At 47.5% G+C, this 55,319-nt stretch carries 66 protein-coding genes (2 of these 66 running past the window's edge); 17 read left to right on the forward strand and 49 right to left on the reverse strand.

All coding sequences use genetic code 11. From position 1 onward, the window contains the following. The 4 genes in view from FTU69_RS03450 to FTU69_RS03465 are tightly spaced (at most 60 nt apart) and all read left to right on the forward strand, a layout consistent with a single transcriptional unit that may run on beyond the window. On the forward strand, positions 1-1,362 hold the 3' portion of the coding sequence (locus FTU69_RS03450) for a M3 family metallopeptidase (RefSeq protein ID WP_180103529.1). It extends 678 nt beyond the left edge of the window; only the last 1,362 of its 2,040 coding nucleotides appear in the window; its start codon lies off the left edge, out of view; it ends in the stop codon at positions 1,360-1,362. A 40-nt stretch (positions 1,363-1,402) separates the two neighbouring features. Beyond that, positions 1,403-1,612 (forward strand): YheV family putative zinc ribbon protein, encoded by a 210-nt coding sequence (locus FTU69_RS03455; RefSeq protein ID WP_171065117.1) that lies wholly within the window; start codon positions 1,403-1,405, stop codon positions 1,610-1,612. 22 nt (positions 1,613-1,634) lie between these two features. Continuing rightward, entirely contained in the window at positions 1,635-2,051 is a 417-nt protein-coding gene (locus FTU69_RS03460; protein ID WP_180103500.1) for a hypothetical protein, read from the forward strand. Positions 2,052-2,111: 60 nt separating this feature from the next. After that, a complete protein-coding gene (locus FTU69_RS03465) occupies positions 2,112-2,999 on the forward strand; it encodes a DMT family transporter (RefSeq protein ID WP_373685077.1) in 888 nt (295 codons plus the stop codon). Positions 3,000-3,060: 61 nt separating this feature from the next. On the opposite strand, the gene FTU69_RS03470 is transcribed toward FTU69_RS03465, so the two are convergent. From FTU69_RS03470 to FTU69_RS03490, 5 genes are all read right to left on the reverse strand, one after another. Continuing rightward, positions 3,061-5,337: a TRAP transporter large permease subunit gene (locus FTU69_RS03470; RefSeq protein ID WP_180103501.1), complete on the reverse strand. Its 2,277-nt coding sequence runs from the start codon at positions 5,335-5,337 to the stop codon at positions 3,061-3,063. A gap of 180 nt (positions 5,338-5,517) precedes the next feature. Then, positions 5,518-6,090 carry a rhombosortase gene (gene rrtA, locus FTU69_RS03475; RefSeq protein WP_180103502.1) on the reverse strand — a complete coding sequence of 191 codons (573 nt, stop codon included), beginning with the start codon at positions 6,088-6,090 and terminating at the stop codon, positions 5,518-5,520. 55 nt (positions 6,091-6,145) lie between these two features. Continuing rightward, on the reverse strand, positions 6,146-7,219 hold the full coding sequence (locus FTU69_RS03480; protein ID WP_163145409.1) for a hypothetical protein: 1,074 nt from the start codon (positions 7,217-7,219) through the stop codon (positions 6,146-6,148). A gap of 516 nt (positions 7,220-7,735) precedes the next feature. Then, complete coding sequence (locus tag FTU69_RS03485) at positions 7,736-8,128, reverse strand: hypothetical protein (protein WP_005180237.1); 393 nt, start codon at positions 8,126-8,128, stop codon at positions 7,736-7,738. After that, entirely contained in the window at positions 8,115-8,372 is a 258-nt protein-coding gene (locus tag FTU69_RS03490) for a succinate dehydrogenase assembly factor 2 (RefSeq protein ID WP_005180238.1), read from the reverse strand. Before FTU69_RS03490 ends, FTU69_RS03485 begins: the two co-directional genes overlap by 14 nt. Before the next feature lie 183 nt (positions 8,373-8,555). Here FTU69_RS03490 and FTU69_RS03495 point away from each other — a divergent pair, with 183 nt between their 5' ends. Then, positions 8,556-9,728: an acyl-CoA dehydrogenase family protein gene (locus tag FTU69_RS03495; protein ID WP_180103503.1), complete on the forward strand. Its 1,173-nt coding sequence runs from the start codon at positions 8,556-8,558 to the stop codon at positions 9,726-9,728. Between the two features lie 87 nt (positions 9,729-9,815). Here FTU69_RS03495 and FTU69_RS03500 read toward each other — a convergent pair whose 3' ends face one another. The 30 genes from FTU69_RS03500 to FTU69_RS03645 all read right to left on the reverse strand — a co-directional run bounded on the left by FTU69_RS03500 (position 9,816) and on the right by FTU69_RS03645 (position 26,079). Continuing rightward, positions 9,816-11,306, reverse strand: coding sequence for an NAD(P)/FAD-dependent oxidoreductase (locus FTU69_RS03500; RefSeq protein WP_005180241.1), 1,491 nt, complete (start codon positions 11,304-11,306; stop codon positions 9,816-9,818). 198 nt (positions 11,307-11,504) lie between these two features. Further along, on the reverse strand, positions 11,505-11,870 hold the full coding sequence (gene rplQ / locus FTU69_RS03505) for a 50S ribosomal protein L17 (RefSeq protein ID WP_004754212.1): 366 nt from the start codon (positions 11,868-11,870) through the stop codon (positions 11,505-11,507). A gap of 19 nt (positions 11,871-11,889) precedes the next feature. Further along, on the reverse strand, positions 11,890-12,897 hold the full coding sequence (locus FTU69_RS03510) for a DNA-directed RNA polymerase subunit alpha (protein ID WP_005180245.1): 1,008 nt from the start codon (positions 12,895-12,897) through the stop codon (positions 11,890-11,892). 17 nt (positions 12,898-12,914) lie between these two features. After that, positions 12,915-13,538, reverse strand: coding sequence for a 30S ribosomal protein S4 (gene rpsD, locus FTU69_RS03515; RefSeq protein WP_016658534.1), 624 nt, complete (start codon positions 13,536-13,538; stop codon positions 12,915-12,917). Between the two features lie 12 nt (positions 13,539-13,550). Beyond that, a complete protein-coding gene (gene rpsK / locus FTU69_RS03520; RefSeq protein WP_001040166.1) occupies positions 13,551-13,937 on the reverse strand; it encodes a 30S ribosomal protein S11 in 387 nt (128 codons plus the stop codon). A 19-nt stretch (positions 13,938-13,956) separates the two neighbouring features. Next, positions 13,957-14,313: a 30S ribosomal protein S13 gene (gene rpsM, locus FTU69_RS03525; RefSeq protein WP_005012957.1), complete on the reverse strand. Its 357-nt coding sequence runs from the start codon at positions 14,311-14,313 to the stop codon at positions 13,957-13,959. A 107-nt stretch (positions 14,314-14,420) separates the two neighbouring features. Continuing rightward, on the reverse strand, positions 14,421-14,537 hold the full coding sequence (rpmJ, locus tag FTU69_RS03530; RefSeq protein WP_000867907.1) for a 50S ribosomal protein L36: 117 nt from the start codon (positions 14,535-14,537) through the stop codon (positions 14,421-14,423). Positions 14,538-14,557: 20 nt separating this feature from the next. Continuing rightward, positions 14,558-15,877: a preprotein translocase subunit SecY gene (gene secY / locus FTU69_RS03535; RefSeq protein WP_171065119.1), complete on the reverse strand. Its 1,320-nt coding sequence runs from the start codon at positions 15,875-15,877 to the stop codon at positions 14,558-14,560. 45 nt (positions 15,878-15,922) lie between these two features. Then, complete coding sequence (rplO, locus tag FTU69_RS03540; RefSeq protein ID WP_005180254.1) at positions 15,923-16,363, reverse strand: 50S ribosomal protein L15; 441 nt, start codon at positions 16,361-16,363, stop codon at positions 15,923-15,925. Positions 16,364-16,366: 3 nt separating this feature from the next. Beyond that, on the reverse strand, positions 16,367-16,543 hold the full coding sequence (rpmD, locus tag FTU69_RS03545; RefSeq protein WP_005180256.1) for a 50S ribosomal protein L30: 177 nt from the start codon (positions 16,541-16,543) through the stop codon (positions 16,367-16,369). Positions 16,544-16,549: 6 nt separating this feature from the next. Beyond that, positions 16,550-17,047 (reverse strand): 30S ribosomal protein S5, encoded by a 498-nt coding sequence (gene rpsE / locus FTU69_RS03550; RefSeq protein ID WP_005180258.1) that lies wholly within the window; start codon positions 17,045-17,047, stop codon positions 16,550-16,552. Between the two features lie 2 nt (positions 17,048-17,049). After that, on the reverse strand, positions 17,050-17,400 hold the full coding sequence (rplR, locus tag FTU69_RS03555; RefSeq protein ID WP_005180260.1) for a 50S ribosomal protein L18: 351 nt from the start codon (positions 17,398-17,400) through the stop codon (positions 17,050-17,052). Between the two features lie 14 nt (positions 17,401-17,414). Next, positions 17,415-17,948: a 50S ribosomal protein L6 gene (gene rplF / locus FTU69_RS03560; protein ID WP_005180261.1), complete on the reverse strand. Its 534-nt coding sequence runs from the start codon at positions 17,946-17,948 to the stop codon at positions 17,415-17,417. A gap of 13 nt (positions 17,949-17,961) precedes the next feature. After that, positions 17,962-18,357 (reverse strand): 30S ribosomal protein S8, encoded by a 396-nt coding sequence (rpsH, locus tag FTU69_RS03565; RefSeq protein WP_005180264.1) that lies wholly within the window; start codon positions 18,355-18,357, stop codon positions 17,962-17,964. A 12-nt stretch (positions 18,358-18,369) separates the two neighbouring features. Then, positions 18,370-18,675, reverse strand: a complete 306-nt coding sequence (gene rpsN, locus FTU69_RS03570) for a 30S ribosomal protein S14 (protein ID WP_005180266.1) — start codon at positions 18,673-18,675, stop codon at positions 18,370-18,372. A 9-nt stretch (positions 18,676-18,684) separates the two neighbouring features. Continuing rightward, complete coding sequence (gene rplE / locus FTU69_RS03575) at positions 18,685-19,221, reverse strand: 50S ribosomal protein L5 (protein WP_005180272.1); 537 nt, start codon at positions 19,219-19,221, stop codon at positions 18,685-18,687. A gap of 16 nt (positions 19,222-19,237) precedes the next feature. Continuing rightward, positions 19,238-19,555, reverse strand: coding sequence for a 50S ribosomal protein L24 (gene rplX, locus FTU69_RS03580; RefSeq protein WP_005180274.1), 318 nt, complete (start codon positions 19,553-19,555; stop codon positions 19,238-19,240). A 9-nt stretch (positions 19,556-19,564) separates the two neighbouring features. Next, entirely contained in the window at positions 19,565-19,933 is a 369-nt protein-coding gene (gene rplN / locus FTU69_RS03585; RefSeq protein ID WP_001982634.1) for a 50S ribosomal protein L14, read from the reverse strand. A 91-nt stretch (positions 19,934-20,024) separates the two neighbouring features. After that, complete coding sequence (rpsQ, locus tag FTU69_RS03590) at positions 20,025-20,282, reverse strand: 30S ribosomal protein S17 (RefSeq protein WP_005180277.1); 258 nt, start codon at positions 20,280-20,282, stop codon at positions 20,025-20,027. Then, on the reverse strand, positions 20,279-20,476 hold the full coding sequence (rpmC, locus tag FTU69_RS03595) for a 50S ribosomal protein L29 (RefSeq protein WP_000849928.1): 198 nt from the start codon (positions 20,474-20,476) through the stop codon (positions 20,279-20,281). The genes rpsQ and rpmC overlap by 4 nt, the downstream gene beginning before the upstream one ends. After that, on the reverse strand, positions 20,476-20,889 hold the full coding sequence (gene rplP, locus FTU69_RS03600; protein ID WP_005180280.1) for a 50S ribosomal protein L16: 414 nt from the start codon (positions 20,887-20,889) through the stop codon (positions 20,476-20,478). Before rplP ends, rpmC begins: the two co-directional genes overlap by 1 nt. 3 nt (positions 20,890-20,892) lie before the next feature. Next, the gene (rpsC, locus tag FTU69_RS03605; protein ID WP_005180281.1) at positions 20,893-21,645 is read right to left on the reverse strand and encodes a 30S ribosomal protein S3; all 753 of its coding nucleotides are present in this window, start codon (positions 21,643-21,645) and stop codon (positions 20,893-20,895) included. 1 nt (position 21,646) lies between these two features. Beyond that, entirely contained in the window at positions 21,647-21,976 is a 330-nt protein-coding gene (rplV, locus tag FTU69_RS03610) for a 50S ribosomal protein L22 (protein ID WP_001982638.1), read from the reverse strand. Between the two features lie 11 nt (positions 21,977-21,987). Then, entirely contained in the window at positions 21,988-22,263 is a 276-nt protein-coding gene (rpsS, locus tag FTU69_RS03615) for a 30S ribosomal protein S19 (protein ID WP_001138119.1), read from the reverse strand. A gap of 20 nt (positions 22,264-22,283) precedes the next feature. Next, a complete protein-coding gene (rplB, locus tag FTU69_RS03620; protein ID WP_005180283.1) occupies positions 22,284-23,108 on the reverse strand; it encodes a 50S ribosomal protein L2 in 825 nt (274 codons plus the stop codon). An 11-nt stretch (positions 23,109-23,119) separates the two neighbouring features. Beyond that, positions 23,120-23,440, reverse strand: a complete 321-nt coding sequence (gene rplW / locus FTU69_RS03625) for a 50S ribosomal protein L23 (RefSeq protein ID WP_005180285.1) — start codon at positions 23,438-23,440, stop codon at positions 23,120-23,122. Beyond that, the gene (gene rplD / locus FTU69_RS03630; RefSeq protein WP_005180287.1) at positions 23,437-24,039 is read right to left on the reverse strand and encodes a 50S ribosomal protein L4; all 603 of its coding nucleotides are present in this window, start codon (positions 24,037-24,039) and stop codon (positions 23,437-23,439) included. The genes rplW and rplD overlap by 4 nt, the downstream gene beginning before the upstream one ends. Before the next feature lie 11 nt (positions 24,040-24,050). Beyond that, the gene (gene rplC / locus FTU69_RS03635; RefSeq protein WP_005180289.1) at positions 24,051-24,689 is read right to left on the reverse strand and encodes a 50S ribosomal protein L3; all 639 of its coding nucleotides are present in this window, start codon (positions 24,687-24,689) and stop codon (positions 24,051-24,053) included. Positions 24,690-24,748: 59 nt separating this feature from the next. Then, positions 24,749-25,060, reverse strand: coding sequence for a 30S ribosomal protein S10 (gene rpsJ, locus FTU69_RS03640; protein ID WP_005180291.1), 312 nt, complete (start codon positions 25,058-25,060; stop codon positions 24,749-24,751). A 266-nt stretch (positions 25,061-25,326) separates the two neighbouring features. Further along, complete coding sequence (locus FTU69_RS03645) at positions 25,327-26,079, reverse strand: type 1 glutamine amidotransferase (protein WP_180103504.1); 753 nt, start codon at positions 26,077-26,079, stop codon at positions 25,327-25,329. Positions 26,080-26,240: 161 nt separating this feature from the next. Here FTU69_RS03645 and FTU69_RS03650 point away from each other — a divergent pair, with 161 nt between their 5' ends. Then, a complete protein-coding gene (locus tag FTU69_RS03650) occupies positions 26,241-27,428 on the forward strand; it encodes a PLP-dependent transferase (RefSeq protein ID WP_180103505.1) in 1,188 nt (395 codons plus the stop codon). Between the two features lie 55 nt (positions 27,429-27,483). Here the strand turns inward: FTU69_RS03650 and FTU69_RS14745 are convergent, their stop codons facing one another. Further along, complete coding sequence (locus FTU69_RS14745; protein WP_257223585.1) at positions 27,484-29,181, reverse strand: hypothetical protein; 1,698 nt, start codon at positions 29,179-29,181, stop codon at positions 27,484-27,486. 252 nt (positions 29,182-29,433) lie between these two features. On the opposite strand from FTU69_RS14745, the gene FTU69_RS03660 reads away from it, so the two are divergent. The 6 genes from FTU69_RS03660 to FTU69_RS03685 all read left to right on the forward strand — a co-directional run bounded on the left by FTU69_RS03660 (position 29,434) and on the right by FTU69_RS03685 (position 35,485). Next, positions 29,434-31,017, forward strand: a complete 1,584-nt coding sequence (locus FTU69_RS03660) for a helicase HerA-like domain-containing protein (RefSeq protein WP_168381462.1) — start codon at positions 29,434-29,436, stop codon at positions 31,015-31,017. Between the two features lie 150 nt (positions 31,018-31,167). Next, positions 31,168-32,379 carry an NO-inducible flavohemoprotein gene (gene hmpA / locus FTU69_RS03665; protein ID WP_005180299.1) on the forward strand — a complete coding sequence of 404 codons (1,212 nt, stop codon included), beginning with the start codon at positions 31,168-31,170 and terminating at the stop codon, positions 32,377-32,379. 90 nt (positions 32,380-32,469) lie between these two features. Beyond that, a complete protein-coding gene (locus FTU69_RS03670) occupies positions 32,470-32,913 on the forward strand; it encodes an Rrf2 family transcriptional regulator (RefSeq protein ID WP_160240938.1) in 444 nt (147 codons plus the stop codon). Between the two features lie 96 nt (positions 32,914-33,009). Beyond that, the gene (gene yihA / locus FTU69_RS03675; protein WP_005180304.1) at positions 33,010-33,849 is read left to right on the forward strand and encodes a ribosome biogenesis GTP-binding protein YihA/YsxC; all 840 of its coding nucleotides are present in this window, start codon (positions 33,010-33,012) and stop codon (positions 33,847-33,849) included. 149 nt (positions 33,850-33,998) lie between these two features. Next, positions 33,999-34,946 (forward strand): metal-dependent hydrolase, encoded by a 948-nt coding sequence (locus FTU69_RS03680; protein WP_163145401.1) that lies wholly within the window; start codon positions 33,999-34,001, stop codon positions 34,944-34,946. A 113-nt stretch (positions 34,947-35,059) separates the two neighbouring features. Further along, positions 35,060-35,485: a VOC family protein gene (locus FTU69_RS03685; RefSeq protein WP_180103506.1), complete on the forward strand. Its 426-nt coding sequence runs from the start codon at positions 35,060-35,062 to the stop codon at positions 35,483-35,485. Here the strand turns inward: FTU69_RS03685 and FTU69_RS03690 are convergent. Then, positions 35,476-36,720, reverse strand: coding sequence for a dicarboxylate/amino acid:cation symporter (locus FTU69_RS03690; RefSeq protein ID WP_163143406.1), 1,245 nt, complete (start codon positions 36,718-36,720; stop codon positions 35,476-35,478). The genes FTU69_RS03685 and FTU69_RS03690 overlap by 10 nt on opposite strands. A gap of 179 nt (positions 36,721-36,899) precedes the next feature. On the opposite strand from FTU69_RS03690, the gene FTU69_RS14750 reads away from it, so the two are divergent. Further along, a complete protein-coding gene (locus FTU69_RS14750; protein ID WP_194087061.1) occupies positions 36,900-37,028 on the forward strand; it encodes a YHYH domain-containing protein in 129 nt (42 codons plus the stop codon). A gap of 54 nt (positions 37,029-37,082) precedes the next feature. Here the strand turns inward: FTU69_RS14750 and FTU69_RS03695 are convergent, their stop codons facing one another. Then, positions 37,083-37,955 (reverse strand): acyl-CoA thioesterase II, encoded by an 873-nt coding sequence (locus tag FTU69_RS03695; RefSeq protein WP_005180310.1) that lies wholly within the window; start codon positions 37,953-37,955, stop codon positions 37,083-37,085. Between the two features lie 287 nt (positions 37,956-38,242). Here FTU69_RS03695 and plsB point away from each other — a divergent pair, with 287 nt between their 5' ends. Beyond that, positions 38,243-40,807, forward strand: coding sequence for a glycerol-3-phosphate 1-O-acyltransferase PlsB (gene plsB, locus FTU69_RS03700; RefSeq protein WP_104471558.1), 2,565 nt, complete (start codon positions 38,243-38,245; stop codon positions 40,805-40,807). 81 nt (positions 40,808-40,888) lie between these two features. On the opposite strand, the gene FTU69_RS03705 is transcribed toward plsB, so the two are convergent. Then, positions 40,889-41,704 (reverse strand): SDR family oxidoreductase, encoded by an 816-nt coding sequence (locus tag FTU69_RS03705; RefSeq protein WP_168390952.1) that lies wholly within the window; start codon positions 41,702-41,704, stop codon positions 40,889-40,891. A 33-nt stretch (positions 41,705-41,737) separates the two neighbouring features. Here FTU69_RS03705 and recG point away from each other — a divergent pair, with 33 nt between their 5' ends. After that, positions 41,738-43,783: an ATP-dependent DNA helicase RecG gene (gene recG, locus FTU69_RS03710; protein WP_168382141.1), complete on the forward strand. Its 2,046-nt coding sequence runs from the start codon at positions 41,738-41,740 to the stop codon at positions 43,781-43,783. Next, entirely contained in the window at positions 43,770-44,405 is a 636-nt protein-coding gene (locus FTU69_RS03715; RefSeq protein WP_180103507.1) for a ComF family protein, read from the forward strand. The genes recG and FTU69_RS03715 overlap by 14 nt, the downstream gene beginning before the upstream one ends. Before the next feature lie 24 nt (positions 44,406-44,429). On the opposite strand, the gene FTU69_RS03720 is transcribed toward FTU69_RS03715, so the two are convergent. Continuing rightward, positions 44,430-44,831, reverse strand: coding sequence for an NUDIX domain-containing protein (locus tag FTU69_RS03720; protein WP_127799309.1), 402 nt, complete (start codon positions 44,829-44,831; stop codon positions 44,430-44,432). A 2-nt stretch (positions 44,832-44,833) separates the two neighbouring features. Continuing rightward, positions 44,834-45,427 (reverse strand): TIGR00730 family Rossman fold protein, encoded by a 594-nt coding sequence (locus tag FTU69_RS03725; protein ID WP_005180318.1) that lies wholly within the window; start codon positions 45,425-45,427, stop codon positions 44,834-44,836. Positions 45,428-45,579: 152 nt separating this feature from the next. Here FTU69_RS03725 and FTU69_RS03730 point away from each other — a divergent pair, with 152 nt between their 5' ends. Then, the gene (locus tag FTU69_RS03730; RefSeq protein WP_005180320.1) at positions 45,580-46,593 is read left to right on the forward strand and encodes a CorA family divalent cation transporter; all 1,014 of its coding nucleotides are present in this window, start codon (positions 45,580-45,582) and stop codon (positions 46,591-46,593) included. 137 nt (positions 46,594-46,730) lie between these two features. Here the strand turns inward: FTU69_RS03730 and FTU69_RS03735 are convergent, their stop codons facing one another. From FTU69_RS03735 to dxs, 8 genes are all read right to left on the reverse strand, one after another. Then, the gene (locus tag FTU69_RS03735; protein ID WP_005180321.1) at positions 46,731-47,018 is read right to left on the reverse strand and encodes an STAS domain-containing protein; all 288 of its coding nucleotides are present in this window, start codon (positions 47,016-47,018) and stop codon (positions 46,731-46,733) included. 11 nt (positions 47,019-47,029) lie between these two features. Further along, entirely contained in the window at positions 47,030-47,662 is a 633-nt protein-coding gene (locus tag FTU69_RS03740) for a phospholipid-binding protein MlaC (RefSeq protein WP_005180322.1), read from the reverse strand. Between the two features lie 18 nt (positions 47,663-47,680). Then, the gene (locus tag FTU69_RS03745; protein ID WP_016658517.1) at positions 47,681-48,352 is read right to left on the reverse strand and encodes an outer membrane lipid asymmetry maintenance protein MlaD; all 672 of its coding nucleotides are present in this window, start codon (positions 48,350-48,352) and stop codon (positions 47,681-47,683) included. Next, positions 48,352-49,131, reverse strand: a complete 780-nt coding sequence (gene mlaE, locus FTU69_RS03750; protein WP_005180328.1) for a lipid asymmetry maintenance ABC transporter permease subunit MlaE — start codon at positions 49,129-49,131, stop codon at positions 48,352-48,354. The genes FTU69_RS03745 and mlaE overlap by 1 nt, the downstream gene beginning before the upstream one ends. Then, positions 49,128-49,949 carry an ABC transporter ATP-binding protein gene (locus tag FTU69_RS03755; RefSeq protein WP_180103508.1) on the reverse strand — a complete coding sequence of 274 codons (822 nt, stop codon included), beginning with the start codon at positions 49,947-49,949 and terminating at the stop codon, positions 49,128-49,130. The genes mlaE and FTU69_RS03755 overlap by 4 nt, the downstream gene beginning before the upstream one ends. Before the next feature lie 389 nt (positions 49,950-50,338). After that, on the reverse strand, positions 50,339-52,123 hold the full coding sequence (locus FTU69_RS03760) for a DEAD/DEAH box helicase (RefSeq protein WP_005180331.1): 1,785 nt from the start codon (positions 52,121-52,123) through the stop codon (positions 50,339-50,341). Positions 52,124-52,581: 458 nt separating this feature from the next. Continuing rightward, entirely contained in the window at positions 52,582-53,412 is an 831-nt protein-coding gene (locus FTU69_RS03765; RefSeq protein WP_034597976.1) for an inositol monophosphatase family protein, read from the reverse strand. Positions 53,413-53,524: 112 nt separating this feature from the next. Further along, positions 53,525-55,319, reverse strand: partial view of a 1-deoxy-D-xylulose-5-phosphate synthase gene (gene dxs, locus FTU69_RS03770; RefSeq protein ID WP_005180334.1) — the 3' portion only. The gene runs 116 nt beyond the window's last position; 1,795 of the gene's 1,911 nt are visible here — the last part of the coding sequence; its start codon lies off the right edge, out of view; it ends in the stop codon at positions 53,525-53,527.

Here is a 55,319-nt window from a genome sequence, read left to right on the forward strand (position 1 = left end):
GATCGTAGCCTGCGTGAAGAATTATATAAAGCCTACACCACCCGTGCTTCCGACCAGTCTGCCGATCAGGCCTTTGACAATACCGCGGTGATGGAAGAAATTTTAAGCCTGCGTCAGGAAATGGCCCAGCTGCTCGGCTTTAACAACTATGCCGAACTGTCATTAGCCAGCAAAATGGCGCCAAGTGTCGAAGCAGTTGAGCAGTTCCTGGTTGAGCTGGCCGAACATGCTCGTCAGCCGGCTGAACAGGAAATTGCCGAACTGAAAGCCATTGCCGCAGCAGATGGTATTCAGCAGCTGCAACCCTGGGATACCAGTTTCTATTCAGAAAAACTGAAACTGGCCCAGTTCAATCTGTCTCAGGAAGCACTGAAACCGTATTTCCCGGCACCGAAAGTGGTTGAGGGTTTATTTAGTATCGTTAAACGTCTATACGATGTCGATATTATCGAGCGTGAAGCACCAGTCTGGCATCCAGACGCCCGTTATTTTGAACTGCAAGATCAGGGTCAGGTGATTGGCGGTTTCTATTTTGACCTGTATGCCCGTCAGGGCAAACGCAGCGGCGCCTGGATGAGCGGTTTCCGTTCGCGCATGCAGCAAAGCCAGGGCCTGCAACAGCCAATTTGCTATATGGTCTGTAACTTCACCCCGCCCGTGGGGGATCAGCCGGCTTTACTGACCCATGATGAAGTGCTGACCTTATTCCATGAATTTGGTCATGGCCTGCATCATATGCTGACGGAAGTCGACAACATTGCGGTGGCCGGCACTCATGGCGTGGCCTGGGATGCAGTGGAGCTGCCAAGCCAGTTTATGGAATTCTGGGCCTGGGACAAAGAAAGCCTGGATGTACTCAGTCAGCATATCGACACACAGGCCACCCTGCCGGATGATTTACTACAGGCGCTGCTGAATGCGCGCTTCTTCCAGTCCGGCATGCAGACCGTGCGCCAGCTGGAATTTGCCCTGTTTGACCTGAATATTCACCGCATGACCCCAGCCTTGACCGCCAGCCAGATTCAGGATGTGCTGAATGAGATCCGGCATAAATATGCGGTGGTGCCGACCACCGATTATAACCGCTTCCAGCATAGCTTCAGTCACATCTTCGCGGGGGGCTATGCGGCCGGTTATTACTCCTATAAATGGGCCGAAGTTTTGGCCAGCGATGCCTTCGATCGCTTCGAAAATGAAGGGGTATTTAACACCGACACCGGAAAGCAGTTCAGGCAGTTTATTCTAGCAGTTGGCGGAAAAGATTCAGCACTTGACGCGTTTATCAATTTCCGCGGACGCGAGCCAAAAATAGATGCATTATTGCGTCATCAAGGTTGGACGAAGCCAATTAAAAACGCTTAAACTAGGGCCTTAATTTGAACACAGGATCAGTATGATGACCATCAAACGTCGTTTCATTGCAGGCGCAAAATGTCCAAAATGCCAGGCTATGGATCGGGTGGTCATGCTGACCTCAGGTGATGATGAATGGATTGAATGTATCGACTGTGGCTATAGCGAAAATCGCCCAACCCATGTCGATGAACCTCAGCCACCGGCAGCGCCTGATGAAGTGGGTGTGATTCAATTTAAACCACGTCATCCTAAGTAAAAAAATTAAGGTTCATTTATTCATGACGCTTGATCAGAGAAATAGCTCAAAACTATTATGGGCCATTATTGGGGGCCTGATCGTAATCGTACTTGTGGTGATGTCTTATCAATGGATGAGCCAAAACCAGAACGCAGAGGCAACACCTGAAGCCCAGCTGCTAAGTCAGCCGGCCGCACCTGCGGCTAAAGCCAAAGCAGAACCGGCGGTGCAACTGGAAGAAGTGCCACAGCAACTGGTGAGTGAAGATATTCTGAAACAGCCGGTTGCTACCAACGCAACCCTGGCCAAAGAAGAAATGGCCAAACTGGAAGACCTGCAGGCACAACTGGATGATCAGGCCGCGCTGCTCAATGCCCAGCACGCCGATGCTGATGAACTGATCCGCCTGAAAGAAGAACAGATTCAGCTGCTCGAAGCCCAGCTCAAACAGCAATAATTATGACCGGCAGTCTGCGTTAAATCGGCTAGAATACATCCTTATTCCTCGCCCGGATTGATGATGACTGCCTCCACGCCTCAGCATGATCTGATCAAAGCCATTGGCTTACTCACCCTCTCTGCTTTTCTGTTTTCGCTGATGGGCGTGTGTATCCGCTACGCCTCGTATACGGTCGACAATGCCACTATTGTGTTCTTCCGTAATTTTATTGGCCTGTTTATTTTTCTGCCGCTGCTGTTCAATAAAGGCCTCGGCTTTTTTAAAACCCGGCGTCTGTGGATGCATACCTGGCGTAGTGTGGTCGGTCTGCTGGCGATGTATGGCTTTTTCTATGCCATTGCCCAGCTTAAACTGTCCAATGCGATGGTGTTTACCTATTCTTCCCCGATCTTTATTCCGCTCATTGCCTGGTTATTCCTGAAAGAAAAAGTCAGTGCAGCCATGCTGATCGCCGCCCTGTTTGGTCTAATGGGCGTACTCTGTGTGGCCAAACCGGATGCTGGCCTGTTCAATCATCTGTCGATTATTGGTCTGGGCGCCAGTTTTCTGGCTGCAATGGCCTTTGTCACTGTGCGCGCCCTGACTCAAACCGAACCACCAGAACGGATTGTGTTTTATTTCTGCCTGATTGGTACCCTGATTTCAGTGATCCCGATGTTCTGGCTATGGCGAAGCTATCAATGGAGCGAACTGGGCCTGCTGATCAGTGCCGGGGTGCTGGCCAATATCAGCCAGATTTTTATGTCGCGGGCCTATAGTCTGGCACCTGCTGGTCAGATTGGGCCGGTAAATTATATTGCGATTATTTTTGCCGGCATCTGGGGCTTTTTGTTCTGGCAGGAATTGCCAGATCTGTCTAGCCTGCTCGGCTTTGGCCTGATTTTAATTGCGATTTTACTGTGCAGCCCGCTGTTTAAAAAAGCCAGTCCTACACAGGCGCCATAAAAATACCCTGACCTTTCGCAAAAGATCAGGGTATGGTCATCATCACGGTTGAACGGCTGGCTTACTGATACCAGCCAAACAGTTTAAAGAAGTATGGTACATAGGCAATGATCAGCATCGCTGGCAGCATCACCAAGATCGGCAGAATCCAGCGCTCAAAACGATAGTAGAAGGATTTGTGGCGCACTTCGGCATCTGCCGCCGCCACTTCTTCATCGCCAATCGACTGCCTCGCCAGCAAGTGATTCAGCGCGACCGGTGGGGTGATATAACCCATTTCAAAGCCAATCAGGGTAATCATCCAGAAATGTACCGGTTCAATCCCATACTGGTAGGCTACCGGTGCCACCGTGGCAGAAATCAGGATGACCGCACCAAACGGGTCCATAATCATGCCGACCAGTACCATCACCAGCACAATCAGGCTAATCACAATAAAGGTACTACTGATATCGGTCGGGAAAGCTTCCATGATTTCAATCCGTTCCAGGAAGCCGCCGACACTGACCGATAAGGCCATCAAAATCACCAGTGCACCAATATGCCCCACGGTTTCACTAATGGAAATGTGCATCGACTTCCAGAAGCCAACCTCACGCTCCGGCTCGGACACCGCCACGCTATGATCCGCCGACATGCCAGTATCCTCAGTTGCAGTATGTACGCCATCGCGGTATTCCACACCACTGACTGCACTGGCGGTCGCCAGCGCCGGTTGCGATGAATCGGTATATTTTGCTGTCAGGCTTTCATCCCAATGACCTACTGGTGGAATTGGCGCCGGTTCATGCCGCAATTTATCAAACAGGACAATTAACAGCAGAATCACAGGCATCATCACCGGCGCGGTAAATTCGTTCAGGTTGGTGTCCAGCGCATATTTGTAGAACATCCAGATCAGCACGAAAATAATCACATACGGCACCACCACACCCATGGCACGTAAAGATCGTGGTGCAGCCACAGCTGGTGAAGCAATCCGGAACTTACTTTCAGCAAAGAACAGCGATACCACCAGGAAAATTGTTGTAGTCAGCAGGAATACATACACGCCATAGTGGTACAGCACATCGGTGGTGACTTCCTTGTTTAAAGAGGCAACGACCACAATCAGCAGACATGGACGTAATACCACCCCCATCGAACCGGACAGTGCCGTTGCTGCCAGAGCAAACTGACGGCGACCGCCAGCATTCCAGACTTCTTTATAAATGATGGCACCGGCTGCGATCACGAAAATCCCCGAGGCACCGGTATAGGCTGTCGGTAATGCTGCACCAATCAGGATTAACCAGGTCAGGGTTTCTGGTGCCAGATTCCATGGCCGCATGATGTTCAGGAATTTATCCACCACACGGGTCTGCTTCAGCAGCATACCGGCCCAGATAAACAGCGCCAGATTCAGGAAGATGCTGGAGAATTCCACCAGCTGGCCCAGGTAAATCCCCTGCCCCATTGGATAATCCATGAAGAAGGTAAAGGCAATACCGGTAATAATGGCCATATAGGCATACAGCGGTACACTCAGGAAAGCCAGACCTAGACTGCCGCCTTCTCGCGTTGGTGCAGGCGGACGAACAAACTGCCATAAACTGATGAGGGTCAGCGCACTAAACAGGATCATCCACAACCAGTAAATGATCTGCATTTCACCGGTCATCGGCACCCCGGAATTCAGCACCGAACGATACTGGCTATAGGCCGAGAACGCCAGAAAGGCATTGGCCACGGTCATGCAGGTGGTATATATCCGATAATCAATTCGTGTGGCAGGCCCACGCAAACCAATATGATGGGTTTTTAAAGTGGCACTAATCGCGGCAAACACCACCATCAACACCAGCAGCAAGGCACGGTTTTCAGTACCAAATTTAAAGATGCCAAAGAAGGTGGTTTCTACACTGCGATAGGTGCGTAAACTTGGATGCGCCTGCATATGCTGCACAGCCTGATCATAAAACATATATTTTTCTTCACAGACCTGCTGCGCGGCCATAATCGAGGCACGCACATCCGATTCAGACGGGGTTCCAAAAATATCAGCAAATTCATCGGCCGCATTGGCTTTCATTTGTGCCTGCACCTGGCCGTCAATATCCGGGTTGCGGTCACAGTCAGGGGCACTTGGTTCAGCGCGCAAGAATGAATACTGCATACCGGTGGCAGGATCACCGTATAGACGTTCGCCCATACGCAACAGCTGGCCGTGAATCATCTCACCGGTTCCAATGATCAGCGTCAGCAGCAGCAACACCAGAATCACAAAGGCGGAAATCCATTCTGTCCATATATATCTGAGCAGATCCAGTCCGGATCTGCGTTGTCCTTGATTTGACATATTTTTTCCTGTTTTTTTATTTTCGGAAACGGCAACAGGGCCGTATTTCGTGCATCCTGTAGCAAGCAGCCATCCTGCTGCTATTCAAATCTTGTTTTCATTCTTTTCGAATGTGCATCAAAGTACATTCATTTAAAATGACAATATTCATTTTCTTTTTGGTAGAAATGGTCAGCCGGATCACTTTTTCAAGCTGTAGGTATAGATCAGATAGACAATCGCCAATCCCGCACCCCAGATCACGCCCAGCAAATGCGCCTCGACCAGTACCGGGCTGCCAATCAGCTCGGCCGTTTCCTTACTGCCAAAGGTATTTTCCCACAGCAGTTTGGCCAGAATCAGCAGCAATACCAGCACAGCAAACCGGCGTTCTTGAGCATCAAGCAGATGCACTACTGCCACCGCCATATAGGCTCCATGCAGCACCCCAGACAGGCCGGCATAGGCTTCAATATGTGGAAACAGGACATAGAAACTGAAACTGATGGCCGGAGGTAATAGTAATAACAGGCTGACAAAATGCCAGGTTTTGACCCGCGGAAAAATAAAAGGCAAACAGGCAAAGGCCAGAATATTCAGCAGATAATGCACCCAGCCCACATGCACCCAATGCGCTGTCCACAAGCGCCAGAATTCTTGTAACAGAGCAGGACGCCAATAAATAAAATGATCCGCAAACACCTGCAAACAGGCCGCCAGCGACATAAACACGGCAATAAAAATAATTTTCTTACTGAAAAAATGAAGTGTCATGTCGTTGTCCCTGTTGAATCTTTTAAGTATAAAGCGTCCTCCTCGTAGCGACTATTTACAGATTGTTGAGTTCCGTATCTGGATCAGCGCTTGTATCTTCACCAAATAAATCATCCAGTTCAGACGCATTGTCCTGCTCATCCCAGAAACGGCTCATGCCATCATCGGCAGTACGTACCCCGGTATTTTCAGTCCAGTAACGGTCTGAAATCCCCTGCACCATGGTGGCAGCCATGCTGTCAATTAGCTTGAATTGCGGGTTAATTGGTTTTTCTTCGGTGCGTGCAGCCGCAAATGATTTTAGCGCATCACGAATTTTGGCATCATCGCCGCTGGCCTGCGCGGCCACTGCATACAGGGCATGCGACAGGCGCACACCTTTCTGCTCACCAATTTGCATCGACTGTTTCAGGGTCTGATACGGCTCCGGTTTGCCCTCTCCCGCACCTGGCAACAAGGTCCAGATCACGGCACGGGTGGCTTGTGGTGCACCCCAGAATTTTTCATTGTTCAGACAGGTCATGCCACGCTCGACCACGGCAGCAATATCTTTAGGCACATGCACCGCACCGCCAGAGTTAATATCATTGGTCATGGCCTGTAAACCACTGATCATGCCAAGCAAATACACGGTCTGATCAATATCGCTGTTCATTTTCGGGCAGCCTTCACCCAGTGGTTTTCTGTATTTCTTTTCCCAGCGATTCTGGAATAACTGATAACCGGTATATTGGCGCTGTGCCGCAATAGCCGCCCAGCGTTTCTGTTCAATCCGGGCATCTTGCGCTTCACTGACCTGTCCGGCTTTTGACGCACGCAAATAACGCAGCTCGGCATCTAGGGCACGGTTTTCCGCACAGATACCGGCGGCTGAATACATCAGCACCGCAACCCGGGTCGGGTCTGCCCCCATATCTTTGGTGGCCATAATTGCAGGGGTCAAGGAATTGCCGCTGCTACAGACCATTTCGGCATCATCCATGGCCAGAATGGGAGGAACAATATGTTTTTCTGTAAAACCTAAAGCCACATTGGCACCGGTTTTCACCACTTGTGAACAGCCGGAAAGAAGTGTTGTTGTGAATGCAATAACCGCCACACCCTGGCAGATTTTTTGGACTTGCGACATTTTCCTGTCCTCTATAATTGTGTTTATGTCCATGGCAACAAACATATCAGATGCATTATCTGAATAAAAGAGCATTTACTCTAATCTGAGAGCTGTACTTTGACATGAAAAGCGGGCAAGAAAATTGACTGAATTTGCAGGAAAGCCAAATTTTAGGCAAAAAAAAGTAGCATTGCGACGGTTCAGCACATGCTACTTATTAACTGGAACCCAATTACGGGCATTTTATTGGTGCAATTCGTTCCTTCAGCAAGATTCCTCATCATCCAGCCACAATTGAACACAATTGCGATGACCAGAAACATTCACGTGGCGATAACCCTGGCGATTTCCCTGTTTGCTGTTGGTGTCTTTAATATATCTGGATAATTTTCAAACACAAGAGGCTTTTGTCCAACAATCGGTATTTTTTGCCAATTTACCGTGACTGTGTAGGACAAATAAAATGATGGACTTTATAAACTTATTTAAAATCAATATCTTATTTTTATATTAAAATATACAACTGTCTGACAATTAGATGGTTTTTGCCAATGTTTTTAAGGCTTTCCACTCTGCAAACGAAACTTGGTCACGCCAGATGACTGCAGATTTGACCGGTGCATGATGAAAATACAGCACCAGATACAGCTGATGATCCAGAATATGCTCGAGCAGACCGCGTTGAATCTTGGAGCCAGAATTAAACTGCAGACTCCACTCTGCCCCATCTAAATGCGCCAAGGCGGTTAATTGGGAGCGTCGCTGAAACCCGTAATAACTGACAGCCGCCAGGAGCAGACCTAGCAGCCAAAGCAGCGGATGTAATAATTGAAAACTTAAAACAGAAAATAGAATCAGCAGGCTCAGCTGAAACAGCAGCGCCAGACGGCTCGGTTTCAGCTGAAAGTCGCGCTTAGCCGTGGACATAGTGTTTTAATTTACGGATCAGCTCGCGCATTTCCGGGCGTGGCGGTTCAGACACTTCCATAAACCAGTCCAGCAAATCCGGATCTTCCTGTTCAACCAGCGCCGCAAACGTGGCTTTTTCTTCCGGATCAGCGGTTAAATAATAGTTTTTCACATAAGGATCAAAGTAGACATCAATTTCCTTTAAACCGCGACGGGCACGATAAATCACTTTACGCTCTTCTAAGCTAATGTCTTCACTCATGGTTTTGTCCACATCATATTGATATCGCAATTAGTTTAACCCAGCCCAGAAAAAGTTTCGATGAATTTATCGGACTGACCAAAACCGCCAGCAAAAAGCCAGAAATGATGTTTCTGCACATTGTACTGCCGGCTCAGTTTGCTTTAGTTTCAAGGCATAAAAATAAGTGAAGGAACTCTAACCATGCAATCTGCTGCAATTCGCCCACTCAACAACATGTTGCCACGAAAATTATTTCAGAGTGAGCATGAGGCATTCCGCGATACGGTGCGCAAATTTTATGAAAAGGAAGTTTTGCCGAATACGGAAAAATATGAACAGCAACAGCATGTAGACCGCGATTTATGGAACAAGGCCGGTGAACTGGGACTGCTGTGTACCACCATGCCAGAGCAGTATGGTGGCTCTGGAGTAGATCGCCTCTACAGCATGATTCTGATTGAAGAACAGGCCTATGCCGGCGACTCAGCCACTGGTTTTTCGCTGCATTCTGATATTGTTGCCAACTATATTAATAATTTTGGCAACGAACAGCAAAAACAGCACTGGTTGCCTAAAATGGCGACAGGTGAAGTGGTCACCGCGATTGCCATGACCGAACCGGGCACAGGCTCAGATTTACAGGCGGTACGCACCACGGCAGTTTTAGAGGGCGATGAATACGTCATTAACGGCTCAAAAATCTTTATTACCAATGGCTATTTATGCGATATGGCGATTGTGGTGTGTAAAACTGGCAATAGCGACAAAGGCTCGGCCAATCTGTCGCTGATTATGGTCGAGGCAGATCGCGCCGGTTTTAGCAAAGGCAAACCGCTGAATAAAATTGGCATGAAAGGTCAGGACACCTGTGAGCTGTTTTTTGACAATGTGCGAGTACCCAAAGAAAACCTGCTTGGGATGGAGGGTATGGGCTTTATCATGCTGATGAAAGAGCTGGCCTGGGAACGCATGATTGTGGCGATTATCTGTCAGGCCGGTGCCGAAGCAGCTTTTGCACATACCCTGCAATACACCAAAGAACGCAAGGCCTTTGGCAAACCGATTGGTGCCTTTCAGAATACCCGCTTTAAACTGGCGGAAATGCGCACTGAAATTGATTTCTGCCGCGCCTATCTGGACCGGTGTATGGAACTGCAGCTTGAAGATCAGCTGAGTGTTGATGCAGCAGCGGCAGCCAAATACAAAATTTCGGAGCTGTTTTCCAAGGTGGTGGATGAATGTCTGCAATTGCATGGCGGCTATGGCTATATGCTGGAATATCCGATTGCCCGCGCGTATTTAGACAATCGCGCCAACCGGATTTATGCCGGCACCAATGAAATTATGAAAGAGCTGATTTCCCGCTCCCTGTAACGCCTTACAAGTGTAGAACCCGATATAAACAACAAGGAAGCTCAATTGAGCTTCCTTTGTTCATTGCACGATCATGACGATGTGTGCTTAAGACACCAGTTTAGGCTTACGTGCAGACTCACTGACTGCTTTACGGAACTTCAGCACCGGATCAGCAAATGAAGCCTGTTTTAAATCCTTACGGTCTTTCAGGTAATTATTGCTCACCCGCCAAGGCGCATGTTTACCCTGCTTTGGCATCACATTCGCGGCACGGGCAATATAACCCGAAGTTAAACTACCCATCACAGTGTCTTCCATCAACTCTGAAGGATCACCTTCCGCAATCACTTCGGTATAGCCTTGCTGATCCATATGATTAATCAGACGGCAGATATAATCCGCAGCAATATCAACTTTTAAAGTCCAGGAGGCATTGATATAGCCAATAATCATGGCCATATTCGGCACATCGCTGACCATCACACCCTGATACAGCATATGTTTCGAGGTATCCAAAGGCTGATGATCAATGGTGGCTTTAACCCCGCCTAAAATCTGAATTTGCAGACCGGTAGCCGACACAATCACATCTGCGTCGAGATGTTTGCCAGATTTTAACTGGATGCCCTGTTCGGTAAAGGCTTCAATCTGGTCGGTTTCAACACTGGCCTGCCCTTCACGCAGCACTTTAAACAAATCTCCATCTGGCACCACACACAGACGCTGATCCCATGGATTATAGCTCGGGCTAAAGTGTTTCATATCCACTTTGCCTTTCAGCTGCATCTCAATTGACTTTAATAAAAATTTACGCAGCAGCTTCGGCTGTTTCTGTGCCAGCGCATACACACCGCGTTGCATACCAATATTTCGTGCCCGCGTCAGCTTATAAGCCAGCTCCTCCGGCAACACCTTGCGCATGTTGTTATAGATAAAATCTACCGATGGAATGGAAGCAATATAGGTCGGTGAGCGCTGCAGCATGGTGACATGCGCTGCACCGCCTTTGACCATTGCAGGCACCAAGGTAATAGCGGTAGCACCACTGCCAATAATCACCACTTTTTTACCAGAATAATCGAAGTTTTCCGGCCAATGCTGTGGATGAATAAAAGTACCTTTAAATGCCGACTGATTCGGGAAATCCGGCTGGAAGCCCTGATCATAATTGTAATAACCGGTACACCCCAGAACAAAATTGGCGATCCAGGTCTGTTTTTTGCCCTGTGCATTTTCAATCACGACAGACCATTTCTGGGTCTGGCTATCATAATTGGCAGACAGCACCCGATGCTGGAAATGAATTTTGGATTTCAGTTGATACTCTGCAATCACTTCTGACAGATAGTTCTTAATTGAAGCGCCATCAGCCAGAATGCTGTCTTGCGTCCAGGGCTTAAAATTAAAGCCAAAGGTCGACATATCCGAATCGGAACGAATACCCGGATATTTAAATAAATCCCAAGTGCCCCCAAAGCTCTCACGACGCTCGATAATTTCAAAGGTGCGCTGCGGGCAGTGTTTGGAAAGATGCGCGGCCAGACCAATACCAGAGATACCCGCACCCACAATCAGAATATCAACATGCTTGTCCATTTTGTTTTTATACCTGTTCAACGTTCTGTTTTTATTAAAGCACAAATTTGACAATACTCAATGTCAAGTTTAATAAAAAGCGATAAAATTTATATCAATTCGGGACACAACAGAAAAATTGTCTGACAAATAGCCATAAAAAAAGGCCGGTTTAAAAAACCGACCTTTTTTTAGAACAACTGAACTGCTCTTGCGAAATTATTTAACTTCGCGATCTACAAGTTCAACGTAAGCCATCGGTGCAGCATCACCTGCACGGAAGCCCGCTTTAAGAACACGTAGATAACCGCCGTTACGTTCTTTGTAACGAGGGCCAAGAACGGTAAATAATTTACCAACAGTTGCTGCATTACGAGTACGAGCAAACGCCAAACGACGGTTTGCAACTGTATCGTTTTTAGCTAAAGTGATTAAAGGCTCAGCAACGCGGCGAAGTTCTTTCGCTTTAGGCAAAGTTGTTTTAATTAACTCGTGCTCAACTAAAGCATTGGTTAAGTTTTGGAACAACGCCTTACGGTGGCTGCTGGTACGGCCTAATTTCACACCACTATTACGATGACGCATGGTGAATAGTCCTACTTAATTAACGGCTACGATAAGCGAAGCGGTCGTCCATGCGGAGACTAGCTGGTGGCCAGTTCTCTAAACGCATGCCGAGCTGCAAGCCTTTCGATGCCAGAACATCTTTGATCTCAGTAAGCGATTTTTTACCCAGGTTAGGTGTTTTAAGTAACTCAACCTCGGTGCGCTGTACAAGATCACCAATGTAGTAAATATTTTCTGCTTTCAAACAGTTAGCAGAACGAACAGTAAGCTCTAGATCATCTACTGGACGAAGCAAAATTGGGTCAACTTCTTCACGAGGTTCTTGAGCCACAGGTGCCTGATCTTTCTGAAGGTCAACAAAGATTGCAATTTGTTGTTGCAAGATTGTTGCCGCTTTGCGGATTGCTTCTTCAGGATCAACAGTACCGTTGGTTTCAAGATCAATGATCAGCTTGTCAAGGTCAGTACGTTGTTCTACACGCGCATTTTCTACGATGTATGACACACGTTTGATCGGGCTATAAGAAGCATCTAACTGTAAACGACCCACTGGGCGAGTTTCACCTTCTGGGAAACGTGAGTCAGATGTTTCATAACCACGGCCTTGAGCCACTTTCAAACGCATTTTTAACGCGCCTGATGCACTTAGAGTGCCGATCAAGTGTTCAGGGTTAACCACTTCAACATTATGCGGTAAACGAAGGTCAGCTGCAGTAACGTCACCTGGACCTTGTTTTTCCAATGTCAAATAAGCTTCATTTTGATCGAATAGCTTAATAGACAATCCTTTCAGGTTCAGCAAGAGCTCGACGATGTCCTGCTGCAAGCCTTCTAAGGTACTGTACTCGTGCTCAACACCCTCAATTTCAACTTCAACCACAGCTGCGCCAGGTAAAGAAGAAAGAAGGATGCGACGTAAAGCATTACCAAGAGTATGACCAAAGCCACGCTCTAATGGTTCCAGAATAACTTTTGCCGAGGTCCCGCTAACCGCTTCGACCTTGATCGCTTGCGGAGTTAGAAACTCATTTGCAGTACGCGTCATTATTGCTACCTCAAGGATTATTTAGAATACAATTCTACAATCAAGCTTTCGTTGATTTCAGCAGGTAAATCAGAACGATCTGGTGCAGCTTTGAACGTACCTTCTAATTTAGCGTGATCAACTTCCATCCAAGAAGGGATACCACGTTGAGCAGCTAATTCAATTGCGTTTTTGATACGTAATTGTTGTTTAGCACCTTCGTGAACTGCGATCACGTCACCAGCTTTAACTTGGATAGACGCGATGTTAACACGACGGCCATTCAAAGTAATGCTACGGTGAGATACAAGCTGACGAGCTTCTGCACGTGTAGAACCAAAACCCATGCGATAAACGACGTTATCAAGACGGCTTTCAAGCAATTTCAACAAGTTTTCACCTGTTGCGCCTTTAACACGAGCTGCTTCTTTATAGTAATTACTAAATTGACGCTCTAAAACACCGTACATACGACGTACTTTTTGTTTTTCACGTAATTGTAGAGAATACTCAGATTGTTTGCCGCGCGCTTGGCCATGTTGACCAGGAGCTTTAGCGTGTTTTTTAGTTTTGACGTCAAATGGTTTAACGCCAGATTTTAGTTGCAGGTCTGTCCCTTCGCGGCGAGAGAGTTTGCATTTTGGACCAATATAACGAGCCATGAATGTTTCTCCTTACACGCGACGTTTTTTAGGTGGACGGCAACCGTTGTGAGGAATTGGAGTCACATCGGTAATGCTGTTAATTTTATAACCCACTGCACCTAATGCACGAACCGCAGACTCACGACCTGGACCAGGACCTTTTACAAGGACGTCCAAGTTTTTCAAACCGTAATCTAAAGCAGCTTTACCAGCAACTTCAGCAGCTACCTGAGCAGCAAACGGAGTTGATTTACGTGATCCACGGAAGCCTTGTCCACCTGAAGTGGCCCAAGCCAGTGCATTACCTTGACGATCGGTAATAGTCACAATGGTGTTATTAAAAGAAGCGTGAATGTGTGCAACACCTTCAGAGACGGTACGGGTGACCTTCTTGCGTGTGCGAGTATCTTTAGCCATCTTTTAGCTTCCAGAAATCTTATTTCTTAATTGGTTTGCGCGGACCTTTACGGGTACGTGCGTTAGTTTTGGTGCGTTGACCACGGACAGGCAAGCTGCGACGATGACGAAGACCGCGGTAGCAGCCTAAATCCATTAAACGTTTAATGTTCATGGAAATTTCGCGACGTAAGTCACCTTCGGTCGGAACCTTAGCAACTTCTGCACGAATCGCATCAAGCTGAGCGTCATCTAATTCACGGATCTTAGTGGTAGTAGCGATACCAGCAGCAGCTAAGATGTTCTTAGCAGTGTGGCGACCAATACCAAAGATGTACGTTAGAGAGATAACAGCATGCTTGTTATCCGGAATGTTTACACCGGCAATACGAGCCATTCAATTTTCTCCAAAAAGGCAGTTAAGATAATCAACCGCCCCACAAAAATCTTGAGGGGCGGATAATAACCTAATTAGCCTACTGAAATCAACAGGTCTTGATCAGATTAACCTTGACGCTGCTTATGACGAGGTTCTGCGCTGCAAATTACGCGGATAACCCCATTACGACGGATAACTTTACAGCTACCACAAATTTTCTTTACAGAAGCTTGTACTTTCATGATGAAACCTCTAAGTGCGCTTATCCCTTAGGATGAGCAGTCGTTTTTCTCATTAACGTTTGATTATCGTACTGGTGCGAGGTGAGATGTGCTTGAAGCTGAGCCATAAAGTCCATCACGACTACCACAACGATCAATAATGAGGTACCACCCAAATAGAATGGAATACCAAACGAGCTCTGCAATACCATCGGCATCAAGCAGACCACTGTGATATAAATCGAACCAATAAAGGTCAAACGATTGAGAATATGATCTAAGTAACGAGCAGTTTGCTCACCTGGGCGAATACCAGGCACATAAGCTCCGCTGCGTTTCAAGTTCTCTGACACTTCTTTCGGACTAAAAACTAGCGCGGTATAGAAATAACAGAAAAAGATAATTAACGCACCAAAGAGCACCAAATACAATGGCTGTCCAGGCGATAATACGAGTGCCAGATCTTGCAAGCTACGCTTGATAATCCCTGCATCAGGATCCGCACTTCCTACCCATTGACCCAGACTGGCCGGGAACAACAGCAGAGAGCTGGCAAAAATTGCCGGAATCACACCTGCCATATTAATTTTTAATGGCAAATGGGTTTGCTGTGCAGTAAATACACGACGACCTTGCTGTTTTTGAGCATAGTTTACCGGAATACGACGTTGCGCTTTCTCGATAAACACAATGGCTGCCAGTACCGCCAGTGACAACAGACCAAAAATCACCAGACCAATCAGGCTGGTTTGACCATTATCGACTGAAGATAGCGATTGCAAAATCAGATTTGGCAATCCGGCAACGATACCGGCGAAGATGATCATGGAAATACCATTGCCCACCCCACGTTCGGTAATCTGTTCACCCAACCACATCAGGAACATTGTACCCGCCACCAGCGAGGTGACTGCCGGAACGTAAAACGCAAGACCTGACGTTAAGGTAATCCCTTGACTGATCAGACCTGCACACATCCCGATTGCCTGTACTAAGGCAAGGAACAAGGTACCTTGGCGCGTATATTGATTAATCTTACGCTTACCCTGCTCGCCTTCTTTCTTTAAAGCTTCCAGCGAAGGAACCACGGTTGACATCAGCTGCACGATAATCGACGCAGAGATGTAGGGCATGATCCCGAGAGCAAGAATCGACATTCGCTCTAATGCACCACCCGAAAACATGTTAAACAAACCCAGGATAGTACCTGAGTTTGCATTAAAAAGATTTTCAAGTGCGGCATTATTAATGCCTGGTACTGGAATATGCGCTCCTAGTCGAAATACCAATAACGCACCAATGAGAAACATCATTCGGCGAATAATTTCACGATATTTCACGTGAAATGGTTGGCCTTTCATCATATGTACATGACCTGAAGAACTAGGAGACATAGACACTGGAGATTACTCCTCGACTTTACCGCCAGCAGCTTCAACAGCAGCTTTAGCGCCTTTAGTCAATGCAACACCTTGAACAGTGAAAGCACGAGTAATTTCACCAGAAAGTACGATACGCGCACGGATCATGTCTTTACGCACAACGTTCGCCGCTTTTAAAGTTTCTAGGCTAACGATGTCGCCTTCAACTTTAGCAAGCTCAGATAAACGTACTTCAGCAGTTTTTAAAGCGATTTGGCTAGTGAAACCGAATTTAGGTAAACGACGATATAACGCAGTTTGACCACCTTCGAAACCTGGACGTACGCCACCGCTCTTACGTGATTTTTGACCTTTGACACCACGGCCACCAGTCTTACCTACGCCAGAACCGATACCACGGCCCAGACGACGGTTTTCACGTTTAGCACCTTCTGCAGGTGCAAGTTCATTTAAACGCAGAGTCATGGCTTATTCCTCTACACTAACCATATAGTAGACTTGGTTGATCATACCACGGTTAGAAGGCGTATCTTGCACTTCTACAGTATGACCAATACGACGCAGACCTAAACCTTTCAGGCAAAGCTTGTGATTTTTCAAACGGTGCGATGCAGATTTAGTCTGGGTAACTTTAATCGTTTTCATGATTGATTACCCTTGAATTTGTTCTACAGTCAGACCACGTTTCGCAGCGACTTTCTCAGGAGAAGTCATATCACGCAGACCGTTGAAAGTCGCGTTTACTACGTTCGCAGCATTTGTAGAGCCATAACATTTTGTTAATACGTTACGCACGCCAACAGCCTCTAGAACTGCACGCATAGCGCCACCAGCAATTACACCAGTACCTTCAGAAGCAGGTTGCATGTAAACGCGGCTTGCACCGTGACGAGCATGAATAGGATGCTGAACAGTACCGTCAACAAGGTCAACAGTAATCATGTTGCGACGAGCAGCTTCAAGTGCTTTAGAAATAGCAGCTGGAACTTCACGCGCTTTACCACGACCAAAACCTACGCGACCATTACCGTCACCCACAACAGTTAATGCTGTGAAAGAGAAGATACGACCACCCTTAACAACTTTGGCAACACGATCAACGGCTACCAGCTTTTCAACAAGACCTTCGTTTTGTTCAACTTTAGCCATGATTAGAACTCCAAGCCGTTTTCACGAGCAGCATCAGCCAAGGCTTTGATACGACCATGATATTTAAAACCAGAACGGTCAAATGCAACTTTAGTTACACCAGCTGCTTTCGCACGTTCTGCGATTAAAGCACCAACTTTCTTGGCAGCTTCAACGTTACCAGTTGTACCAGCACGTAAAGTAGCATCTAAAGTAGAAGCTTGCGCTAAAACTTTGCCACCATCTGCTGAGATAACTTGAGCATAGATGTGACGCGGAGTGCGGTTTACACACAAACGAGTCGCACCCAATGCACGGATGTGCAAGCGTGTGCTTTTCGCACGACGCAAACGGGATTGTTTCTTTTCGTTCATAAGAACCTCGCGCCTTATTTCTTCTTAGCTTCTTTACGAAGTACAACTTCGTCAGAATAACGAACACCTTTACCTTTATATGGCTCTGGTGGACGGTAACCACGGATCTCAGCTGCTACCTGACCTAATAATTGCTTGTTAGCAGATTTCAGGATGATTTCAGTTGCAGTAGGAGTTTCTGCAGTTACACCTTCAGGAAGGCTGTAATCGATTGGATGAGAGAAACCAAGGTTAAGGTTAACAACAGTACCTTTAACCGCAGCTTTATAACCAACACCGATCAGTTGTAACTTACGTTCGAAACCTTCGTTCACACCTTTTACAAGGTTGTTTAATACAGCGCGAGCAGTACCAGCTTGCATCCAAGCGTCTTTCGACTCTTTTACTGGAGCAACTTGAAGAGTACCATCTTCCTGTTTTAGCTCGACCAGCGCATGCAGGTTGAAAGACAATGTACCTTTGCTGCCTTTCACTTCGACCTGCCGGCCGTTCTGAGTAACTGTTACACCGTTAGGTACAGTTACTGGGGCTTTAGCCACACGAGACATGAGGAATCACCTATTAAGAAACAAAAGCAATAACTTCACCACCAACGCCCGCAGCACGTGCAGCGCGATCAGTCATGATGCCTTTGCTTGTAGAAACAATTGCAATACCTAAACCTTGCTTAACGCTTGGAAGTGCATCTTTACCGCGATACTGACGTAGACCAGGACGGCTTACGCGTTTCACAGTTTCGATAACTGGTTTGCCTTCGAAATACTTTAATGTCAAAGTAAGAGTTGCTTTGCCTTCAACGTCAGCAACTTCTACATTGGCAATGTAACCTTCTTGTTGAAGTACGTTTGCAATCGCAACTTTCAACTTAGAGTTAGGCATAGAAACAGTTTGTTTCTTCGCCATTTGTGCGTTACGAACACGAGTTAACATGTCGGCAACGGTATCTTGCATACTCATTCTAGTCGCTCCTTACCAGCTTGCCTTAACAACGCCAGGTACATCACCTTGCATTACTGTGTCACGTAATTTGTTACGGCTTAAACCGAACTTACGGAAGTAACCATGAGGACGACCAGTTAAACCACAACGGTTACGAAGACGCACTGGAGACGCATTACGTGGTAATGCTTGTAACTTCATCATCGCTTCGAAACGCTCTTCGTCGCTTGCATTTACGTTTGCAATAACAGCTTTTAATTCAGCACGTTTTGCAGCGTATTTAGCAACAGTAGCTTCGCGTTTCAATTCGCGATTAATCATACTTTTCTTAGCCATATCGACCTCTTATTTGAACGGGAAGCCGAATGCACGCATAAGCGCACGGCCTTCGTCATCGGTGCGAGCAGTCGTAGTGATGGTAATATCCATACCACGAATACGATCAATCTTATCGAAATCGATTTCAGGGAAAACGATTTGTTCTTTAAGACCCATAGAGTAGTTACCACGACCATCAAATGATTTCGCAGAGAAACCACGGAAGTCACGGATACGAGGGATCGCGATAGAGATCAAACGGTCTAAGAATTCGTACATGCGTTCGCCGCGTAAAGTAACTTTACAACCAATCGGCCAACCATCACGGATTTTAAAACCTGCGATAGATTTACGAGCTAACGTAAGAACTGGTTTTTGACCAGCGATAGCTTGCATATCAGAAAGAGCACCATCAAGGAGTTTCTTGTCAGCAGCAGCTGCACCAACACCCATGTTGATAGTGATTTTAGTGATGCGAGGGATCTCCATCACATTCTTAATGCCCAATTGTTCTTGTAATTGAGCTTTAAGTTCGTCGTTGTAACGTGTTTTAAGTCTGGCCATTGCCTATTTCAACCTATTACTTCGCTACCGCCACTGATTCACCATTTGATTTGTAAACGCGAGTTTTCACGCCGTCAATCGTTTGGTAACCAACACGGTCAGCCTTTTGGGTTGTAGCATTAAAAATTGCCACGTTTGAAATATGAAGCGAAGCTTCCTGAGTTACGATGCCGCCTTCAGCGCCAGTAACACGGTTCGGCTTTTGATGCTTCTTAACCAGGTTAAGGCCTTCAACCTTAACGCGGTCATTAGAAACTGACAAAACAGTACCCTGTTTGCCTTTTTCTTTACCTGCGATCACGATTACTTGATCGCCTTTTTTAATCTTAGCCATGATTGCCTCTTATAGAACTTCAGGAGCCAATGAAATAATTTTCATGAACTGTTCAGTACGAAGTTCACGAGTCACTGGTCCGAAAATACGAGTAGCAATCGGCGCTTTGTTGTTGTTCAAAATAACGGCTGCGTTATCGTCGAAACGAATCACAGAACCATCTGGACGACGGATACCGAATTTTGTACGTACAACTACAGCATTCATCACGTCACCTTTTTTAACACGTGCGCGTGGAATTGCTTCTTTTACAGTAACTTTAATAATGTCGCCAACAGAAGCATAACGACGATGTGAACCACCAAGTACTTTAATACATTGTACGCGGCGAGCACCACTGTTGTCTGCTACGTCGAGCATCGTTTCGGTTTGAATCATTGCCCTACTCCAAAACCGAGCATCACCGGTCACAATTTCGAAAGGCTCAAAGAGTACTCGAAATTGACCGATGATGCAACAAGAACGTTAATTACTCAGCAGCTGCTTCAACAACTTCAACTAGAGTCCAAGACTTAGTTTTAGAAATTGGGCGGCTTTCTTTGATGGTTACAACATCACCGATTTTAGCGGTATTGTTCTCATCATGAGCATGTAATTTTGTTGAACGGCGGATTGATTTGCCATACAACGGGTGTTGAACACGACGTTCAATAAGCACAACAATAGACTTGTCCATTTTGTCGCTTACGACTTTGCCGGTTAACGTGCGGACTGTTTTATCACTCATTGTCCGTTCCCCTGTTTTTCGGTAAGGAGTGTCTTAATACGAGCAATAGTTTTACGAGCGACTTGCACTTCGTGCGATTTGCCCAATTGACCAGTTGCTTTCGCCATACGAAGACGGAATTGGTTAAGCTGTTGCTCATCAAGCAAAGCTTTCAACTCTTCTACCGACTTTTCACGTAGATCTTTAGTTTTCATTACATTACCGTCCGAGTCACGATAGTGGTTTTAAACGGAAGTTTAGCAGCAGCAAGCTTGAATGCTTCAGTTGCTAATTCATCGTTCACACCTTCCATTTCGTACAGGATCTTACCTGGTTTGATTTCGCAAACCCAGTATTCCACGTTACCTTTACCGTTACCCATACGAACTTCTAATGGTTTTTCAGTAATTGGTTTGTCCGGGAATACACGGATAAAGATCTTACCACCACGTTTAACACGACGGCTGATTGTACGACGCGCAGCTTCGATCTGACGCGCAGTCATACGACCACGTTCAGTCGCTTTAAGTGCGATAGAACCGAAAGATACAGTGCTACCACGGTGCGCTAGACCAGTGTTACGGCCTTTTTGAACCTTACGGAACTTAGTACGTTTAGGTTGCAACATGGATTATTCTCCTTTTTCAGCAGAACGATCATTGCGACGACCACGACGCTCTTGACCTTCACCACGACCGCGACCGCGTTTAGCTGGACGTTCTTCAGCTGGAGCTGGGTTCATGACTTGTTTCATGCCGCCCAGGATCTCACCACGGAAGATCCAAACTTTAACACCAATCGTACCGTAAGTCGTTTCAGCACGCATAGTCGCGTAGTCGATGTCCGCACGAAGTGTATGTAGAGGTACACGACCTTCACGATACCATTCTGTACGAGCGATCTCAGCACCGCCTAAACGGCCAGAAACTTCAACTTTGATACCTTTGGCACCAGCACGCATAGTGTTTTGAACCGCACGCTTCATAGCACGACGGAACATTACACGCTTTTCTAATTGAGAAGCGATTGCTTCAGCAACCAGACGTGCGTCTAAGTCTGGACGATCGATTTCGTTGATGCTTACTTGCGCTGGAACACCCATAATGTTGGTAAGTTCGCGCTGTAATTTCTCAATGTCTTCGCCTTTTTTACCGATAACGATACCAGGACGAGCAGTGCTAATAGTTACTTTAGCAGCGCCTGTCGGACGTTCGATAAGAATATTGCTTACCATTGCGTTCTTAAGTTTTTTAGTTAAAAACTCACGAACTTGAAGGTCTTTAAGCAAGTATTCAGCGTATTGTTTCGGATTCGCATACCAGTTAGCGTTATGACGTTTCACAACACCTAGGCGGATACCGATTGGATGAACCTTCTGACCCATATCAAACCCCTACCTTAACGGTGATGTGACAAGTACGCTTAGTAATACGATCTGCACGGCCTTTAGCACGTGGCATAATACGTTTCAGGCTCATGCCTTCATCAACGTAGATCGTAGAAACTTTAAGGTCGTCTACATCTAAACTGTTATTGTGTTCAGCATTTGCAATTGCAGATTCCAACGCTTTTTTAACCAGTACAGCAGCTTTTTTGTTGCTGAAGTTCAGGATGTTAAGCGCATGCGCAACAGATTTGCCGCGAATAAGGTCTGCAACCAAACGTGCCTTTTGTGCCGAGATAGCGGCACCGCGTAATTTAGCAGTTACTTCCATCATAGCACCTATTAACGTTTAGACTTCTTGTCAACACCGTGACCACGATAGGTACGAGTTGGCGCGAATTCACCGAGTTTATGGCCAACCATGTGTTCAGTAACGATTACTGGAACGTGGTTACGACCATTGTGTACAGAAATTGTTAGACCAACAAAATCCGGAAGAATCATCGAACGACGCGACCAAGTTTTGATCGGCTTACGAGAGTTGCTCGCAACAGCCGCTTCAACCTTAGCGAACAAGTGCGCATCGACGAATGGGCCTTTTTTCAATGAACGAGGCATTAGTCAGATTCCTTTACTTGTTACTTAACGCGACGGTCGCGAATAATCATCTTAGTCGTACGCTTGTTGGTACGTGTCTTGTACCCTTTAGCTTTTTGACCCCATGGGCTTACAGGTTGAATACCTTTGTTACGCCCTTCACCACCACCGTGTGGGTGGTCAACCGGGTTCATCGCCATACCACGTACGGTAGGACGAACGCCACGCCAGCGTGAAGCACCTGCTTTACCAAGTGAACGCAAGTTGCTTTCTGAGTTAGAAACTTCACCCAATACAGCACGACATTCAACGTGTACTTTACGCATTTCACCAGAACGTAAACGAACGATAGCGTAAGAACCGTCACGACCCAACAACTGAACTGAAGTACCAGCTGAACGAGCTAACTGCGCGCCTTTACCGATTTTAAGTTCGATGTTATGAAGTGTAGAACCGATAGGCATGTTGCGAAGTGGCAAGCAGTTACCTGGACGAATTGGAGCATCGTTACCAGACTGTACTTTATCACCAGCACGTAAGCCTTTAGGCGCAATAATATAACGACGCTCACCGTCAGCATACTTCAACAGTGCGATGTGTGCAGTACGGTTAGGATCGTATTCAATACGCTCAACTACAGCAGGAATGCCGTCTTTGTTACGTTTGAAGTCAACGATACGGTAGTGCTGTTTGTGGCCACCACCAACGTGACGAGTCGTAATGTGACCGTTGTTGTTACGACCACCAGTACGTTTTTTAGCTTCTACCAACGGAGCATATGGCGCGCCTTTGTGAAGGTGATCATGAACCACTTTCTCTACAAAGCGACGTCCTGGAGACGTTGGCTTACATTTTTGAATAGGCATAATTTTCGTCCTTATTCCGCTGCGGTTTCAGCGGTATCGCCCAAGTCAGCCATTTCAACATCTTGGCCAGCTTTCAGGGTGACGTATGCTTTTTTAACATCAGAACGACGTCCGATAGTTTTACCAAAGCGTTTAGTCTTACCTTTAGTGATAGTCGTGTTAACTTTAACAACTTCTACACCAAATAATTGTTCCACTGCTTTTTTGATTTCAAGCTTGTTTGCATTTAATGCAACCTTGAACACTTGAACACCAGCAGTTTCACCTAAAACTTGTGCTTTTTCTGAGAATACAGGTCCTTGTAGGACTTGATATAAACGTTCGTTGTTCATCCGAGTTCTACCTCAATTTTCTTAGCAGCAGCAACAGACATTACAACTTTATCGAACGCGATCAAGCTAACAGGATCGATTGCAGTAGCGTCAACCACATCAACGTGTGGAAGGTTGCGAGCTGCAAGGTATAGATTCTCATCTACAGCTTCAGTAACGATCAATGCGCGAGTTGCATTCAAGTCGTTCAGTTTTGCAAGCAATGCTTTAGTTTTAGGCGCTTCAACAGCAAACTCTTCAACTAATACAAGACGATCTTGGCGAACAAGTTCAGCTAAGATACATTGCATTGCACCACGGTACATCTTACGGTTCACTTTTTGAGACCAGTCTTGTGGACGAGCAGCAAAAGTTTTACCACCGCCAACCCAGATTGGGCTACGAATAGAACCAGCACGAGCGCGGCCAGTACCTTTTTGACGGAATGGCTTTTTACCACCGCCAGAAACGTCTGCACGTGACTTCTGAGCTTTAGAACCTTGACGACCACCAGCTAAGTAAGCTGTAACAACTTGGTGTACAAGCGCTTCGTTAAATTCACGGCCGAAAGCTACTTCAGACAATTCAACAGCAGAGCCGGAAACAGTTTTTAAATTCACGTTATTTCCCCTCAGGCCTTGATAGTAGGACGAACAGTTACGTCGCCACCAGTAGCACCAGGAACCGCGCCTTTAACAACTAGAACTGAACGCTCTGTGTCGATTGCAACGATTTCAAGACCCTGTGTAGTTACGCGTTCAGCACCTAAATGGCCAGCCATTTTTTTGCCTTTGAATACGCGACCAGGAGTCTGGTTTTGACCTGTAGAACCTAGAACACGGTGAGAAACAGAGTTACCGTGAGTAGCGTCTTGAGTACGGAAGTTCCAACGCTTAACACCACCTTGGAAACCTTTACCTTTAGATGTGCCAGTTACATCAACGATTTGACCAACTGTGAACAAATCTACAGTAAGCGTACCACCAACTTCACGACCTTCAAGCTCAGCTTCTGTAACGCGGAATTCTTGAACCAGACGACCAGCAGCAACACCCGCTTTCGCAAAGTGACCTTTCTGAGCGTTAGTTACGCGAGATTCGCGACGTTCACCAGTAGTGATTTGAATCGCTTGATAACCATCAGTTTCAAGCGTTTTGATTTGTGTGATGCGGTTAGGATCAACCTCAATCACTGTAACAGGTACAGAAACACCAGCATCTGTAAAGATACGGGTCATACCGCACTTGCGACCGACTAAACCAATAGCCATGTGCATAAACCTCTAAAAAAGCGGCTTAATTAACTTAGAGCGTTAATTAACCGAAAGCCTTAACCCAATGCGATCTGAACATCAACACCAGCTGCAAGATCTAATTTCATCAATGCATCTACAGTTTTGTCTGTAGGTTGAACGATATCGATCAAACGTTTGTAAGTGCGGATCTCATATTGGTCACGCGCATCTTTGTAAACGTGCGGTGATGTAAGAACGTTGAAGCGTTCGATGCGAGTAGGCATCGGGATTGGACCACACACTTGTGCGCCAGTACGCTTAGCGGTTTCTACGATCTCTTGAGCAGATTGATCAATTAAACGGTGATCAAAAGACTTAAGACGGATACGAATTCTCTGGTTAGACATACCAGTTAACTCCAAGCCAAAATATATAAAGAATCACTCTTGACGCATCTCACCCCACTAATAAAGGCAAGTGTCAAGAGCAGTGAAATATCACTAAGGTCGTGATCGATGCCACGACTGTAACGATAGTTAACCACTTTCTTCGCGGTTAACCCCCTTAATATCAAAGGGTCGCCCATTATAACGATTGTTTAATGCATAAGCAAATCCTTTTGTGGCTTTTTACATCATTTTTCAAATATTTCGACAAATCAATTGTTTAATAATTATACAGCCCGCCGCTGCGCTGCAGTTTGCTGTAATACATAATCTATCGCCTGATTTAATATCTGATTTCCTTGAATAAATTTATTTTTATTAGCGCGCTGCAGCTGCTCTACCGATTGCACATAAGGTCCCTGAAACAGGGCCAGCTCTTCTTCATCTTCCAGGAATAATTGCAGGCTTTCTGGCGTGGTTTCCGGGTGGAACTGAAAGCCCAGTACATTTTTGCCAATCTGATACATCTGATTGCGACAGGCATCATTTTCGGCCAGATGCACAGCCCCTTTGGGAATCTCGAAGCTTTCGCTATGCCACTGCATGACATTAAACTGCTCCGGCAACTGAAAATAGTCTGATGGCACATGACTGACCTTGCGCACCTCGTGCCAGCCCAGCTCCTGTACAGGATGGCGACTGACGGCCGCACCCAGCGCATTGGCGATCAGTTGCCCACCCAGACACAGACCAATGGCCGGTTTTCCCATGGCCAAATAACGCCTGAGCCAGCGTTTTTCCATTTTTAACCAGGGGAAATTGGCTTCATCATTAACGCTCATGGTGCCGCCCATGACAATTAACAAATCGACCTCCTCGATCTGCGGCAGCGCTTCAATATCCAGTGCTGAATCAACCGGCAAGGCAAAAAATTCTGTGGCACTGATCTCTGCATTTAACCGTTTTAAATGCGTATAACAACTTCCAAATCCTTCACCAGCAATATGCTGAAAATAATGTACTTTTAAATGCGACGCCATGCGCTGAAACCTGTTGTTGTAGCTATGCTTTTAGGCTTTGCAAAAATGAAGCCAACTTTAGCGCCGAGTGTTCAAAGTCAAATAAATACAGCCAGATATGGCACAACTGATCCTTTTCTCTTAAGCTAAATTCAATTGATTGTCCTGATTTGAGCGAAGTCGTGAAAAAAAATCCGCAAACCGAACTGATTCATGCACCACGAAAAGCCCCTCAACTGATTTCTACGGTTCAACCTCCCCTCTATCGTGCATCGACGATTATTTTTAACAACACCGATGCACTGTTTAATCGCCACTGGACCGATGCCTATGACTATAGTTATGGCACGCATGGCACGCCGACGACCTTTACGTTAGGTGATCACATCGCGCAGATCGAAGGCGGTCTGTATCACCTGCTGGCGCCGAGCGGCCTCTCTGCGATTAATCTGGTCAATTCCTGCTTGTTAAGCCAGGGTGATGAGGTCTGGGTTCCGGACAATATTTATGGTCCGAATATGGAGCATCTGCGTAATCTGCAGCAGCGTTATGGCATTGCCGTCAAGGTCTATAACCCGTTGGAGGTAGAAAGCTTTAGCCCAAGTGATAAAGCCAAACTGTTATGGCTGGAAGCGGCTGGTTCGGTGACACTGGAGTTTCCGGACTTAATTGGTCTGGTAAAAAAAGCCCAAGCCCATAATATTTTGACTGCGCTGGACAATACCTGGGGCGCAGGACTGGCCTTTAATGCCTTTGATTTTGGCGAGGACCACTTAAGCGTAGATCTGACCGTGCATGCGCTAACCAAATATCCAAGCGGGGGTGGCGATATTTTAATGGGCTCGGTGGTGACGCGTGACCAGAAGCTCCATCATCAATTATTCCGGATGCATGCCATTCAGGGGATTTGTGTCAGCGGAGATGATACGGCGCAAATCCAGCGCAGTCTGGCCTCCATGCAGCTGCGTTACCAGCAACAGTCACAATCAGCACTGACCTTGCTGAACTGGCTAAAACAGCAAAAAGAGCTGGTTCAGGTCCTGCATCCGGCTGATCCGGACAGTGCCGGTCATGCATACTGGAAAGACATCTGCAAGGAGGGTCACAGCGCCGGACTGGTTAGTGTGATTTTTGACAATAACTACAAGTTGCAAGATATTCGCAATTTCTGTGACAGCTTAAAACTGTTTAAGCTTGGCTTTAGCTGGGGGGGACCGGTCAGTCTGGTCATGCTATATAACTTAAAAGAAATGCGTGTGCTTGAACATTCACATTTGAAGGAGGGTTTTCTGGTTCGTTTCTGTATTGGTCTGGAACATCCGGAAGATCTGATTCAGGATATTCAACAAGCTTTAAAAGTCTTAGCTTAAATATCGACATAAAAAATTGGGCAATTTGCCCAATTTTTTACATTATTGTTTCGCTTTACTTAAAGTAATCATAGCTTACTGAAACAGTCTCACCTGCTTTTGGTAAAGTTGTTCCATAGAACACTAAACTTACGCCAGAATTACTATAAACTAGATCAAAGCCTTGTCGATGTGTTGTATCACGCGCAACATTTTGACCATTTACTGTCACTTTAACAGTTGAAGGTACTGGTACCTGTTTTAAACTAAACTGACTTGCAAGACCGGTTGCTACACGAATAATGTCATCAAATACTACATTCCAGCTTGTGGCATCCGCACAAATTGAAGCAGAAGCCCCACCAGTCAACCGTGCAATCTCTTTAAAATGACCACCGCCCTCTGCTGATCCACCTTGACCATTACATTCGAATCCTGGTGTACTCCAAGAAATTGTAGGATCTGCAAAAGTTGGACGAATATGATCAGATGTACCTACAATCGAAAAGTAGGTAGTGTTTGTAGACAAGAAATAATTTTTATAATCATTAAAATCTCGTCGTGTATAGTTACTATATACTGGACTGGACTGCCAATATGTTTCATTTTCAGGCTCATCTGAAACAAACACCACTAAATTCTTCACGTTTGGACGGTCAAAACCAGTCAAATCTGCTTCACGAACGCAGTAAAAACCTGTTTCAGTACCTGAACCATAAGTTCCAGGTTGAGCCAAGGTTGCCCACTCTTGCTCTGCATCAGGTGTATTTCTATCAATAAAATTAGTCGTTTTATCTTTTAAAGTTCTAAGCGACTTACATGCGTACGCATCCTGCGTATTCACTGCTAAACGATAATCTACACCTGCTTGATTCAATGATTTAAAGAACTGTGCAGCACCATTAGCCAAGTTACGCTGTTCTTCAGACATTGAACCTGAAGAATCAATATTCCATAAAATGTCAACCGCATTTGCAGATTGTGTTGTTTGAGTAAAAGTTTCTTTTACTGTAGCCACTTCAATATCCGCATTGCTACTTAAAGCACTAGCAATATTCAAATCACCATATACTTGGTTAACTTGATCACTATTACTCGCTACGTAAGTATTTCCCCAAATATAACCTAATTGGTTTGCAAGCCAAAAAGATAGATTGAGACGTAATTTTTTATCACTTGCTTGTACGGCTACAGGAGTAGTAACAGATGAATTTGAATTTAATACAGATAACAACAGATCACGAACTTTAGTCAGTTCATTGGCATTAGAAAAATCAATATCCAAGATTACATTAACCACTTCACCTTGAGCATTCGTAGATACACGATTAGTTAAAATATTGACTTTTGCATTTTGCTGGATAAGAGCATCAGTAAATGCAGCTAAATAGAATTTACTAAATTCATCTAAATTTTGATTTAATACAACGGATCTCACTTTCGCTTGATTCTGTGCCGATGAAGCAGTTAAATCAACCTGTGAAGCAAATCCAGCTGCTTTTGTCACATTATCATCTAACAATAAAACAGTCCGACCTGATGTTAATGCTGTCTCTGTAAAATATTCAGGATTCACTGCACCAAAAACTGCAATATTTGCCTTTTCACTTACTACAGTTGCAACATCTTGAATAGTAGTAGGCGTTTCGTCTGGCTGTTCTGGTGGAACTGGATCAGTAGGCTTTGATATTGAGCTATCTGAATCACCACCACATGCCGTTAAAAATACAGATGTTCCCACTAACATTGCTAATAATTGTTTGTTAAGTTTCATTTATACCCTCTAACCGTTTTCAAACTATTTAATAAAAGCTATTAAATTAAAATTTTATTTTTCATAATTTTATTAAAAATAAAATGAATGGTGAATATTACAAAAAAATGGATAAAATTTCAACAATAAAGTAAAAATACCTTAACATGTAACACAATAAACCAAAAAAAAGAAACTTAAATCACAAATCCGTGCATAAGGGAAATTTAAGTATTCCAAAAGACAAAAATTTATATAGAGGTTTTCAAGTCAATGAATACACCAATCGTTATTGCTAAAAAAACCGCCGATACCACACAGGATATCGTGCTGCATTCTCAGCTTGCCAACCGTCATGGCCTGATTGCTGGGGCAACAGGTACCGGCAAGACCGTAACATTAAAGGTACTGGCAGAAAGTTTTTCCCGCATTGGTGTCCCAGTCTTTCTGGCCGATGCCAAAGGCGATGTTTCCAGTCTGGCGCAGGCTGGTTCCAGCAATCCCAAATTTGATGAACGGATTAAAAGCCTGGGTATTGACAGTATTCCCTTTGCTGCCTCGCCGGTGGTGTTCTGGGATTTATTTGGTGAACAGGGCCACCCGATTCGCACCACCATCTCCGAAATCGGACCGCTACTGCTAGCCCGGATGCTGAATTTAAATGACACCCAGGAAGGTGTACTGTCGGCAGTGTTTCGGATTGCCGATGATCAGGGCCTCCTGCTGATTGACTTTAAAGACCTGAAAGCCATGCTCAGCTATGTCAGCGAACATGCGGCAGAGTTAAAGGCCGACTATGGCAATTTATCTCCAGCCAGTCTGGGCGCGATTCAGCGCAATTTACTGGCACTGGCCGATCAGGGCGGTGATCTGTTTTTTGGCGAGCCCAGCCTGAATATTCTGGATTTCATGCAGACCGATGCCCAGGGACACGGCAACATCAACCTGCTGGCTGCAGACAAGTTGATGCACACCCCGAAACTGTATGCGACCTTTTTATTGTGGATGCTATCAGAGCTGTTTGAACAGTTGCCGGAGGTCGGTGATATGGACAAACCCAAACTGGTGTTCTTCTTTGATGAAGCGCATTTACTGTTTGACAATGCCAGCCCGGCCCTACAGGCGAAAATTGAGCAGGTGGTCCGCCTGATTCGCTCCAAAGGCGTTGGAATTTATTTTGTCACCCAGAATCCGCTGGATTTGCCTGAAAGTGTACTGGGACAGCTCGGCAACCGGGTGCAACACGCCTTACGCGCCTTTACCCCCAAAGATCAGAAAGCGGTCAAAACCGCGGCAGCAACTTTCCGTGCCAATCCGGAATTTCAGGTGGAACAGGCCATTACCGAACTGGCCGTCGGTGAAGCTTTAATTAGCTGTCTGGATGAACAAGGCACGCCGCAGATTGTAGAGCGCGGCTGGGTGATGCCACCCTACTCCTCGTTTAGCCCGATTAGCCCTGAACAGCGCAAGGCACTGATGAGCCAGAGTATTGTCGCCGATGTATATGAGCAGAGTCTGGACCGGGACAGTGCCTATGAAATGCTGCAACAGAAAGTAGCGGAACGCCAGCAACAGGCTGAACAGGCCGCGCTAGAACAGCAACGCGCCAAAGAACAGGAAGCTTTAGCCAAGCAGCAAGCCAAAGAACAGGCTGCTTTGGCCAAACAGCAGGCGCGGGAACAGGAACGTCTGGCCCGCGAACAGCAAAAAGAAGCTGAACGCGCTGCACGACAGCGTGAAAAGCTGACTCAGGATATTGTCGGCACCTTTGCCAAGAGTGCAGCCCGAACCTTAGGCGGCAGCACCGGACAGAAAATTGTCCGCGGATTATTAGGCTCCCTGTTTGGCCGAAAATAATCAAAAAACCGATAGGAACAGCTTTCATTATGGGATATTTTTATATCCCATAATTTTTTTATGGTTTTTTTAAAAACAGTGCTTGCACTGGCGCTTTATAAAATGTATTTTAAATACATCTTATAAATAACCAGCCATGAGAGATCAGCCATGACTCCACAGCAAATTGACCTTGTAAAAGCAACTGTTCCTGTTCTACGTGAAAATGGTGTGGCCCTGACCAGCTATTTCTATAACCGCATGTTGGGGAATAATCCGGACCTTAAAGAAACCTTTAACCTGGGTCATCAACGCAGTGGTGCGCAGGCGCAGGCACTGGCAGGTGCGGTACTGGCCTATGCAGAAAATATTGAAGATCCATCAGTACTGGCGCCAGTAATTGAACTGGTCGCACACAAGCATGTCAGTCTGAATATTCAGGCCCCGGACTATAATATTGTCGGTGAAAACCTGCTGCACTCCATCAGCGAAGTGCTGAACATTTCCATGGATGATCCACTGATTGATGCCTGGGCCGCCGCGTATGGCCAGCTTGCAGAAGTGTTCATTAATACCGAACGTGCCATTTACGAGCAGCATCAGCAAACTCAAGGCAGCTGGTTAGGCTGGCGTAATTTCAAAATCGCCAAGAAAGTGGTAGAAAGCGACGAAATTACCTCGTTCTACTTTGAACCGGTCGATGGTGGTGCCTTACCAAAATATGAAGCCGGCCAATACATTTCAGTACGTGTTTTTGTCCCTGAACTGGACCTGAAACAACCACGTCAATACACGCTGTCAACCAGCCCGCAGCAAGACTACTTACGTATTTCAGTGAAACGCGAACCGGGTAATGGCGCCGACAAGATTGCAGGCTGGGTATCTAATGCGCTGCATCAGCTGCCAGAAGGTGCAGAACTTGAAATTTCAGCACCAACCGGAAACTTCTACCTGATCGACAGCAACAAACGTAATGTGTTCATTAGTGGCGGTGTTGGCTTAACCCCAATGATTGCGATGCTGAACCAGCTGGTGACTTTAGATGTGCCACAACCGGTGACTTTCATTCATGCTTGCCGCAGCAAACAGGTACATGCCATGAAACAGCATATTCAGGACATCAAGGCGAAGTATCCACGTATTCATACCTTTACAGCCTATGAATTCCCGAATACCGAAGATGTGTTAGGTCAGGATTATGATGTGGCCGGTCGTCTGGACCTGAGCACCATGGATGCTGCCTTGTTACCGGAAAATGCTGATTACTACCTGTGTGGCCCAATGCCATTCATGGCCGAGCAGCAAAAAGCCTTACTGGCACGTGGTATTAAAGCCGAACAGATTCACAGTGAAGCGTTTGGTACGGGTGGTGTACGTCACTAAAACCCCACACGTGTAAAACATAGGAGGGCTAGTCTGCTTATGGTAGACTAGCCTTCTTGTATTTCAACTTTGAAAAATATTTGTGCGATCATGCAATTAAATAAATTCACCGACTATGCATTACGTATTCTGCTGTATATCTCCCCACCGCGAGATCTGCCGTATACGATTGCGGAAATTGCGCAGGATTTGCATGTTTCCCAAAACCATCTGGTTAAAATTGTGCATTTCATGGGCAAACAGGAATGGCTGATTACCACCCGTGGTAAAGGGGGCGGCCTGCGTTTAAATCCGGATGCACGGGCACTGAAGCTGGGCCAGATCGTGCGTATTCTACAACGTGAAACCCAGATTGTGGAATGTAATACCCCGCCGTGCGTGCTGCGCAGCCGCTGTGGCTTAAAAGGCATTTTAGATCAGGCGCTGGAACAGTTTTATCAGAGTCTGGACCAGTACACCCTGTCCGACGTGTTAGATACTCCTGCACCGGCACAGTGGAGCACACAATCGCCAATTCAGCTGATCAATCTCTGAGTTAGATAACTTTTGCACACGGCTACAGCAAAGTTCGCGTGTCTGCGCGAGTTGATCTATAATACCGCTTTGTAAAAGCAGTGATGAAGTTAAGTTATGCACCATAGCAGAGGAAAATCGAAAAACACTAAGGCCGCTAATGCGCCGAAGCAAAAGATTAGCTATGAGAAAAAGGCTGATCCTGCGATTACCGAATATGCCGTTCGTGCCCTGAACTGGCTACGTAAAGCCGAATTCCTGATGAGTGCGCCAAAGCTGAATCTCTGTGTAGAAGATAGCGGCTATGAGGTGGCCTTTGCCGGACGTTCCAATGCTGGCAAATCCAGTGCGATTAATGCCCTAACCAACCAGAAACAGCTGGCACGTGCCTCGAAAAAACCGGGCCGTACCCAGATGATCAACTTCTTTAGTCTGGGCAATCCAGAGCAGCGTCTGGTCGATTTACCGGGTTATGGCTATGCCGCAGTACCTGAATCAATGAAAATTGTCTGGCAAAAAGAGCTGGAAAACTACCTGATTCATCGCAAGAGCTTACAGGGTCTGGTGTTGCTGATGGATATTCGCCATCCGCTGCAGCATTTTGATGTGATGATGCTGGAATGGGCTTATTCCCGTCATCTGTTTGTACATGTTTTGCTGACCAAATCCGACAAGCTGAATCGTGGCCCGGCCAATAAAGTCCTGCTGGAAGTGAAACAGCAACTGAAAAAGATGAAGCTGGATTTCTCGATTCAACTGTTCTCCTCGCTCAATCGTCAGGGTCTGGAAGAACTGGCCAGTGTAATGGCCGGTCGTCTGAACTTTACCCTGGAACAATCGCAGCAGTTTGATCTGGCCAGCATTCCGGAAGCCACGGCAGATGAACTGGAAGCAGAAGAGCTGCCGGATACAGAAGCTGTTGAACAGCTGACTGAAACGGCCGCCAAAGAGCCATAAGCTTTACATCGGCTTAATCCTGTCCGACAATAATTTACATCTATTGATATTGGAATGTCCCCTATTGCTAGTTTCAATGGGGGATATTTTTTTCATACTCATGCTGAGCATAATTTGAACCGCATCACATTTTAGAGGTGCAATACAGCATGAAAAAACTCCTCTCACGTTTTCGCCGCGCCGCCCGTGGCTCATCCATTGGCTACTTTATTCAACCGCGTAAAGTCCGCTTTGAATGGCAGGACACCCCCATCGACTGGATTCCGCAGCAGCCTTTTGCCAGTTATTTTATTAATGAAATTAACATGATTCTGCCGGCCGGCGAGTTCTGGTTTTGCCGGCTGTACAACAAGGTTTTGCCGCAGATTCAGGATGAAAAACTGAAACAGGATGTGCAGGCCTTTATCCGCCAGGAAGCCATGCACGCCCAGGCGCACAACTCGGCCAACAAGGATTATTTAACTGAACGCCAGATTGATATTCAGCGCAATATCAGTCTGATGAACGGGCTGTTTAACCAGTTACTGGCTGATCGGCCTTTAGGTCTGCAATTGCCGCAGTGGAGCGAACGGCACTGGGATCTGTTCCGTTTAGGTATTGTTGCTACGGTAGAACACATGACCTGCGTGCTGGGTAAATATGCGCTGTATAACCGCGAATGGCAGCGTCAGGGTGCCGACCCGGCCATGCTGGATCTGGTCAAATGGCACGGCGCAGAAGAAATCGAGCATCGCACCGTGGCCTTTGACCTGTATCGGCATTTGGGTGGCAGTTATCTGGCCCGTTATTATCTGAGCCTGCTGGTGATTGCCGGGGTAATTGGTCTTTGGGTTGATGGCGCGGCGCATATTATGCGTCAGGACCCACGTTATGCATCAATCCGGCCAGCCCTGTATAAACCGTGGATCTGGCGGGAATGGTACCGCACTGCACAGGCCAATAACGGCTTATTGCCCTCACCATTCTGGCTGGTATCACAACAGTTGGGTTATTTAATGCCGTGGTATGACCCGCTGCATGAAGCCAAAACCGAAGATGCGCTGGCCTATCTGCAAGCCTCCCCGGCGGCACAGCGCGCCCAACTTAAAGTCGCGTAAAGCGTCCACTTGGTGCAGAATTGCAGAGATACAATTGCCCGACACAGGCAGCACTGTGTCAAGCCAGATTTCCGCTAAGATAAAAATTGGACTTGAACGAAAAGGCAGGAACAATGCGCGCATCTTTGAGTGTGATCACGCTGGCTGTGCGGGATTTAGACGCAGCTTTGCGCTTTTATCAGCAAGGTTTGGGCTGGCAGAGTGAGGGTATCGTCGGGCAGGAATTTGAACAGGGCGCAGTGGCGTTTATCACGCTGGATTCAGGCCTGACACTGGCACTGTGGCCGCAGACTGCCTTGGCGCAGGATAGCGGCCTGCCCCTGAGCCGTTTTTGCCCGACCCAAATCAGTCTGGGGCATAATGTGCATAGTCCGCTGGACGTAGATCAGGTGATGCAGCAGGCCGAGCGTGCCGGTGCCACCATTGTCAAACCGGCACAGGCCACCTTTTATGGTGGTTATGCCGGTTATTTTCAGGACCCCGATGGCCATCTTTGGGAAGTGGTCTGGAATCCGTGCTGGGAAGATGCTCAGGATTGAGTGGTGATCTCATCGTCGCGGGTATAGCGGTCAACCACTACACTAATCATCATATCACCCTGGACATTGACCACGGTACGTACGGTATCCAGCAAACGGTCAATCGGCAGTAAAATGGCAATTGCTTCTGCCGGCAGACCGACCGATTGCAGCACCATAATCATGGTGACCATGCCGGCACTTGGAATTCCCGGCGCGCCCAACGAGGCAATCATGGCGGTGGCGCAAACCACCAGCTGCTGGCCCAAGGTCAAATCCAGCCCCATTAAATTGGCAATAAACAGCGCCGCAGCGGCTTCATATAAGGCTGTGCCATCCATATTCAGCTGTGTCCCCAGCGGAATTACAAAGCCAGCTGTTTGCGGGCGCACCTTCAGGTTTTCCTGGGCACATTTCATCGAAAGCGGCATGGTGGCCGAGCTGGAACTGGTGGCAAATGCAGTAATTAAAGCAGCGCGCGTTCCTTTAAAGAAGGTCACCGGATTCATTTTTCCAAACAGCCATAGCAGTAGCGGCAGTACCACCAGACCATGAAAAATGGTGGTGCCGGTTACCACTACGGCAAACTCAGCCAGACGGCTGAGCACGGTCACATCTTCGGTGGCAATCAGCTTGGCCAGCAGGGCAAAAATCCCCAGCGGTGCCAGTTTCATTACCCAGCCGATCATCAGCATCATGATGTCAAAAAACTGATGGCTGAGCCGGCGCACGGTCCGGAACTGCTCACCGCCTTTGACCAGCGCCACCCCGACAAATAAGGCAAACACCACCACCGCCAGCACATTGCCCTCGGCAAAGGCCTTAAACGGATTAATCAGGGTGTTTTGAATAAAATTGGTGAAGAAGGATGACGGCGTTAAGGTATCTGGCGTCTGATGCTGGCTCATCGCGTCCTGGAATAAACGCACATCTACGCCTTTACCGACTTCAAACAGATGCGCACAGGCCAGCCCTAAAATGAGCGCCAATGTGGTGGTGGTCACACAGCACAATAAGGTAATTTTCCAGACCCGGCTCAGCTGGCCAGAAGCCTGCAGGTTGGATACCCCGACCACAATCGAACTGAAAATCAGGGGAATCAGCAGCATTTTCAGCAGGCCGATAAAAATACTGCTGGCAATACTCAGGCCATATAAACTGCCGTCATAAAATGCGCTGCCCGGCAACAGGTTCAACAAAAACCCGAATAGAACCCCTAAAATTGCGGCCACCAGAATTTGTGTATTTAAGCTCATGGGTGCATATATTGTGATGTCATCTTGCTTGGCACTATGCCATGCGAGCTGCGCTGAATCGAGCATTATTTTGTCAAAAGCAAATCCAGCTCAGGAAAAAAGCCCGATGCCTGAAAAACTGGCATAAGATGTGCTTTATCAGTGCATTACTCTGTTTTTAAGACTAAAAGAGCAACCTCATGAAAAAACTCGCCCTTATTCTTGCACTCATTTGTAGCACTACGCAGGTTTTTGCCCATTCTTCGGGCAACAGCAAGGCACAAGGCTGCCATAAACATGCACCAAGCGATTTGCCGCATTGCCATTGACGGCAGGATAAAAAAAGCCGAATCAGTTGATTCGGCTTTTTTATTGAGGTGAGCTTACTGGGTTTCAATTTCGCGTAAGCGAATTAAACCTTCCTGCGTGGTGCTACAGACCAGCTCGCCGTTTTGCCACATACGGCCAAAGTTCAGGCCACGCGAACTGTTACTGATGGTGGCTTCCATGTCATACAGCATCCAGTCATCGACCCGGAATGGCTTATGGAAATACATGGCATGGTCGATACTGGCACATTGCAAACTTGGCGACAGATAACTCAAGCCATGCGGACGCAGCGCGGTGGTCATCAGGGTAAAGTCTGAATAAAAGGCAGCAATGGCCTGATGCAGGGCAATTTCATCCTGCTCCGCTGCAATCGGACTATGCGTACGGATATAGTGCGCATAAGACGGTGCTTCCGGCTGCGGCTGAAACGGATTACTTGGATTCACCGGACGGATTTCCACATGCCGGTCACGGGTAAAGCTGGCACGAACGTTTTTCGGAATAAACTCGACAATGCTCTGTACCAGTTCTGCTTCATTTTTTAACTGTTCCGGTGCCGGATATTCAGGCTCGGAAATCTGGTAATTCAGCCCTTCTTCTGGCGCAGCAAACGATACCATACACATAAAGATGGTCCGGCCATGCTGGATGGCTCGCACCTGACGGCTAACAAAGCTCTTGCCTTCACGAATCCGGTCCACTTCATAAATAATCGGTGCGTTGACATCGCCACCAAACAGGAAGTAGGCATGTAAGGAATGCGCCGGACGGTCGGTGGTATACGAGGCCGCACGCAGTGCCTGGCCCAGCACCTGTCCACCGAACACGCGCTTACCGACCAGATTGCGGCTGATGCCTCGGTAGATATTTTCTTCAAGTTTTTCCAGGCTAAGCAGTTCAACCAGTTCCTGAGTCAGTGCATTCATGCGGGGAAACCTATGTCGGGATATTTAAAAATCAAAGCAAGCAAAATAGAAACAGCTCAATCTTGCCTATTTTGCCATATTTGTTGACCAAAACACTAAAGTTTAACTGACTGCCCTGTCACGGCTCCCGTATAATGCGCCGCACTAAAAATACGATTTTTAACGATAAAATTGAGCACTAAAGATAGAATTTGTCAGAAAATGTCAGGCTATTTTTCGCTACAATTAGATTTATTATTTTTTCCCTCAGATAATCTGCGGTACTGGTCATTGATTTAGGAGTTGGTATGTCCAAGAGTGGTTTTGGTCAAATTTATCGTCAGCTTTCAAGCAAACTGCTTGATCTGGTGGTAACCCCGCATGTACTGGGCGAGGTTCCTGCCGAAGCAGCAGCGACAGACCATTCAGAACAGCCGACTCAAAAAATTGTCTGCTATGTGTTGCAGAACCATTCCCGCAGCAATGCCCTGGTCCTTGATGGTGAAACACGCCGCTTAAAGCTGCCGCCCGCATTAGACCCGATGCAGATTGGCCAGCATAAGGAAAAAGCTTCGATTCTGTTTTTACAGCACTATGATGAAAACAATCTGCTGAATCCGCCGCCGCACGCCTTTCCGCCGCGTTTACTACGCCTGATTGAACTGCTGGAACAGCACCCTGAACTGGATATTGAGCTGATTCCAGTCACCGTTCTCTGGGGCCGCGCGCCAGATAAAGAAGATTCCTGGCTCAAACTACTCCTGACCGATACCTGGGCCACGCCGGGCACCGTCAAGCAACTGGTCAATATTGGCCTGCATGGTCGCCAATCCTATCTGGAATTTCATGAGGCACAGTCTTTAAGAGCGATGGTGCAGACCGCCAAGATGCAGGCACCAAACCTGTCGCCAGCAACCTGTATTATTAATACCTTAAATAATTATTTAGACAGCCAGCGCGAAGTGGTATTAGGCCCGGATTTATCGGACCGCCGTAACGTCATGCACAGCCTGATTAAAGCGCCGGATGTACAAGAAGCCATTCGCCGCGAAAGCATCCGCAGTAAAATCAGCATGATTGAAGCCGAGCGTCGTGCCATTGGCTATTTAAATGAAATCGTGTCGGACTATTCCTATGCCGCCATCCGCTTTGCTGAAACGGCGCTAACCCGTTTATGGACCCAGCTCTATGATGGCGTCGAGGTGCATAATTTCAGCACCGTGCGTGAACTGGCCAAAGACTACGAAATTATTTATACCCCGTGCCATCGCAGTCATATCGACTATTTATTGCTGTCTTATGTGATTTATAAACGCGGCATGATGGTGCCGTACATTGCCGCTGGCGATAATCTGAACATGCCCTTTGTCGGTCAGTTATTACGTGGTGGCGGGGCTTTCTTTATTCGCCGGACTTTCCGTGGCAATGGCCTGTACACCACCGTATTTAAGGAATATCTGTACAGCATTCTGTCACGCAACACGCCGCTGGAATACTTTATTGAAGGCGGCCGTTCACGTACCGGCCGCTTGTTGCCACCAAAAACCGGTATGCTGGCCATGACCGTACATGGACATTTACGTGGCCGCGCCAAACCGATTGCCTTTGTGCCAACCTATATTGGCTATGAACGCCTGATGGAAGGTTCGACCTATGTCGGTGAAATGCAGGGTAAACCGAAAGAGGCCGAATCCATTGTCGGTATTCTGAAAACCTTGAGAAAAATCGAGCGTATTTTTGGCAAGGTGCATGTGAATTTTGGCGAGCCAGTGTTTTTAGATGACATGCTAAAACAGCATGGCGCCGAGCAGATCAGTATCGAAAAAAATGACGATCCGATTCCGCAGGAAGTATCCGATGCGGTAAACAGCTCGGCCTATGCGATTCTGGAAAACATTAACCGCGCCGTGGTAATTAACCCGGTATCGCTGTTATCGCTGATTTTGCTGGGCACGCCAAAACATACCTTAGATGAAGCGATCTGTATCAAGCAGCTGGATACCTATCGTGACCTGCTTACTGCCCTGCCTTACGATGAGCGCACCCACATCACCCCGCTTTCAGGTAAGGAAATTATTGCCTACGGTCTGAAGCTGAAACTGATCAAACGTGTACAACACGTTCTGGGCGATATTATTGCCATTGAAGACAATCAGGCGGTGTTGCTGACCTACTTCCGCAACAATATTCTGCATGCCTTTGTCCTGCCATCTCTGGTAGCGGCACTGGTTGAGCACAATGGTTCAATCAAGCGTGGCGATTTAATTAATGTAATTCGCACGCTGTATCCGTTCCTGAAAGCCGAGCTGTTCCTGAAATGGAATGAAGCAGAACTGAAACAGCAAATCTGTGCCTATGCTGATGGCCTAATTCAGGCCAAGCTGATTAGTGAAGATGCTGAAGGGAATCTGCTTTCTCCGGCACCGAACAGTGAAGATCATAACCAGTTGGTAGTATTGGCTGCGCCGGTAATGCAAAGTCTGGAACGCTACTACATGACCCTGGCGCTGATTACCCAGCGTGGTTCGGGCAATATTTCCGCCCGTCAGGTTGAAGAACTGAGCCATCTGGTGGGTCAGCGTTTATCGGTGCTGTATGAGTTCAACTCACCGGAATTCTTCGATAAGGCCCTGTTCCAGAGCTTTATTAAAGTGCTGACCCAGCAAGGCTATATCAGCACCAACAGCGACAATGCCATTGTCTTTGATGAGAACTTTAGCAATGTGGCGCAGTATGCCAATCTGGTGCTGGATGATGTAACCCTGCAAATGCTGCAACACATCACCACCTTTAGCGATGAAGAACTGAAAGATGCACTAGATGCACTAGCCGCACAGCAAGCCAAACGTCGCTTAAAACGTAAAAAGAAATAAAAAAACCGTCCATAACCCGTATCTTTGCCTTCGTGCAAAGGTGCGGGAAATATCAGCCATCCTCAATAAAATTAAAAATTCTTAGTTCACATCCGCTTGCTGTAACAGGGCCAGATAATCCTGAAAACAGTCATCATGCTGTAACTTAAAACCACTGTCCTGCATCCGTTTCGGTCGAATCCGCTTGCCGGTTTCGTACTCGCTGGTCAGGGTTAATAACGGCCGATGTAGCTGCTGCTGAAACCATTGCACCACTTCATGCAGCAGTTGCGGCTGACCATTACTGACAATATAACTCTCCTGCAGATGTTCCACGTGAATCATCTGTGCCAGAAAACGCGCCAGATCATCAATATGAATCCGGTTAGACCAGTGCCGGTTTGGATATTCAGTGAGCGTGTGCGCCAGCTTGACCATCCTTGCGATTGAGCTGCCATAAATACCGCTGGGCCGGATAATGGTGCAACGCTCCGAATAAGCGCTTAAATAGGCCTGCTCCATCTTGAGCAGAATGTCTGCCTGTGCATCTGGCGGCTGAAGCAGTGTGGTATCCTCAATCCATTCCCCGGCATTTTGTCCATACACCCGGGTCGATGACACCACCACCATACGACGCACCGGATGCGCTGCCAGCGCCGTTACAATTGGTTGCACCGAATCCAGATAGGTCTGCTGATAGGCCTCCGGCGTGCTCTGGCCCGGACTGAGCAGCACATAGACCCAGTCAATGGGCGTCAGCCGGCTTAAATCCAGCTGCTGCACATCCTGAATCAGATGCGTTGCATGGTCATCACTTTTCCGGCTGCGGCTAATTGTGGTAATTTGGTGGCCAGCTTGAAATAGTTGTTTAGCCACACGTGCAGATGTTTTACCATAACCGATAAATAAAATATGCATAACCCACTTGCTCATTACCATTGTTGAGGGGACATGGCCGCAGTCCATCAATTACAAGGCGTTGGCGCTGCTGCTGCCGCGTTACTGGAAAAACTGAATATTTTCACGACAGATGACCTACTGTTTCATCTGCCGCGTGATTATGAAGATCGTAGCACGATCATTCCGATGAACCAATTGAACGTCGGCCGCAGCTATTTACTGGAAGGCATTGTCAAAGGGGTCGATTTCCCACCCGGCAAACGCAAGTCGATGGCAATTCTGCTGGATGATGACAGCGCCAAAGTCACCTTACGTTTTTATCATATTTATAAAGGCCTAACCGACCGTGCTAAAGTCGGCAACCGCCTGCGCGTGTTTGGTGAAGTCCGGGTCGGCGCACGTGGTCTGGAAATGTATCATCCGGAAATCCAGCTGATCAGCGAGCATACTCCGCTACCGAAAACCCAGCTCACGGCGATTTATCCAAGCACCGAAGGGCTGACCCAGTCCAAACTGCGCGACTATGTCAAACAGGCGCTGAAACAGCACAGTGATGATCTGCCGGAACTGTTGCCGGAAAAATTTACCAACGGCTATGCACTGAAACAGGCGCTGGAATATATCCATGAACCGCCAACCAGTGCCAATATGCTGCAGCTTGGTCAGGGTTCGCATCCGGCCCAGCAGCGGCTGATTTTTGAGGAACTGGTGGCACATCAGGTCAGTTTATTGACCCGCCGCGCTTATATTCAGCAGATTGAAGCGCCAGCTTTTGCACCCAGCCAATATCTGGCCAAGCAGTTACTGGCCGGCTTACCGTTTAGCATGACCGGCGCACAAAAACGAGTGTCCAAGGAAATTATCCAGGACCTGAAACAAAACAAGCCGATGCTGCGGCTGGTACAAGGTGATGTCGGCGCCGGCAAAACGCTGGTGGCGGCGGTGGCGGCCTGTCATGCACTGGAAGAAGGCTGGCAGGTGGCGCTGATGGCACCAACTGAAATTCTAGCCGAACAACATTATTTAAACTTTAAACGCTGGTTTGAACCTTTGGGACTAACCGTATCCTGGCTCTCTGGCAAACAGAAAGGCAAGGCCCGCGCCAGCGCCGAACAGATTATTCAGGATGGCAGCGCCCAGCTGGTGGTCGGCACCCATGCGCTGTTTCAGGACAATGTCGAATTTGCCAAGCTGGGACTGGTGATTATTGATGAGCAGCACCGCTTTGGGGTCGATCAGCGGCTGGCCTTAAGAAACAAGGGCCTGAATCACATGACTCCGCATCAGCTGGTGATGACCGCCACCCCAATTCCACGTACGCTGGCGATGTCCGCCTATGGCGATCTGGATACTTCCATTATTGATGAGCTGCCGCCGGGCCGTACCCCGATTCAGACTGTGACCATTCCACTGGACCGGCGCGAGCAGGTATTACAGCGTATTGCCAGCAACTGTGCCGAAGGCAAACAGGCCTATTGGGTCTGCACCCTGGTCGAACAGTCAGAAACGTTGGATGCGCAAGCTGCCGAAGCGACTTTTGCTGAAATCAAGGAACGCTTTCCGGAACTGAATATTGGTCTGGTGCATGGCAAAATGAAGGCTGATGACAAACAGGCGGTGATGCAGCAGTTTAAAGACAACCAGCTACAATTGCTGATTGCCACCACCGTGATTGAAGTCGGCGTCGATGTCCCGAATGCTTCAATTATGGTGATTGAAAATGCCGAGCGTTTAGGGCTGTCGCAATTGCATCAGCTGCGTGGCCGGGTCGGTCGGGGCGCCAAAGCCAGTTTCTGTGCCCTGCTGTATAAGCATCCGCTGTCGCAAAACGGCCAGGAACGGCTGCGGATTTTAAGAGAAAGCAATGATGGCTTTGTGATTGCCGAAAAAGATCTGGAACTGCGCGGCCCCGGGGAGTTGCTGGGCACCAAACAAACCGGCGATATGGGCTTTCGGGTGGCCAAGCTGGAACGCGATGATCATCTGCTGAATCAGGCACATTATGTGGCCCAGCAGATGCTGAAAGATTATCCCGAGCAGGCCGAGGCCCTGCTCAAACGCTGGCTGCCGGAAGCACCACGTTATGCCTATGTTTAAGCTGCTGGCGCATAGCCGTACGCTATTACAAAAATTACTGCCCTGCCAGCTCTGTGGCAGTGCGGCCCAGCAGCAGTACCGGGTCTGTGCAGATTGCTTGCAGCAACTGCCATGGTTAAAAGCAAACGTCTACCGGCAGGAAACCGAGATTCAGGTGGCCTGTCATTATCGTTATCCAGTCGACCGGATGATTCAGCAATTCAAATATGAGCAGCAACTGCATTATCAGCCTTTACTGGCGGGCAGCCTGTGTGAATTGACCTATCCACGGGTACAGGCCATTGTCCCGATGCCGGTGGCAGCCGAGCGACTGGCAGAGCGCGGTTATCACCATACCCTGCTGCTGGCTCAGGTCCTGGCACGTCATTTACAGCTACCAATCTGGCAACCGGTTGTACGGCGCCATCAACACAGTCAAAAAGGCTTAAGCCGCTTGGAACGACTGGAAAATCTGGACCAGCAATTCCAGCTACGGCCCGATGCCGGCCGGCCTTATCGCCGGGTATTAATTGTTGATGATGTGGTCACCACCGGCAGCTCGATTCGTGCACTGAAACAGCAGCTGGAGCAACTTGGCTGTCACAAGGTCTATGCGGTGTGTATTGCCAGTGCCGACGGATAAATCATTTCAAAAAGACAGCCAGCCTTAAGCCGACTGTAACAGCTGCTGTTTCACCCAGGGAATCACCACTTCTGTGGTTAACGGTGCCAGACGTGTCGTCTTATCCTCCAGTTCAATCCATTTCATTTCCGCAATTTCTGCCTGAACCTGCGGGTCCTGATCGAGCTGCACATAATAGACATAACTGACCAGACGATGATCCGGCTCATTGGCTGTAGCGGTTTCAAAACGGCCAACAAACTGTTTAATCTGGGCCTGACAGCCAATTTCCTCCGCAATTTCCCGGCAGATGGTCTGCTCCGGTGGCTCATTGCTTTCCAGCTTGCCACCAACCTGCATAAAGCATTGGGTGTGCTGTTTGCGTACCAGCAGCAATTGCTGCTGCTCATTCAGAATAATGGCCGCAGCTACGGTAATGGTGTTCATATTTATTTCACCAAGGCCTGACGGTCAGCCATGCCCCATTTCGGTTCAGGTGCCTGAAAACGTTCAAACTGGCTTAAAATCTCATCCATAGAATCGGACACAATTAATGCCTCGGTAAAACGTGCATGGGTAAAGCCCTTGTCAGTGGTCATGCGAATAAAGCGCAGCAGATCATCATAAAAACCTTCAACATTTAAAAAGGCATTCGGTTTTAAATGAATTCCCAGCTGGGCCCAGGTCCACTGCTCAAAAATTTCTTCCAGCGTACCGGCACCGCCCGGCATGGCAATAAAGGCATCGGACAGTTCTGACATTTTGGTTTTACGCTCATGCATATTCTTCACCACATGCAGCTCGGTTAAACCGGGATGGGCCAGCTCGCGATCAACCAGTGGCTCCGGAATCACGCCAATTACGGCACCACCGGCCTGCAAGGCACTGTCTGCGACCACACCCATTAACCCGGAGCGACCACCACCATAGACCAGGGTTTTGCCCTGTTTTGCAATCGTTTGCCCGACCAGCTGCGCCGTGTCCACAAAAACCGCATCGGAACCTAAAGCCGAGCCACAGAAGACTGCAATTGAATTTGTCATTTTTTCACCATGTTCAGCGGCTATGATGCCGCAAATATACCCTTGAGCTGGTTTTTTAAATAAATTAGCACTTCAAACAGTGTTTTTAATCAAATCCTTGTCTAAAATACACCCATCAATAAAACCCATACTGCGCAAGGGAGAAAAGACTAATGCTTGAAGCCTTTTACGCCACAGAGCGCGGTAGTCTGGAAGACGCCACCATTAACGGCGGCTTCGACCTGCATCCAGAACTGGTCTGGATTGACCTGATCGCCCCTTCACAAGAAGAACAACAGTGGGTCATGGACGCCTACCGGCAGGATTTACCCACCTTAAAGTCCCTGGAAGACATTTCCTCATCTGCCCGATTTTACCGTGATGATGATGGGGTTTTACACATTAGCACCTATTTTTTAACGAAAAATAAAAACTATCAGGTCGATGATGAATCGGAAGAAAATTCCAGCATTCTCGCCACGGTACAAACCGTTGCCTTTATTTTAAACCGGGACCGTCTGCTAACCCTGCGCGGTGAAAAACTGGTGGCCTTTCGTGCCTTTCGTGCCCGTGCACGGCGCAATGATTATGAAATTGATTATAAAGACCCGACCTGGGTGCTGCTCGGTCTGCTAGAAGCCAAGCTGGATGAGCTTGCGGATATCTTGGAAGATATCCACAAGGACCTGGAAAAATACTCTACCGAAGTGCTGAATAACCGCCACCGGGAAATGATTTTAGACCTCGATGACATGATTACCCGGCTGGCTCAACTGGAAGATATGCTTGGAAAAGCCCAGCTCTGTCTGATTGATTTACGCCGTGTGCTGACCTTTTTAGCGCGTCCACGTGCCTTGGGCAGTCATATTTATGATGCCGATATCCGTGAACTGAGTGAAGATGTACGCTCGCTGGTCGAACACGACGCCTTCCTGTTCCAGAAAGTGCGCTTCCTACTCGATACTACTTCGGGCTTCATTAATACCGAACAGAATGACACCATCCGTCGCTTCTCGATTTTACCAAGTATGCTGGCACCGCCAATGCTGGTGGCCAGTGTTTATGGCATGAACACCGACGTACTGCCTTTTGCCAAAGGCACCACCAGTTTTATTATTGTCAGTATTATCCTGATTGGCTTCTTTATCGGGCCGCTGATTTACTTCAGATGGAAGAAATGGATTTAATGCGACACGTCCTCTCTCCCTGAGGGAGAGAGTTAGAGAGGGCTGGTTTCGCTAATCTTCTATCCCTCCTCACCTCCCTTGAGTCAAGCGAGAAACTTAATGCCATAAAAAAGCACCTCGGTTGAGGTGCTTTTTGTTTAAGCGCTGAGCTGTAAATCATCCTGCAAATGACAGGATTGAATAATCTTCATCATTTTTTCCGGGACAGCTTTAAAGACCAGCCCTTGCGCATCCGGGGTCTGTCTTAACCAGCGCACCAGCACAGCCAAAGCCAGGGTACTGCCCTGCTCAAGTCCGGCCAGATTCACAACCACCGGGGCAGGCTGCTGTTGAATCAGCTGCAAGCCCTGCTGGTAATACTGCTCGGCATTGTTAAAGTCAATTTTCCCGGAAACCCGCAGTTCCTGATTTACATATTCAATCACAGCACGTCCTATTATTTTTTATCAACCGCAGCTTCTGCATCTGGTTTAAAGGTCGCAATCGCCTTATCAATATTGCCGCCATTACGTTTGACGTTGGCTGCAAACTGGTTACGGAACTGCAGGCCTAAATCAATCCCGGATACGTTGATGTTACGGATTTTCCACTGATTGCCTTTATCGACCAGCTGGAACGATACCGGAATTTTCTCGCCTTTGTTATTAAAGTCGATGGTCACTACCGGGTTCTTGCTGTTGCTGGCTTTATACGGACGTAAGGTATAAGTCTGGTTGCTGAATTTCGCAAAGGCTGAACCATAGTTTTCAATCAGGGTTTCACGGAAATTCTTTTCAAACTGGGCACGCTGTGCAGCTGAACTGTACTGATTGGTCGCATAGGTTCCCATCACAATACGGGTAAAGGCTTGCGAATCGATATACGGATCAAGGTTCTGACGCACAATGGTTTTCACCAAGGCCGGATTATTTTGCAGTTTGGCATGATCGGCTTTTAAACGCGAAATCAGGCCATCCGCCACTTTCTTGATAAATGCGGGAGGAGTTTCGGTTGGTGCAGCAAATGCACTACCTGCCACCAGCGTGGCCAAAACACTTGCGGTCAAGGTTTGTTTGAACAATGTCTTCACTAAAATTTCTCCTCTCAATTACTCAACAAATGACACTTCTGCATCTGTTGTTTCAGCGGATGTCTCATCTGCCGGGTTATCGGATGATGACTTGTTGCCTGCGCCACCGGTCACAAACTTGGTCACAAGGTCTTCAATTTCCATGGTGCTTTGGGTATTACTGATTTGATCACCACGTTTTAAATAATTCAGACCACCACCCGGTACAATCTTCAGGTACTTCTCACCCAAAAGACCATTGGTTGCTACCATTATGTAAGCATCTTCATCGATATTGGTGATGGAGGTCATGTTGTCCAATAGTTGCTTTTCCATTGCTTTTTGTTGCGCAGAATCGGCTTCGCTGTATTCGCTGCTGTAACGCAACTCTTCCAGGGCATATTGTTGCACCTGTTGTAACTGTTCCTGATTAAAGGTGGTCAGCTCACCATCCAGAATCATGGTCACAGTGGCCAGACGCGTCACCGGGTCTAAAGTAATAGATTCGACCTGCCCGACTTTAACCCCGCTTAAAGCCACTTTGGCACGTGGTTTAATCCCGTTAATATTGTCAAACGTTGCAGTCATGGAATAACTGTCCTGAATGGTGGTGCCCACCAGACCACTGACCCGCATCGCCAGGAAGAATAAAGCAATACCAAACAGAATGACAAAAACACCGACGGCCAGCTCACTAGTACGTGATTTCATTAAACACCTCCGAACATGACCGCAGTCAATACGAAATCAAAACCTAAAACACAAAGCGATGAATACACCACGGTACGCGTGGTAGATGTCGCGATACCTTCAGACGTAGGCTCGCAGGCATAGCCTTGGTAGACCGCAATCCAGGTACAAATTAATGCAAAAACAAAACTTTTAATAATGGTGCCGTTAAAGATATCTTTATAGAACTGTACGGTGCTTTCCATACCGCTCCAGTAAGAGCCTTCATCGGCGCCTAAAAAATCTACCCCAACGAATTTACCACCCATAATCCCGACTGCCGCAAAAATCACGGATAGCATCGGCAAGCTGAAAATACCGGCCCATAAACGCGGCGAGATGACCCGCTTTAAAGGATCGACCCCGATCATTTCCATACTGGACAACTGTTCGGTGGCTTTCATCAGGCCAATTTCAGCAGTTAAAGCAGAACCGGCACGGCCAGCAAATAACAGGGCCGCAACCACCGGTGCCAGTTCACGCAGCAAGGTTAAGGCCACAGCAGTACCCAGCATGGCTTCACTGCCGAAGGTCACCAGAATGCTGTACATTTGCAGGCCCAGCACCGCCCCAATAAATAAACCCGACACCACAATAATCAGCAGTGACATCACCCCGACGCGGTACATCTGGTAAATAAACAGTTTCACGCCAATCCAGGTTGGCATTGAAAATAAAATCTGGAGCAGCATTAATGTGGCAACGCCTATACCACGTACCCGCTCAATCACACGGCGTCCTAATGCAGCAATCGCATTCATGCTGAATGCACCTCATGACTTAAATAGGGTTGATGGCTAAACTGATAGTCGACCGGGCCTTCAACTGAACCGGTTAAGAACTGACGTACAAAAGGCGAGGCATGCTGTTTTAATTGTTCTGGAGTGCCTTCACCCTGCACTTTCCCTTCCGCCACCACATAAATATAGTCGGCAATGGAGAGGGTTTCGGCCACATCATGCGACACAATAATGGTGGTTAAATCCAGCGCCTCACGCAATGAACGGATTAAACGAGTCAACACGCCCATTACAATCGGGTCCTGACCAGCAAAAGGTTCATCGTACATAATCAGTTCCGGGTCCAGCGCAATGGCACGCGCCAAAGCGACACGACGGTTCATCCCGCCAGACAGTTCAGATGGCATGAGCTGCTCGGCGCCACGCAAACCCACCGATTCCAGCTTTAAAGCCACCAGTTCAGCAATAAGATGTTCGGGTAAACGGGTATGCGCACGAATCGGGAAGGCCACGTTTTCATAAACCGTCATATCGGTAAACAAGGCACCGCTTTGAAACAGCATGCCCATTCGCGCCCGTGCTGCAAACAGCTCCTGACGTGACATTTTCCCGATATTCTTGCCATCGAGCAGCACTTCACCCTGATCCGGAGTGAGCTGCCCGCCAATTAAACGCAGCAAGGTGGTTTTACCCGTGCCTGACGGTCCCATAATTGCAGTAATCTGCCCACGTCGAATTTTTAAGCTGACATTGTCGTAAATGACCCGCTCCCCTCGTTTAAAGCTCAGGTGATTGACTTCAATCAGTGCTGGCGCCTGTAGAGGTATCTGATTATTCATAGCTGAGGATTTTCCTGCATTTTTTCAGCATGCATACTATAAAGGATTGGAGAACAAATTGTTATCTATGAAATTCTTTTAAACTGTGTACAAGTTGTACAATTTTATTATGGTCTAATTTGAGTTTAGAAACAAAGAGATGCAGCTTAGGCAAAAGTTCTGTAAATAAAAAAGATGAGGTTACAGAGCAGCAAAACCAAAAAAATATATGGCATAAGCACCTCTTTCATAGATGACACACCGGGCAGTTTGTGCGAATGATAATGAGACATCGCTTAATATATTCTTAAATAAACTTGAACCAGTATACATTTTCCTCATCAAAATTCAAATTTTCTCGCATAAAAAACCGGTGCAAGCACCGGTTTTCTGAATTCGCTCAGTTCAACTTAGTCGTTGAATTTACGACGACGGTCACCACCTTCACGGCGTGGACGGTCGCTGTTGAACTCGCGACGTGGACGATCTTCACCGAATGAACGCGCTGGACGGTCGCCAAAATCACGCTTAGGACGGTCACCGAAAGCACCTTCACGACGTGGTTTGTAGTCTACGCGGTTGCCACGGTTGTCATCATTGCTGTCAAAACGTGGACGCTCGTTGAAACCACCTTCGCGACGCGGACGGTCACTGTTGAATTCACGGCGTGGACGATCATCGAAAGAACGTTGTGGACGGTCACCAAAGCCACCTTCACGACGTGGACGGTCGCTGTTGAATTCGCGACGTGGACGGTCATCGAAAGAACGCTGTGGACGGTCGCCAAAGCCACCTTCACGACGCGGACGATCGCTGTTGAATTCACGACGTGGACGGTCTTCACCAAATGGACGCTCGCCACGTGGTTTGTCGTCGAAGCTGCGACGTGGACGGTCATCACCGCCTTCACGACGTTTGAAGTTGCTTTCGCCTTCAAAACGACGGCCACCGCCGAAACCACCACGGCCACCGCGACCACCGTCACGTTTACCACCACGACCGCCGTCACGACGTGGACGTGCTGGAGGTGGAGATGGCTCTAAACCTTCAATTTCAGATACTTCTAAACGTGCATCTAAGTAATCTTCAAGCGCACGAATTTTACCGCGTTCACGGTAAGTCGCCAAAGTAATGGCTTTACCAGTACGACCGGCACGACCAGTACGGCCAATACGGTGTACATAGTCTTCGTTCTTCATTGGCAGACCGAAGTTAATCACGTGAGAAATAGTCGGTACGTCCAGACCACGCGCTGCAACGTCAGTTGCAACTAAAATCTTGGCACGACCTTCACGAATGCTGCGTAAACGGCGGTTACGAACGGTTTGTGGCATTGCACCATGCAGCGCAACAACTGAGTGACCTGCTTCAGCCAGTTCTTCAGCCAGCATATCGGTATCTTCTTGGGTAGAAGCGAATACAACGGCCTGATCAAGATCCTGTTCGCTCAACCAGTGCGTCAACAGTTTTTTCTTGTGCTCGAAGCCATCAGTCCAGTGTAAAGTCTGAGTAATGTCCGTATTGGTAGAGTGACCGGTTTCGATCGCAATACGTTCTGGCTCATTCATCATACGTTCAGCAAGCGTGATGATACGTGGTGCAAATGTCGCAGAGAACATTAAAGTCTGTTCGCGGTTTGCAGCCAAATCACTGATTGCTTCCAGATCTTCAGAGAAACCCAGGTCCAGCATACGGTCAGCTTCGTCAACGATTAACGCATTAACTTTGTCGAGTTTGATTTGACGACGGTTCACAAGGTCAAGTAGACGACCTGGCGTCGCTACAACCACTTGTGCACCTTTTAACTGTTGAATTTGTTTACCAAAAGGCATACCACCCATGATCGCAGCAATACGAACACCTTTCATGTGACGTACAAATGCAATCGCGTCCTGGCTCACCTGTTGAGCAAGTTCACGTGTTGGGCAAAGTACCAGAATAGATGGCTGAGTAATGGCTTTCATACGTTCTTTAAACGGAACGAATGTGTCCTGGTTTGCAAGTGCGTTCAGCGTTGGGAGAAGGAACGCTGCAGTTTTACCCGAACCGGTTTGGCTTGATACAAGAAGATCTTTACCTTCTAATGCCGCAGGAATTGACTGTTCCTGTACAGGCGTAGGCGCAGTAAAGCCAAGAGCGTCTAACGCTTGTTGTAAAGTTTCGTGTAGAGGAAAATCAGCAAAAGTTTTGCTCATAGAGTATTTCACCCGAGAATTGGGTGCTCCATAATAATAAAGTCAAATGGACATCGGCAAAAAGCGGCACAGCATTGAACGCTGAAAATTTAAGAATTCAGCGGCGATCCGAGTAACGACGATGTTGATATAACGCACGCATGATTACGGCTTAACCTGAAGGAATCGCTTTAGCGATTGGGGCGCGAGATATCGTCCTCTCTTTGGACCGCACGCGCATACACAATGATTAGAAGAGAAATGTTCAGGTAATGAACGGAAATTAAGTGCGTGGGCGGATTATAGCAGGATTATTTTAAAAGTCATCTAATTTAATCAACTTTTGCGTTAATTTCTGTACCAGTCGTTAAACTTGAATTAAATCAAGCACAAATAACAGGCAAAAAAAAACAGCCCGACTGGGCGGGCTGTTTTTTAAGGCTTGGGAGCAAGCCTTGTCATTTCACTCAATGCGTCTATTATTTTGCCGCGTCGCCCCAGGCAGGTACTACTGCCTTCATTAAAGGCTTCAGCATTTTCATAGAACACGCAAGTACCTGACCATTGTCCATAGAATCGCTGCCACCACGTGCATCCACTACAGTACCACCAGCTTCTTTGACGATTAACTCGCCCGCTGCGATATCCCACGGTTTTAGGCCCAGCTCGAAATAGCCATCTAAACGGCCAGCTGCCACATAAGCCAGATCCAGCGCAGCAGAACCTGCACGGCGATATTGCGCACCAGCTTCAGTCACGTTCAATAATGATTCGAAATGGTTTTTGGCATACGACACCACTTCACCATTACGTTTGGCGCGGTAAGCATGACCCACAGCCAGGAACGTATTCTCCAGGCTGTCTTTAACATTCACGCGGATACGGCGCTGATTAAGCATGGCACCACGACCACGGCTGGCAGAGAACAATTCGTCTTTGACTGGATCATAGATCACGCCGTGCTGAGTCACGCCTTTGTGCTGAACAGCAATAGAGATACAGAAATGCGGAAAACCGTTGATGAAGTTAAGCGTACCGTCTAAAGGATCGATCACCCAGCACCAATCGGCGTCATGACCTTTACCTTCTTGCAGACCGAACTCTTCACCCAAGAAACTGTGATTTTTATAGCTTTTACGTAGGGTATCGATGGTCAACTGTTCCAGGTAACGGTCAACACGCGTTACTGGACCATCAATTCCTTTTTCTTCGACTTGTAGATCGAGTTTATGACGATTCTGATGCGCTTTTAAAAGCTCTTGACCAACTGTTTGAGCCGCACGCGCAGCCATCACCACCATAGGTTCCATTGAACACCCACTACAAATTTGAAGATACTGATAAAGAATAATGCATAAAAGCCCCAACATTTTAGCAAATATTGGGGCTTTTGGGGAATAAATGTTTCTAAAATTTATTGGTTCAGGATGAAACGCTCTCGGTCAGCTTGTTCCAGGCCTGGGTCATGGCCTGCTCGATACCGGCGGCATCAAGACCGGCCTGCTGCAACATCTGGCTATGTGTGGCCTGTTGCATAAAGCTGTCATCCAGGCCTAAGTGAATAATAGGCTTGACCAGCTGAGCCTTGGCCAGATATTCACTGACGGCACTGCCCGCGCCGCCCATCACTGCATGTTCTTCTACGGTTACAAACAGCTGGGTGTTTTCAGCCAGGCGTTCAATCATGGCTTCATCCAGCGGTTTCACAAAACGCATGTTCACCACTTGCACGGCAATGTCATGCCGGGCTGCAAATGCCTGTGCTGCTTCAATGGCCGGATAGACCCGGCTACCAAAGGCCAAAATGGCAATCTGCTCATCCGACTGTTCATTAAAACGCGCCACAATTTCTGCCTGACCGATCTCCATCAGGTTCAATTGCTGCTGAATTTCGACTCCAACGCCATTACCACGTGGATAACGCACCGCTGCCGGCCCCGGATAATGATAAGCCGTGTGTAGCATCTGGCGGCATTCATTTTCATCTTTCGGCGCCATGATCACCATATTCGGTACGGTGCGCATGTAGGCATAGTCATAGGCTCCGGCATGGGTTGGACCATCTTCACCGACCAGACCGGCCCGGTCGATACCGAAGGTGACATCCAGATTTTGCAGCGCCACATCATGAATCAGCTGATCATAACCACGTTGCAGGAAAGTCGAATAAATCGCGACCACCGGTTTTAAACCTTCACAGGCCATTCCGGCCGCCAAGGTCACGGCATGCTGTTCAGCAATGGCTACGTCAAAGAAACGCTCCGGATATTGCTTGGCAAACTGCACCATGCCCGAACCTTCGCACATGGCCGGAGTAATCGCCAGCAGGCGTGAATCTTGTGCAGCTTCATCAGATAGCCATTGGCCAAAAACATCGGAATATTTAGGTGCCGCTGCTGCAGACGCGCTGCTGTTGATTTTACTAATTGCGTGATATTTAATCTGGTCCGCTTCTGCCGGGGCAAAGCCTTTGCCCTTTTTGGTATAAACGTGGATTAAACGCGGGCCTTTACGCTTTTTCAGTGCCTGGAATACATTGACCAGCTGATCAACATCATGACCATCAAAAGGACCAAAATAATCAAAACCAATCGCTTTAAATAAATTATCAGCCGCATCGGTTGCAGCACAATGCAAACGTGAGGTGTAGTTCCACTCGGGATGTGGCTGGATATAGGCCTCGCCAGCAGCATCAATATGCACGCTTTCGCCGCGCTGCCACAGCGCCGCCAGATGTTTGGCAAAACCACCGGTGCTGCAGGAAATTGACATATCATTGTCGTTTAAAATGACCATTAAATCGGCCTGATGCGCCACCGCATCATTCATGGCTTCAAAGGCCATGCCGGCGGTCATGGCACCATCACCAATAATTGCCACCACTTCACGCTGCTGCTGCTGATAACGGCTAGCCAGCGCCATGCCCAAACCGGCAGAAATCGCGGTGGATGAATGTCCGACGCCAAAGGTATCAAATTCAGATTCTTCACGGGCCGGAAACGCGGCCAGACCATCTTTGGCTCGAATGGTGGTCAGCTGTTCACGGCGTCCAGTTAAGGCTTTATGCGGATAAGCCTGATGACCGACATCCCAGATCAGACGGTCATGTGGCGTATTAAACGCATAATGCAAGGCCACAGTCAGTTCGATGACCCCTAAATTGGCACCGAAATGCCCGCCACTTTGCCCTGCTGCATACAAAATGAATTGACGTAAC

Origin of the sequence: Acinetobacter sp. YH12134, assembly GCF_013418555.1 — a bacterium.
In the GTDB taxonomy this organism is placed as follows: Bacteria; Pseudomonadota; Gammaproteobacteria; order Pseudomonadales; family Moraxellaceae; genus Acinetobacter; species Acinetobacter indicus.

What these genes read in the sequence shown, in the direction of transcription:
- recG (WP_168382141.1), top strand. Translation starts at nt 41,738, where the DNA reads ATGGCCGCAGTCCATCAATTACAAGGCGTTGGCGCTGCTGCTGCCGCG.
- rpsE (WP_005180258.1), bottom strand. Translation starts at nt 17,047, where the DNA reads ATGGCTAAAGTTGAACAAAACGAAGGTCTTGTTGAAAAGCTGGTAGCC.
- FTU69_RS03465 (WP_373685077.1), top strand. Translation starts at nt 2,112, where the DNA reads ATGATGACTGCCTCCACGCCTCAGCATGATCTGATCAAAGCCATTGGC.
- rplO (WP_005180254.1), bottom strand. Translation starts at nt 16,363, where the DNA reads ATGACTCTGCGTTTAAATGAACTTGCACCTGCAGAAGGTGCTAAACGT.
- rplC (WP_005180289.1), bottom strand. Translation starts at nt 24,689, where the DNA reads ATGGCTATTGGTTTAGTCGGTCGCAAGTGCGGTATGACCCGTATCTTT.
- rpsS (WP_001138119.1), bottom strand. Translation starts at nt 22,263, where the DNA reads ATGCCTCGTTCATTGAAAAAAGGCCCATTCGTCGATGCGCACTTGTTC.
- FTU69_RS03705 (WP_168390952.1), bottom strand. Translation starts at nt 41,704, where the DNA reads ATGCATATTTTATTTATCGGTTATGGTAAAACATCTGCACGTGTGGCT.
- secY (WP_171065119.1), bottom strand. Translation starts at nt 15,877, where the DNA reads ATGAAAGGCCAACCATTTCACGTGAAATATCGTGAAATTATTCGCCGA.
- FTU69_RS03510 (WP_005180245.1), bottom strand. Translation starts at nt 12,897, where the DNA reads ATGACGCGTACTGCAAATGAGTTTCTAACTCCGCAAGCGATCAAGGTC.
- FTU69_RS03695 (WP_005180310.1), bottom strand. Translation starts at nt 37,955, where the DNA reads ATGAATGCACTGACTCAGGAACTGGTTGAACTGCTTAGCCTGGAAAAA.
- FTU69_RS03470 (WP_180103501.1), bottom strand. Translation starts at nt 5,337, where the DNA reads ATGTCAAATCAAGGACAACGCAGATCCGGACTGGATCTGCTCAGATAT.
- rpsQ (WP_005180277.1), bottom strand. Translation starts at nt 20,282, where the DNA reads ATGAGTGATAAAACAGTCCGCACGTTAACCGGCAAAGTCGTAAGCGAC.
- FTU69_RS03715 (WP_180103507.1), top strand. Translation starts at nt 43,770, where the DNA reads ATGCCTATGTTTAAGCTGCTGGCGCATAGCCGTACGCTATTACAAAAA.
- rrtA (WP_180103502.1), bottom strand. Translation starts at nt 6,090, where the DNA reads ATGACACTTCATTTTTTCAGTAAGAAAATTATTTTTATTGCCGTGTTT.
- hmpA (WP_005180299.1), top strand. Translation starts at nt 31,168, where the DNA reads ATGACTCCACAGCAAATTGACCTTGTAAAAGCAACTGTTCCTGTTCTA.
- FTU69_RS03755 (WP_180103508.1), bottom strand. Translation starts at nt 49,949, where the DNA reads ATGAATAATCAGATACCTCTACAGGCGCCAGCACTGATTGAAGTCAAT.
- rpsN (WP_005180266.1), bottom strand. Translation starts at nt 18,675, where the DNA reads ATGGCTAAGAAAAGTATGATTAATCGCGAATTGAAACGCGAAGCTACT.
- FTU69_RS14745 (WP_257223585.1), bottom strand. Translation starts at nt 29,181, where the DNA reads ATGAAACTTAACAAACAATTATTAGCAATGTTAGTGGGAACATCTGTA.
- FTU69_RS03720 (WP_127799309.1), bottom strand. Translation starts at nt 44,831, where the DNA reads ATGAACACCATTACCGTAGCTGCGGCCATTATTCTGAATGAGCAGCAG.
- rpmJ (WP_000867907.1), bottom strand. Translation starts at nt 14,537, where the DNA reads ATGAAAGTACAAGCTTCTGTAAAGAAAATTTGTGGTAGCTGTAAAGTT.
- yihA (WP_005180304.1), top strand. Translation starts at nt 33,010, where the DNA reads ATGCACCATAGCAGAGGAAAATCGAAAAACACTAAGGCCGCTAATGCG.
- FTU69_RS03645 (WP_180103504.1), bottom strand. Translation starts at nt 26,079, where the DNA reads ATGGCGTCGCATTTAAAAGTACATTATTTTCAGCATATTGCTGGTGAA.
- rplP (WP_005180280.1), bottom strand. Translation starts at nt 20,889, where the DNA reads ATGTTGCAACCTAAACGTACTAAGTTCCGTAAGGTTCAAAAAGGCCGT.
- FTU69_RS03680 (WP_163145401.1), top strand. Translation starts at nt 33,999, where the DNA reads ATGAAAAAACTCCTCTCACGTTTTCGCCGCGCCGCCCGTGGCTCATCC.
- rplE (WP_005180272.1), bottom strand. Translation starts at nt 19,221, where the DNA reads ATGGCCAGACTTAAAACACGTTACAACGACGAACTTAAAGCTCAATTA.
- FTU69_RS03480 (WP_163145409.1), bottom strand. Translation starts at nt 7,219, where the DNA reads ATGTCGCAAGTCCAAAAAATCTGCCAGGGTGTGGCGGTTATTGCATTC.
- rpsK (WP_001040166.1), bottom strand. Translation starts at nt 13,937, where the DNA reads ATGGCTAAAGATACTCGCACACGCAAGAAGGTCACCCGTACCGTCTCT.
- FTU69_RS03765 (WP_034597976.1), bottom strand. Translation starts at nt 53,412, where the DNA reads ATGGAACCTATGGTGGTGATGGCTGCGCGTGCGGCTCAAACAGTTGGT.
- rpmD (WP_005180256.1), bottom strand. Translation starts at nt 16,543, where the DNA reads ATGAAAACGATTAAAGTTACCCAGACTAAATCTGCATCGCACCGTTTG.
- rplF (WP_005180261.1), bottom strand. Translation starts at nt 17,948, where the DNA reads ATGTCTCGTGTGGCTAAAGCCCCAGTAACTGTACCTAACGGTGTAACA.
- FTU69_RS03685 (WP_180103506.1), top strand. Translation starts at nt 35,060, where the DNA reads ATGCGCGCATCTTTGAGTGTGATCACGCTGGCTGTGCGGGATTTAGAC.
- rpsH (WP_005180264.1), bottom strand. Translation starts at nt 18,357, where the DNA reads ATGAGTATGCAAGATACCGTTGCCGACATGTTAACTCGTGTTCGTAAC.
- rplR (WP_005180260.1), bottom strand. Translation starts at nt 17,400, where the DNA reads ATGAACGAAAAGAAACAATCCCGTTTGCGTCGTGCGAAAAGCACACGC.
- rplN (WP_001982634.1), bottom strand. Translation starts at nt 19,933, where the DNA reads ATGATTCAAACCGAAACGATGCTCGACGTAGCAGACAACAGTGGTGCT.
- rplV (WP_001982638.1), bottom strand. Translation starts at nt 21,976, where the DNA reads ATGGAAGTAACTGCTAAATTACGCGGTGCCGCTATCTCGGCACAAAAG.
- FTU69_RS03485 (WP_005180237.1), bottom strand. Translation starts at nt 8,128, where the DNA reads ATGTCCACGGCTAAGCGCGACTTTCAGCTGAAACCGAGCCGTCTGGCG.
- mlaE (WP_005180328.1), bottom strand. Translation starts at nt 49,131, where the DNA reads ATGAATGCGATTGCTGCATTAGGACGCCGTGTGATTGAGCGGGTACGT.
- rplB (WP_005180283.1), bottom strand. Translation starts at nt 23,108, where the DNA reads ATGCCTATTCAAAAATGTAAGCCAACGTCTCCAGGACGTCGCTTTGTA.
- FTU69_RS03490 (WP_005180238.1), bottom strand. Translation starts at nt 8,372, where the DNA reads ATGAGTGAAGACATTAGCTTAGAAGAGCGTAAAGTGATTTATCGTGCC.
- FTU69_RS03690 (WP_163143406.1), bottom strand. Translation starts at nt 36,720, where the DNA reads ATGAGCTTAAATACACAAATTCTGGTGGCCGCAATTTTAGGGGTTCTA.
- rpsD (WP_016658534.1), bottom strand. Translation starts at nt 13,538, where the DNA reads ATGGCTCGTTATATTGGTCCAAAATGCAAACTCTCTCGCCGCGAAGGG.
- rpsC (WP_005180281.1), bottom strand. Translation starts at nt 21,645, where the DNA reads ATGGGTCAGAAGGTTCATCCAATCGGTATCCGCCTAGGTGTTGTGAAA.
- FTU69_RS03745 (WP_016658517.1), bottom strand. Translation starts at nt 48,352, where the DNA reads ATGAAATCACGTACTAGTGAGCTGGCCGTCGGTGTTTTTGTCATTCTG.
- rplQ (WP_004754212.1), bottom strand. Translation starts at nt 11,870, where the DNA reads ATGCGTCATCGTAATAGTGGTGTGAAATTAGGCCGTACCAGCAGCCAC.
- FTU69_RS03495 (WP_180103503.1), top strand. Translation starts at nt 8,556, where the DNA reads ATGCAATCTGCTGCAATTCGCCCACTCAACAACATGTTGCCACGAAAA.
- FTU69_RS03730 (WP_005180320.1), top strand. Translation starts at nt 45,580, where the DNA reads ATGCTTGAAGCCTTTTACGCCACAGAGCGCGGTAGTCTGGAAGACGCC.
- FTU69_RS03725 (WP_005180318.1), bottom strand. Translation starts at nt 45,427, where the DNA reads ATGACAAATTCAATTGCAGTCTTCTGTGGCTCGGCTTTAGGTTCCGAT.
- rplX (WP_005180274.1), bottom strand. Translation starts at nt 19,555, where the DNA reads ATGGCTAAGATTAAAAAAGGCGATCAAGTAATCGTGATCGCAGGTAAA.
- FTU69_RS03670 (WP_160240938.1), top strand. Translation starts at nt 32,470, where the DNA reads ATGCAATTAAATAAATTCACCGACTATGCATTACGTATTCTGCTGTAT.
- FTU69_RS03660 (WP_168381462.1), top strand. Translation starts at nt 29,434, where the DNA reads ATGAATACACCAATCGTTATTGCTAAAAAAACCGCCGATACCACACAG.
- FTU69_RS03500 (WP_005180241.1), bottom strand. Translation starts at nt 11,306, where the DNA reads ATGGACAAGCATGTTGATATTCTGATTGTGGGTGCGGGTATCTCTGGT.
- rpmC (WP_000849928.1), bottom strand. Translation starts at nt 20,476, where the DNA reads ATGAAAACTAAAGATCTACGTGAAAAGTCGGTAGAAGAGTTGAAAGCT.
- FTU69_RS03760 (WP_005180331.1), bottom strand. Translation starts at nt 52,123, where the DNA reads ATGAGCAAAACTTTTGCTGATTTTCCTCTACACGAAACTTTACAACAA.
- FTU69_RS03460 (WP_180103500.1), top strand. Translation starts at nt 1,635, where the DNA reads ATGACGCTTGATCAGAGAAATAGCTCAAAACTATTATGGGCCATTATT.
- plsB (WP_104471558.1), top strand. Translation starts at nt 38,243, where the DNA reads ATGTCCAAGAGTGGTTTTGGTCAAATTTATCGTCAGCTTTCAAGCAAA.
- rpsJ (WP_005180291.1), bottom strand. Translation starts at nt 25,060, where the DNA reads ATGTCTAACCAGAGAATTCGTATCCGTCTTAAGTCTTTTGATCACCGT.
- FTU69_RS14750 (WP_194087061.1), top strand. Translation starts at nt 36,900, where the DNA reads ATGAAAAAACTCGCCCTTATTCTTGCACTCATTTGTAGCACTACGCAG.
- rplW (WP_005180285.1), bottom strand. Translation starts at nt 23,440, where the DNA reads ATGAACAACGAACGTTTATATCAAGTCCTACAAGGACCTGTATTCTCA.
- rpsM (WP_005012957.1), bottom strand. Translation starts at nt 14,313, where the DNA reads ATGGCTCGTATTGCCGGTGTAAACATTCCGGATAACAAGCATGCTGTT.